Here is a 53,604-nt window from a genome sequence, read left to right as displayed (position 1 = left end):
GATGGCGGGGGCGATCCGTTCCTCGACTTCGCCCGCTCGGTGATCCTGCTCGACACCCTGGTTTGGCCGACCCACCACCGGGGACTGGCCGAGGCGCCCGACTACATCGCGCCCAGCCTGGACTTGACCGTCTGGTTCCATGAGCCGGCGGGGGCGAGCGAGTGGCTGCTGGTGGACGGCGTCGCCGACATCGCGCGCGAGGGGCTGATCCACGGCCACAGCCGGATCTGGACCGACGATGGCCGCCTGGTCGCCACGGGCGGCTCGAACCTGCTGCACACGCCCAGGCGCTGACCTCAGGCCGCCGCGGCGTAGGCGGCGAACTCCTTCGCCAGGTGGTCGAACATCAGGCGCATGCGGGGCGAGCCGCGCAGCGTCTCATGCATGCAGATCCACAGGTCGAGCTTGAAGCTGAACGCCTCGGGCATGACCGCGACCAGCCCCTCGCGGCGGGCGATCTGCTGCTGGCAGACCCCGATGCCGACGCCGGCCTTGATCGCGGCAAGCTGGGCCACGTCGTTGTCGGTGCGATAGGAGAACAGGTCGCGGTTGATGGGTCGGCCGATGGACAGCTCGTTGACCAGGTCCGGGTAGGCGCGGTCGAAGCCGATCAGGGTGTGCCGCTCCAGGTCGTCGAAGTCCGACGGCGTCCCGTGCTCGGTCAGGTACTCGGGCGTGGCGTGGAAGCCGAGGGTGAGGTCGCCCACCTTCTTCGCCACCAGGCTGTTCTGCGTCGGGCGCGACATCCGGACCGCCACGTCGGCGTCGCGGCGACTGAGGTCGTCGTTCTTGTTGTTGAGGGTCAGCTCGACCTGGATGCCGGGGTGCGCGGCCCGGAAGCGGGCCATCATCGGCGGCACGACCTCGATGCCGACGATCTCGCTGACCGTCACCCGCACGAAGCCGCCCTCGCCGCTGACGATCCCGCTGATGTCCCGGCTGGCGGCGGCCGCAGCGGCGGCCATGTCGGCCAGGTGCGGGCGGAAGGCCAGGGCCAGGTCGGTCGGCTGGAGGCCACGCGGACTGCGCAGGAACAGGGGGGCGCCGAGCTGGCGCTCGAGCTGGTCGATGTGACGGCCGAGCGTTGGCTGAGTGAGGCGGCGGATCCGCGCCGCAGCCGAAAAGCTGCCCGCCTCCAGCACCGCGTGCAGGCTCTGCAGAAGGTCCCAGTCCGCCGTCGTCGACATGCGCTTATGAATAGCTGTTCTGCGGGCTTCGGCAATTCTGTTCCGCCAGCCGGGGGCGCATCTGTCTCGTCACACAATGGAGACGCGAGATGACGAAACCCCTGGCCCTTGTGCTCGGTGCGACCGGCGGCGTCGGCGGCGCCCTGGCGGACAGGCTGGTCGCGGCCGGATGGCGGGTGCGGGCGCCGCATCGCGACCCCGACCGCGCCTGCGCCACCAGTGGTCGACCGGGCCTGGAATGGGTGCGCGGCGACGCCATGTCCGTCGACCAGATCGTCGCCGCGTCCGACGGCGCCCAGGTGGTGGTCCATGGCGTGAACCCGCCCGGCTATCGGAATTGGGCAGGCCTTCAGCTCCCGATGCTCGCGTCCAGCATCGCCGCCGCGCGGGCGGCGGGCGCCCGGCTGCTGTTTCCAGGCACGGTCTACAACTATGGCCCCGACGCCTTCCCGCTGATCGACGAGACCGACCCCCAGAACCCGATCAGCCGAAAGGGCGCGGTCCGGGTGAGGATGGAACAGGCCCTCCGAACGGCCGACATTCCCGTCCTGATCGTCCGCGCCGGCGACTTCTTCGGCCCCCGCCCGGGCAACAACTGGCTATCGCAGGGCATCGTGCCGGCGGGCCGCCCGATCACCGCCGTCAGCTACCCCGGCCCGCTGGAGGTGCGCCACGCCTGGGCCTACCTGCCGGACGTGGCCGAGACATTCGTACGGCTCCTCGAGGCTGACCTGAGCGAATCCGAGACCTTCAACATGCAGGGCCAGGCCGTGACGGGCCACGAGCTGGTCGCCGGCCTGGAGGCCGCCGCCGGCCGGAAGCTCGCCGTCCGCCGCCTGCCCTGGCTGGCCATCGCCGCCGCCGCGCCCTTCAACGAGACCCTCAGGGAGATGCAAGAGATGCGCTATCTCTGGCGGCGCGAAGTCCTGTTGGACAACCGTCGGCTCGTCTCGCGGCTGGGCGGCGAACCGCGGACGCCGCTGGCGGAGGCGCTGAAGGCAGCCCTGATCGGCCAGGGTTCCCTGCCGGCGACGGCAGCGCAAGCGGCCTGAGGCACAAGATTGCTGCAAATGCGCGGCGAATGCGGCGTTGCAGCACTAGACGTGCGCGCATCGGCGGACCTACATGCCGCCCATGCCCGGCAAGACCCTCTACGACAAGATCTGGGACGCCCATGTCGTCGCCGAACAGGACGGCGAGGCGATCCTCTACATCGACCTGCACCTGATCCATGAGGTGACCACGCCGCAGGCCTTCGCGGGCCTTCGCGCGAACCGTCGCCCGGTGCGCCGCCCCGACCGCACGCTGGCGGTGGCCGATCACAACGTCCCGACCGAGGGGCAGGAGCTCGGCGTCGACGCGGTCGCCGACGAGGAGGCGCGGCTCCAGCTCCAGACCCTGGGGAAGAACGTCGCCGACTACGGCATCGAGTTCTTCCCGATGGGCGACATCCGCAACGGCATCGTCCACGTGGTCGGGCCCGAGCAGGGCCGCACCCAGCCCGGCATGACCATCGTCTGTGGCGACAGCCACACCTCCACCCACGGCGCGTTCGGCGCCCTCGCGCACGGCATCGGCACGTCCGAGGTCGAGCACGTCCTCGCCACCCAGACCCTGCGCCAGAAGAAGGCGAAGAACTTCCGGGTCCGCATCGAGGGCGAACCGGCGCCAGGCGTCGGCGCCAAGGACTTCGCCCTCGCCGTCATCGGCGAGATCGGCACCGCCGGCGGCACCGGCTACGTCATCGAATACGCCGGCTCGGCCGTGCGGGCGCTCTCGATGGAGGGCCGCATGACCCTCTGCAACCTCACCATCGAAGGCGGCGCCCGCGCGGGCCTGGTCGCGCCGGACGAGACCACCTTCGAATACCTCAAGGGTCGGCCGGCCTCGCCGAAGGGCGGCGCCTGGGAGATGGCGCTGTCGTACTGGAAGACCTTCTTCACCGACGAGGACGCCGCCTTCGACCGGGAGATCGTGCTGGACGCGGCCAAGATCGCGCCGACCGTCACCTGGGGCACCAGCCCCGAGGACGTGGTGGCGGTGACCGGCGTGGTGCCCTCGCCCGACAGCTTCGCCACGCCGGACAAGCGCGCCTCGGCCGCGCGGGCCCTGCAGTACATGGGCCTTTCCGCCGGCCAGCCGATCACCGAGGCGACGGTCGACGTGGTCTTCATCGGCTCCTGCACCAACAGCCGCATCGAGGACCTGCGCAGCGCCGCGAAGATCGCGGCCAAGGCGCTTGAAGGGGGCCGCAAGGTGGCCGAGGGCGTCCGCGCCATGGTCGTGCCGGGCTCGGGCCTCGTCCGCGCCCAGGCCGAGGAAGAGGGCCTCGACGAGATCTTCAAGGCGGCCGGCTTCGAATGGCGCGAACCGGGCTGCTCCATGTGCCTCGGCATGAACCCCGACAAGCTGACCCCCGGCCAGCGCTGCGCCTCCACCTCGAACCGCAACTTCGAGGGCCGCCAGGGCCGCGACGGCCGCACCCACCTGATGAGCCCGGCGATGGCCGCGGCCGCCGCCATCGCCGGCCACATCGCCGACGTGCGGGACTACCTGTAGCGCCATGATCGTAGGCCTCGACCACATCGCCCTCGTCGTCCGCGACCTCGACGCGGCCGTGGACGACTATGCGCGCCTGTTCGGCGTCACGCCTGACTGGATCGGCCGGGGCGGCGGCGTGCGGCAGGCGTGGTTCCAGTTCCCGAACGTTGCGCTCGACCTGATCTCGCCCGAGGGCGAGAGCGCGTTCGCCGATGGAATGCGGGCGCACCTGGACAGCGTCGGCGAAGGCGTCTGGGCCCTGGCTTTCGCCAGCGACGACCTGGCGGGCGACGTGAAGCTCATGAACCGGCGGGGCATCCCCGCCAGTGAACCGGCGCCCATGCGGACCAAGGCCGAGGACGGCAGCGTCCGCGAATGGACCGGCTCCAGCCTTGATCAGAAGGCCACAGGCGGCACGCGCATCCTGCTGATGGCGCAGCCCGCCCAGCCGTGGCCGCTGGCCAAGCCGAACGCCGAGGCGCCGATCACCCAGCTCGACCATGTGGTGATCGTGACCCCGAACGTCGACCGGGCGCTGGCGGTCTATGGCGCCAAGCTCGGCCTCGACCTGCGGCTCGACCGCGAGAACCCCAAGTGGAACGCTCGCCAGCTCTTCTTCCGCTGCGGTGACGCTGTGGTCGAGATGGGCGCGAAGATCGGCGGCCCCGCCACGGACGATCCCGACCGCTCTGGCGGCCTCGCGTGGCGCGTGGCCGAGCCGCACGCCGCCCAGGCCCGCATCGCCGCCGCCGGCTTCGACGTCTCGGAAGTCCGCGTCGGCCGCAAGCCCGGCACCCACGTCTTCACCGTGCGGGACGTCCCCGGCGGCGTGCCGACGATCATGCTCAGCGCTGAACCCCAGCTGGAAAACGCCTGATGGAAGCCTTCACCCGTCTCGACGCCAAGGCCGCGCCGCTGCCGCTGGCCAACATCGACACCGACCAGATCATCCCCAAGCAGTTCCTGAAGACGGTGGAGCGGGCGGGCCTGGCGAAGGGCCTGTTCTACGAATACCGCTTCGACCAGCAGGGCCGGGAGATCCCCGATTTCGTGCTGAACCAGCCGGCCTACAAGGGCGCGGGCGTCCTGGTGGCCGGCGACAACTTCGGATGCGGCAGTTCGCGCGAGCATGCGCCGTGGGCGCTGATGGACTTCGGCATCCGGTGCGTGATCAGCACCAGCTTCGCCGACATCTTCTACAACAACTGCTTCCAGAACGGCCTGCTGCCGGTTGTGCTGAAGGCCGAGGAGGTCCAGCAGCTCATGGACGAGGCCCGCGGCGGCAACCACGTGGTCAGCGTCGACCTGGAGACCCAGACGGTGACCTCTCCCTCGGGCGCGGTCTTCACCTTCGAGATCGACCCGAAGCGCAAGGCCAAGATGCTGAAGGGCCTCGACGCCATCGGCGAGACGCTGGAGGCCGCGCCCGCCATCGACACCTACGAGATGAAGCGCGCCCTGGCCCAGCCCTGGCTGGAGGGGGCGTGAGCGTCGTCATCGCCGGCACGGTCCGCGTCCCGCCGGAGAACCTGGAGGCGTTCCGGCCGCACATGGCGCGGATGCTGGCGGCGAGCCGCGCCGAGGACGGGTGCCTCACCTATTCCTACGCCGTCGACGTCGAGGACCCCGGCCTGATCCGGGTGTTCGAGACCTGGCGCGACGAGGCGGCCCTGCAGGCGCACTTCAAGACCGCCCATATGGCCGAGTGGCGCGCCGCCTGGCCGCAGTTCGGGGTTTCGGATCGGAACCTCAGCCTGTACGAGGTCGCCGCCGAGCGGCCGCTCTAGCTTTCCGGGGAATACCATGACCGACCTCCTCCTCCTGCCCGGCGACGGGATCGGGCCGGAAGTGACCGCGCAGGTGCGCCGCGTGGCCGAGGCCCTGACGCCCGACCTCAAGCTCGAGGAGCGCCTGTTCGGAGGCGCGAGCTACGACGCCTTCGGCACGCCGCTGGCCGACGAGACGCTGGCCGCCGCCAAGGCCGCTCGCGCCGTGCTGATGGGCGCGGTGGGCGGTCCGAAGTGGGCGGGCGTTCCGCGCGACAAGCGGCCCGAGGCGGGCCTCCTGAACCTGCGCGCCGGCATGGAAGTGTTCGCCAACCTGCGCCCGGCCCTGTGCTTCGGCCCGCTGGCCGACGCCTCCAGCCTCAAGCGCGAGCTGGTCGAAGGCCTCGACTTCATGATCGTCCGCGAACTGACCGGCGGCATCTATTTCGGCGAGCCGCGGTTCATCGAGGAGCTGCCCGGCGGCGGCAAGCGGGCGGTGGACACCCAAGTCTACACGACCGCCGAGATCGAGCGCGTGGCGCGCGTGGCCTTCGAGCTGGCCCGCGGCCGCCGTAACAAGGTGGCGAGCGCCGAAAAGTCCAACGTGATGGACTCCGGCCTGCTCTGGCGCGAGGTCGTCACCGACCTGCACAAGCGCGAGTACGCCGACGTCGAGCTGACCCACATCCTGGCCGACAACGCGGCGATGCAGATCGTCAAGGCGCCCAAGCAGTTCGACGTGCTGCTGACCGACAACCTGTTCGGCGACATCCTCTCGGACGCGGCGGCCCAGCTCACCGGCTCGCTCGGCATGCTGCCGTCGGCGGCGCTGGGGGTTGCGGGCAAGCCGGGCCTGTACGAGCCCATCCACGGCTCGGCGCCGGACATCGCCGGCCAGGGCGTGGCCAATCCGCTGGCGGCGATCCTGTCGTTCGAGATGGCCCTGCGCTGGTCCCTGGACCGCGCGGCCGAGGCCGACCGCCTCTACGCCGCCGTCGAGAGGGCCCTGGAAAAGGGCGCCCGCACCCGCGACCTCGGCGGCGCCCTCACCACCGTCCAGATGGGCGACGCCGTCCTAGCGGAGCTCTAGGCGACACCTTCAGAGCGTCAGCCGCCAGGTCTCGCTGACCTCGGGCTTGCCGAATTCGTCGTGGGTCCAGGTCTCCTCGATCTGGAACCCGACCGAGGCGTAGATGGCGCGGGCGGCGGTCAGCACCGCGTGGGTCCACAGCACGATCTCGCGGTAGCCGGCCTCGCGGGCGAAGGCGACGCAGTCCTCCACCAGCCGGCGGCCCAGTCCCAGCCCCCGCGCGCCGGGGGTCAGCAACAGCAGCCGCAGCCGGGCGACGTCCTCACTCTCCTTCACCAGAAACACCGAGCCGATCCGCTCGCCGCCCCGCTCGGCGATCCAGCAGCGCTCTCGGCCGGGGTCGTGCTTCTCCAGGAAGTCCGCGCAAATGCGAGCCGTGACCGCCTCGATGCCGGCGCCCCAGCCGTACTCGCGGCCATAGATCAGGGCGTGCTGCTCGATGACCCAGCCCATGTCGCCGGGCCGGTGGGCGCGCAGGATGGCGGGCGTCGGCTTGGCCGGGGGATCGAGCAGCACCTGCGCCTGGTCCAGGGCCGCCGCCAGCCGCGACCGATCCGTCGCGGTGAGCCGCTCCACCAGGGACGCGGCCTTTCCCGCCGAGCGCGCATCCAGAGCCAGGAAAGCCTCCCGTCCGGCCGGCGTGAGCCGCAGGAGGACGCTGCGTCCGTCGCTGGGAGAGCGTGCGCGCGACACCAGCCCTTCGCGTTCGTACCGCGCGACGATCCGGCTCACGTAGCCGGCGTCGAGGGCCAGGGCCGCACAGATGGCGCCCGGCGTCACGCCGTCGGTCTGGGCGATCTCGTAGAGCACCCGCGCCTCGGTCACCGTGTAGGGCCCGCCCAGGTAGGCGCGGTCCAGAACGCCGATCGCCCGGGTGTAGAAGCGGTTGAAGCGCCGGATCGCGGCGACGGTGTCGAGTTCGGTCATGACGTCACCCAATCCCTGATAGTTGACTGAGTCAAGCATTAGGGCGGCCACACAACCTCAGACCGCAGGTAGCGCGTCGTTAACGCTTGAGGTTGATGATCAGCGATCAGTGAGCCGGCGGATTCGCGGGCGAAACGTGGAGCCCGTGGGCTCATGGCCGACGACGCCGACATTCCGATCGAACCTGCTCGCGAGGCCCTGGATCTCGTCTCCGAGGCTGAGGCTCGGCTCGATGAGCTCGGGCCGGGATTCGACGCCCCCGGCCTGACCGGCCTTCGCACGCTGATCAGCGGCTATCCCGACATGGGCGCTCCCGGCGCCGGCGAAGTCGTCGCCAGCCTGTTCACGCTGCTCGGCCGCTTCCTCGCCGGCGGCCGATGCGACACCGAAGCGATCCTGGTCCACCTGAAGTCCTGGCGGCTGCTGCTGGCTGCGCCGCCATCGCCTGAGGGGGAGGCCCGGCTGATGGCCGGCCTGAAGGCGATCCGCGATCTCTACCAAGAGGCCGAGGCGGCATAGCGCACGCGCGCCCAGGCGTGGCATGGTCCGCACGACGCAAGGAGGTGCGGCATGGCCCGCTGGCTGGTGAAATCCGAACCCGCGAAATACGCCTTCGCGGACCTGCAGCGGGACGGGACGACCGTGTGGGACGGTGTGCGCAACAACGCCGCCGCCCTGCACCTGAAGGCCATGAAGGTCGGCGACGAGGTGCTCTACTACCACTCCCAGGAGGGGCTGGCGGTCGTCGGGATCGCGCGGGTGACCCGGGAGGCCTTTCCGGATGCGACGGACCCGGCGGGCCGGTTCGTGGCCGTGGAGCTCGCGCCGGTGCGGCCGCTGAAGCAGCCGGTCACCCTCCAGGCGATGAAGGCCAATCCCGCCCTCGCCGATCTGGCCATGATCCGCCAGTCGCGCCTGTCGGTCTCGCCAGTGCGCGACGGCGAGTGGGCCGCGATTCTCCAGATGGCGGGGGACTGATGCGTCGCGCGATCGCCCTTGTCGCGGCCCTCTCGCTGGCGGCGCCGGCGCTGGCCAAGACGCCCGCTCCCGTGAAGCGGGGCCATGAGCTGGCCCGTCAGGCCTGCGCGAGCTGCCACGCGGTGGAGCCGGGCGGGACCAGCCCAAACCCCAAGGCCGCGCCGCTGGCCAGCCGCGACATGCGGCACGTCGCCGGCATCGAGGGCCGCCTCGCCCGCCTGACCCGCGAGGGTCACTACGGCATGCCACCCCAGGCGCTCACCGACGAGCAGGTGCGGGACCTGCTCGCCTACATCGAGAGCCTGGCGCCCCGTTAGCCTTGGATGGTCATCTGGGTCTGGATCACCAGGGCCAGCAGCTTGCCGTCCGCATTGGTGATCCGGGTCTGCCAGACGCTGGACCGCCGGCCCACGTGCAGTGGGGTCGCCTCGCCCTGAACCACGGATCCCACGGGCGCCGAGCCCAGGAAGTTCGTCTTGCTTTCCAGGGTCGTGGTCCGAGCGCCGGGCTCCAGGTTCATGACCCCGCCGATCGCGCCGAGCGCATCGGCGAAGGCCATGAAGGCGCCGCCGTGCAGGATGCCGCCGGCGGTGCAGAGGTCTTCCCGCACGGTCAGGCGTCCGACCACGCGGTCCTTGCTTCGCTCCACGATCTCCAGGCCCATGAGGTTGGAAAAGGGCATGCCGGTATCGGCCAAGGTCGATTCTCCTTCGATCCCGCGTCGTCTACCGGCCGGGCCTGCACGGTGTTTCGACGCAGACCGTAGTATGCGAGCCCGTCACGGGTCTCCCGGCCAGCGCTGCGCAGCCTAGCTGATTGTCACATCAGGTTCGCTCGCCTTGCGTCGGCGGGCCGGGGGGCGTACGGGAACCCGCCCCAGATTTGAGGAGTATGCCGATGGGTTACCGGGTCGCCGTCGTCGGCGCCACGGGCAACGTGGGTCGCGAGATGCTGAATATCCTCGAGGAAGTGAACTTCCCCGTGGACAAGATCCACGCGATCGCCTCCCGCAACTCCATCGGGGTCGAGGTCTCGTTCGGCGAGCAGATCGTCAAGTGCGAGGACATCGAGCAGTTCGACTTCTCGACCGTCGACCTGGTGCTGATGAGCGTCTCGGGCAGCTTCTCCAAGCAGTGGTCGCCCAAGATCGGCGCCGCCGGCCCGATCGTGATCGACAACTCGTCGGCCTGGCGCATGGACCCCGACGTGCCGCTGATCGTGCCCGAGGTGAACCCGGACGACGTCAGCTACGCCCACAAGAAGAACATCATCGCCAACCCCAACTGCTCGACCGCCCAGCTCGTGGTGGCCCTGAAGCCGCTGCACGACGCGGCGAAGATCAAGCGGGTGGTGGTGGCGACCTACCAGTCGGTTTCCGGCGCCGGGAAGGAAGGCATGGACGAGCTCTGGGACCAGACCAAGGGCGTCTTCGTCCTCGGCCCGGGCGAGCCCAAGAAGTTCCCCAAGCAGATCGCCTTCAACGTCATCCCCTTCATCGGGTCGTTCCGCGACGACGGCTACACCGACGAAGAGGCCAAGATGTGGGACGAGACCCACAAGATGATCGACCCGGAGATCAAGCTGACCGTCACGTGCGTACGCGTGCCGGTGATGGTGGGCCACTCCGAGGCGGTGAACATCGAGTTCCACAACGCCATCGACGAGGACGAGGCGCGGGAGATCCTGCGCGAGGCCCCCGGCGTCATCGTGATCGATAAGCGCGAGCCCACCGGCTACATCACGCCCAAGGAAGCCCAGGGCGAATTCCCGGTCTACGTCAGCCGCATCCGCAAGGACCCGACCGTCGATCACGGCCTGTCCCTGTGGGTGGTCGCCGACAACCTTCGCAAGGGCGCGGCGCTGAATGCGGTGCAGATCGCCGAGCTGCTGCACGAGCGCGGCCTGATCAAGTCGAAGGTCGACGCCTGAGATGACGTCCTCGCCCGCGCCCGGCGGCGAGTCCCGCCTGGCGCTGGGGGCGGGGATCGCCTGCTACTTCATCTGGGGCTTCGTGCCCCTGGTCTTCCAGGCCATCGGGCGCCACGGCGTCGGGCCGTGGGAAATGCTGGCCGAGCGTATCGTCTGGAGCGTTCCCGCGGCAGGCCTCCTGGTGATCCTGGCGGGCCAGGCGAGCCAGGTCGCCGCCGTGCTGCGCCGGCCGCGGGTGCTGGCCTGGCTCGGCGTCTCGTCGGTGCTGATCGCGCTGAACTGGGTCGTCTTCATCTGGGCGGTGAACACGGGCCGCCTGCTGGAGACCAGCCTCGGCTACTACATCAACCCTCTGGTCAACATGGCCGCGGGCGCGTTGCTGTTCCGTGAGCGGATCGACCGGATCGGCTACGTCGCCATCGGCCTCGCCCTGGTTGGCGTGGTCTTCCAGGCGGCCGCGCTAGGTCATCTGCCCTGGGTCTCGCTGGTGCTGGCGTTCAGCTTCGCGGGCTACGGCGTGGTGCGCAAGCAGGTCGCCGCCGACGCCCAGACCGGCCTCCTCGTGGAGTGCCTGGTGCTGGGCCTTCCCAGCCTGGCCTTCATCGCCTGGATCGAGACCCGCGGCGCCGGTCACTTCACCCAGGATGTCTCTACCGCCTTGTGGCTGATCGCCTCGGGTCCGATCACCGCCGTGCCGCTCGTGCTGTTCGCCTGGGCCGCCCGACGCATCCCGCTCTCGGCCATGGGCTTCCTGCAGTTCATCGCACCGACCATCAGCTTCACCATCGGCCTGAGCCAGGGGGAGGTGTTCACCCCGGTTCGCGCCGTCTCGTTCGCCTTCATCTGGTGCGGGGCGGCGGTGTTCCTCTACGGCGCATGGCGGCGGACACGTCTGGCCGCGCGGGCGCAAGCCGAGGTCCGTGCGGCCGGGCAATAACCTGCCCGGCCCGATTTGCGATTCCGCATATCGCAACTGCGAAATTGCTGATCTATGCAGCGTTCAGATGGTGCTATCCATCTGATGTCCGACGGACAGCCCCGCTCCCCCGGGGCCCTAACTGAAACTCATGGTGTGTGTCATGACCCTCTACCGCTTCGAAGCTTCGTTCGACCGGCTGGCCCCGGCCTTCCTGATCGCCCTGGGCCTGGTCGCCGCGTTCGCCATCGCCGGGATCGGCGGATAGGACCTTCGGAAATGGACGGAGGAGGGCCCCTCGCGGGCCCTTTTTCGTGCGATCAGAGCGCGGCGTAGGCGAGCTCGATCAGACGCTTGGGACGAGCGTCGCCCATCAGGGCCACGCCCTGACGGTTCATCACATAAGCGCCGCCCAACCGTCGCTCGGGGTCGGCGAAGGCGCAGGCGCCGCCCCAGCCCGAGTGGCCGAAGGCTTGCTCGGCCGGACCCCAGGGATAGTTCGGGGGATTGCGCATGACCCCGGCGCCCCAGCTCATCACGAAAGGCAGCACCAGGTCCTGGCCACTTATCCGCTCCCGGGCCAGCTCGGCGATCATTGCGGGCGACAGGATCTGGTCTCCGTCCAGCCAGCCGTCGTTGGCGACGGCTCCGAACAGTCGCGCCAGGGCCTCGGCGGTGGCGTAGCCGTTGGTGGACGGGACCTCCATGCGCCGATAGTCCGCGCCGGCCTTCCCGGCCGCGGACGACCAGGGCGCCAGGAAGGCCGCGCGGGTCGCCGCGTTGATCTCGCCGAACTCGGGCATGGCGCTGGGCCGCTGCAGCTCGGCGACACGATCCTCGACTCCGGCGGGGAGGCCGATCCACAGATCGAGGCCGTGCGGCCCGCCGATGTCTTCGCGGAAGGCGGTCCCGATCGAGCGGCCGTCCACCCGCCGGAAGATCTCGCCCACGATGTAGCCCACCGTCACGGGGTGATAGCCCGAGGCCGCGCCGGGCGGCCACATCGGCGCCATCGCCGCGAGCTTCGCGCAGATGGCCTCCCAGTCGGCCCAGAGACCCGCATCCATCGGATCGGGGAATCCGGGTAGCCCCGCCTGGTGCGAGATGGCCTGCTCGATGGTGACCTCGCCCTTGCCGGCCTGGGCGAACTCGGGCCAGACGCTCGCGACGGTCTGGCCGTAGTCCAGGCGGCCCTGGTCGACCAGTCGGGCGATCATCACGGCGGCGACGGCCTTGGTCGTGGAGAACACGGGCGCCAGGGTGCGATCGCCCCAGGGAATGGTGCGGCGCCTGTCCGCGAAGCCGCCCCACAGGTCCAGAACGACCTCACCGCCCTCCACCAGCGTGAAGCGCGCGCCCAGTTCCTCGCCGGCGGCGAAGCTGGCCGCGAAGGCGTCCTTCACCGCGGCGAACCGTGCCGGCGCGACGCCTGCGATCTCCACCATGCTCAGACCGTGGCCCTCTGCTCGAAACCGTCTGCGCCGTCGTCCGCGGCGGGCTCCGTGGTGACGGAACGCACCTCGGCGGCGGCCGGTCCGGGATGGCAGGACTCCACGAGTTGCGCAATGGCCGCCGGCTCACCGATCGCGAGCGCCTCCACCGCCCCATCGCGGCGGTTGCGAACCCAGCCGGCGAGGCCGAGTTCGTCAGCCCGGGCGCTCAGCCACCAGCGGAAGCCCACGCCCTGCACCCGGCCCTCGACGCGGATCAGGGCGGCCACACGCGCCATGTCAGAGAGGCTCGGTCCGAATGGCGGCGGTCGGCCGGACGATCCGGTCGGCCAGGGACACGATGGGCAGTTCGGTCGCCTTCCAGGCCGTCGCGGCGTCGACCGCCTCGGCGGCGGCGCCAGCGGCGCGCAGCGCCGCGTCGAGCGGGTCCATGCCCTCGACCAGGCCGGCTCCGAAGCTGGCGGCGACCAGGTCCCCCGTGCCATTCGGCGCGCTCGGCTGACGTGGGTGGGCGAGGAGCACGGCCCGCGCCTTGTCCACATAGAGCAGCGCGATCTCGCCCTCGCCCGCGGGAACCGAGGTGATCAGGGCCGGCCGTCCCAACGCGCGCGCCGCGTCCCTGGCCTCAGCCGCCGTGGCGATCTCACGCCCGGTCAGGAAACCCAGCTCCCACAGGTTGGGCGTGATCCAGTCGGCCTGGGGCACGAGGTGTCGCGCCACGGCATCGGCGACCTCCGGCCGCACATAGAGCCCCCTCGGCGCGTCGCCCAGGATCGGATCCACCAGCACCAGGGGGCGTGGGCCCAGCGCATTGTCCTGACCGGCGTTGCGCACACGCCCGATGACGCCAGCGGCGATCTCCACCTGTTCGGCGCTGGAGAAGTGGCCCGTCAGGATCAGGTCGACGAGGCCGAACACGGCGTCGGCCTCGATGTCGCCCAGCATGCGGCGGAACACATCCGGCGACGTGGCCTCGCCCCGGGCGCCCTTCGCGGGCGTGCGGCCGAACATCGCCGTCGGCGCCAGCACCGGATCGATCTTGTGCGCGGCCAGCACATACTGCTGCGCCGCCCCGCCGATCCGGGAGGCGGCCACGAAGGATGACATGATGAGGGCGAGCGGCACGTCGAGGCCCCTAACCCGGCGGCCCGCGGTAGACCAGTGTTATTCTACCGCTAATGGTGAACGGGGCTGTCGGGCCCGATCGAGGGTTGTCCAATCGCCAGGCGTCGCGCGCCTTGCACGACAACGCCGCCGGAGCGCTGGGCCCCGACGGCGCGTCGTTCGTCCCTGGAGAGGGCGATCAGTAGCGGTAGTGCTCGGGCTTGAACGGCCCTTCGACGGTCACGCCGATGTAGTCGGCCTGGTCCTTCGACAGCTTGGTCAGCTTGGCGCCCAGCTTATCGAGGTGGAGCATGGCCACCTTCTCGTCGAGGTGCTTGGGCAGGGTGTAGACCTTGGTCTCGTACTTGGCGCCATTCACCCAGAGCTCGATCTGGGCGAGGGTCTGGTTGGTGAACGAGGCGCTCATCACGAAGCTGGGGTGGCCGGTGGCGTTGCCCAGGTTCACGAGGCGGCCTTCCGACAGGACGATGATCTTCTTGCCGTCCGGGAATTCCACGTGGTGGACCTGCGGCTTGATCTCGTCCCACTTGAAGTTGCGCAGGCCGGCGATCTGGATCTCGGAATCGAAGTGGCCGATGTTGCAGACGATGGCGTTGTTCTTCATCCGACGCATGTGGTCGACGGTCAGAACGTCCTTGTTGCCGGTGGCCGTGCAGAAGATGTCGCCCTTGTCGGCGGCGTCTTCCATCGTCACCACTTCATAGCCTTCCATGGCCGCCTGCAGGGCGCAGATCGGGTCGACTTCGGTGACCATGACGCGCGCGCCACCGTTGCGGAGCGAGGCCGCCGAGCCCTTGCCGACGTCGCCGTAGCCGAGGACCACCGCGACCTTGCCCGCCAGCATCACGTCGGTGCCCCGGCGGATGGCGTCCACCAGGCTCTCGCGGCAGCCGTACAGGTTGTCGAACTTCGACTTCGTCACGCTGTCGTTGACGTTGATGGCCGGGAACGGCAGCTCGCCGCGCTCGGACATCTGGTACAGGCGGTGCACGCCCGTGGTGGTCTCTTCCGACACGCCCTTGATGGACTTGCGGATCGCCGAATAGAAGCCGGGCTTCTCCTTCAGATACCGCTTCATGACGGTGAAGAGGGCTTCCTCTTCCTCGTTGGTCGGGTTCTCGAGCAGGCTCGGATCCTTCTCGGCCTTGGGGCCCAGAACGCAGAGCAGGGTCGCGTCGCCGCCGTCGTCGAGGATCAGGTTCGGGTAGCCGCCATCGTGCCACTCGAAGATCTTGTGCGCGTATTCCCAGTACTCGACCAGGGTCTCGCCCTTGATCGCGAACACCGGCGTACCCTTGGCGGCGATCGCGGCGGCGGCATGGTCCTGGGTCGAGAAGATGTTGCACGAGGCCCAGCGGACCTCGGCGCCAAGCGCCTGCAGCGTCTCGATCAGAACCGCCGTCTGGATGGTCATGTGCAGCGAGCCGGCGATCCGCGCGCCCTTCAGCGGCTGCGCCTTGCCGTACTCGGCGCGGGTCGCCATCAGACCGGGCATTTCGGTCTCGGCGATCTCGATTTCCTTGCGGCCCCAGTCGGCGAGCGACAGGTCCTTCACCACGTAGTCGGTCATCTTCAGTCCTGATGTCGGGAATCCGTTGCCCGCCCTATAGCGGCGCCGGCCCAATCTATCAAGGAAGACATAAAGAAGTCTTTATGTGAATGGCGTTGCCCGCCGCAGCGTGACGGAGGTATCCGAGCGCTCCCCCCCCCCGGACCGGAGCCTCCCCCGATGAACGCCCCCTTTCGTCACGCCGATCCCGCCCAACCGCGCCATGACTGGACGCTCGACGAGATCGAGACGCTGTTCGAGCTGCCGTTCACCGAGCTGGTGTTCCGCGCAGCCGAGGTCCACCGGCGCTGGTTCGACCCCACCGAGCTCCAGCTCTCGCAACTGCTGTCGGTGAAGACCGGCGGCTGCCCGGAGGACTGCGGCTACTGCAGCCAGTCCCAGCACTTCAAGACCGCGACGAAGGCGTCGAAGCTGCTGGACGCCGACACCGTCATCGCGGCGGCGGCCGAGGCCAAGGCCGGCGGCGCGCAGCGCTTCTGCATGGGGGCTGCGTGGCGCGACCTGAAGGACCGCGACCTGCCGAAGGTGGCGGCGATGATCTCGGGCGTGAAGGCGCTGGGCCTGGAGACCTGCGCCACGCTCGGCATGCTGACGCCGGACCAGGCGAAGTCGCTGAAGGCGGCGGGCCTGGATTACTACAACCACAACCTCGACACCGGCCCGGACTACTACGACAAGGTGGTCACCACCCGGACCTACCAGGACCGGCTCGACACCCTGGCGGCCGTGCGCGACGCCGGCATGAACACCTGCTGCGGCGGCATCGTCGGCATGGGCGAGACGCGCCGCGACCGCGCCGGGCTGCTGCACCAGCTCGCCACCCTGCCGGCCCACCCGGACAGCCTGCCGATCAATGACCTGATGCCGATCCCTGGCACGCCGCTGGGGGACTCCAAGGCCGTCGATCCGCTGGAATTCGTCCGGATGATCGCCGTCGCCCGAATCGTCTGCCCGAAGTCGATGGTCCGCATCGCCGCGGGCCGCGAGCACATGAGCCGCGAACTGCAGTCGCTCTGCTTCCTCGCCGGCGCCAACTCGATCTTCGTCGGCGCCCGCCTGCTCACCACCGACAACCCCGGCCGAGACAACGATGACGCCCTTCTGGCGGATTTGAAGATGAGGCCGATGGGCGAACGCGCCCAGGCCTGACCGCAGGCTGCTGACACATTCCGGCGCCGTCGCGGCTACATCGGCTGTTGTCGGCGTCGCCCTAGCTCCGCCGTCCTAAGACACCTATCTGGGGAACTCCTGAGGGGGGGCGCGTGCAGCCGATCATCACCATCGAGGGCCTGTCGAAGACCTACGCCGGCGGGTTCCAGGCGCTGAAGGGCGTCGACCTCACCATCAGGCGCGGTGAGATCTTCGCCCTGCTGGGCCCGAACGGCGCAGGCAAGACCACGATGATCGGCATCGTCTGCGGTCTCGTGCGCGCCACCGGCGGGCGGGTCGTCGCCGACGGCCACGACATCCAGAAGGACTTCCGCGCCGCGCGGGCCAAGATCGGCCTCGTGCCCCAGGAGATCTCCACCGACGCTTTCGAGACCGTCTGGGACACGGTGCGGTTCAGCCGCGGCCTCTTCGGCAGGGCGCCCAATGACGCCCATCTGGAAAAGGTGCTGAAGTCCCTCAGCCTATGGGACAAGAAGGACGCCAAGATCATGGCGCTGTCCGGCGGCATGAAGCGGCGCGTGATGATCGCCAAGGCCCTCAGCCACGAGCCGTCGATCCTGTTCCTCGACGAGCCTACCGCCGGTGTGGACGTGGAGCTGCGCCGCGACATGTGGGAGCTCGTGCGCCAGCTCCGCGAGAGCGGCGTCACCATCATCCTCACGACCCATTACATTGAGGAGGCGGAGGAGATGGCCGACCGCATCGGCGTGATCTCCCGCGGCGAGCTGATCCTGGTGGAGGACAAGGACGTCCTCATGCGCAAGCTGGGCAGGAAACAGCTCACCCTCCACCTGCAGGAGCCGCTCGCGGCGGTCCCGGCGGGCCTGGAAACCTATGGCCTCGAGCTGGCGAACGGCGGCGCCGACCTGATCTACGCCTTCGACGCCCAGGCCGACTCCACGGGCATCGCGGACCTCCTGAAGCGCCTCACCGAGCGGGGGATCGACTTCAAGGATCTCCGCACCGAGGAGAGCAGCCTCGAAGACATCTTCGTGAGCCTGGTCAAAGGAGGGCGCGCATGAACGTCCACGCGATCCGCGCCATCTACCAGTTCGAGATGAACCGCTGGCGGCGCACCATCGTCCAGAGCGTGGCCGCCCCGGTGATCACGACCTCGCTCTATTTCATCGTCTTCGGGGCGGCGATCGGCAGCCGGATGCCCGAGATCGACGGGGTCAGCTACGGCGCCTTTATCGTGCCGGGCCTCCTGATGCTGTCGATCCTGACCGAAAGCATCTCGAACGGCTCGTTCGGCATCTACATGCCGAAGTTCGCCGGCACGATCTACGAGGTGTTGTCCGCGCCGATCTCGGCCGCCGAGACCGTGCTGGGGTACGTCGGCGCAGCGGCCACCAAGTCGATGATCCTTGGCCTGATCATCCTCGCCACGGCGCGGATCTTCGTGCCCTACGAGATCCAGCATCCGTTCGTCATGCTGGCCTTCCTGGCGCTGACGTCCGTGACCTTCAGCCTGTTCGGCTTCCTGACCGGCATCTGGGCCGACGGGTGGGAGAAGCTGTCGATCATCCCGATGCTGGTGGTGACGCCGCTGACGTTCCTGGGCGGCAGCTTCTATTCGATCGAGATGCTGCCGGGCGTCTGGAAGACGATCGCCCTGTTCAACCCTGTGGTCTACCTGGTCAGCGGCTTCCGCTGGAGCTTCTACGGCACGTCCGACGTGGGCGTTGGCGTCAGCCTCGCCGCCACCCTGGGCGTGCTGGCGCTCTGCCTGGCGGCGGTGACCTGGATCTTCCGGACGGGCTGGCGGCTGAAGACCTGAACGGTCCTACTCGTCCTCGTCGAACCGGCGCTGGACCAGGTCGGTCAGGGCCGACACGGCCTCTTCTGCCTGGTCGCCCTCGGCCGCGATCTCGATGCAGCAGCCCGGCGCGGCCGCCAGCATCATCAGGCCCATGATCGATCGCGCGTCCACCGTCTGGCCGTCCTTGGAGACGGTGACCTCGGCGTCGTAGGCGGCGGCGAGCTTGACGAACTTGGCCGAGGCCCGCGCGTGCAGGCCCCGCTTGTTCACGATCTCGACGGTGCGGTTGGCGGCTTCGCTCAGCTCACTTCTCTCCGGCCAGGACGTAGGAGGCCACGGAGATGTACTTTCGCCCGGCTTCCTGCGCCGCTGCAACAGCATCTTGGAGGCTGCAGCGCGTGCGCACGGACGCCAGCTTGATGAGCATGGGCAGGTTGAGGCCGGCGATCACCTCGGCCCGGGTCTGCTCCATCACCGAGATCGCGAGGTTCGAAGGCGTGCCGCCGAACATGTCGGTCAGGAGGATGACTCCCGTACCGCTCTCGACGCGCCCGCAGGCGGCCAGGATGTCCTGGCGACGACGTTCCATGTCGTCCTCGGGTCCGATGCAGATGGCCTCGACCGCGGCCTGCGGCCCGACCACATGCTCCATGGCGCAGATGAACTCTTGCGCGAGCCGGCCGTGCGTGACGATCACAAGGCCGATCATGCCTGACAATCCAAGGGTATCCCCACCCGTGCCGGCGCCCGAGGAGGGGCGCGAGCGGAGCTAAATACGCCTCTTGTGCGCAGCGTCAAAGACCTCCAGCGCGCGGCCGAGTTTCGCAGGGGCCGAGATTTCAAAAGGATCTGCCGCCAGGAGTGGAATCGGAACACCCAGGATCGCCTCGGTTGCGCGCTCCGGCATCCGCTCCGCCGGCGGTTCGAGCTGGACCGCCATCACGACCTCGCAGAACGGGACCGGCTCCACCGGCAGGACATCGAGGCCTCGGACCTCGATGAGCCCGCTGAGCGTGTCGGGCGCCCGGCCGTAGAGGCGTCCGGCCGCTTCCCACAGCACCACCCGGTCGTCCGCCACCAGACGGAACCCCTCGCCCAGAGCCCGCAGCGCCAGATCGCTCTTCCCGGCGCCGGACGGTCCCCGGATCAGCAGGCCGCGCCAGGTCCCGCCCAGCCGACGGGCGATCAGACCCGCATGGACGATCACGGCCGCGCTTCCGGCAGTGTCAGGGTGAACAGGGCGCCCAGAACCTTGCCTCCCTCGCCGGTGCGGTTTTCGGCCCGCAGGGCGCCGCCATGCGCCTGGGCGATCTGGCGGGCGATGGACAGGCCCAGCCCGGAGTTGCCGCCGAAGGCCGCCCCCTTGGGACGCGAGGTGTAGAACCGCTCGAAGACCGTCTCGAGGTTCTCGGGCGGGATGCCCGGCCCGTTGTCCGACACGAACACCAGGGCCTCGCCCCTGGCGCTCGCGAGCCCGACCGTGACCACATCGCCGGGCGGACTGAACGAGCGGGCGTTGTCGACGAGGTTGCGCAGCACCTGGCCCAGCGGCCCCTCGCGGCCCAGGACCGTCACCGCTTCCATGCCGAGGTGCGGAGAGAATTCCACGCGCACGTCACCGGGCTTGGCCGTGGCCTCGTAGGTCGCCACGATGTCGGCGATGAGCCGGCCCAGGTCCAGCAGCCTGGGCTGATCGCGCGAAAGCTCGGCGTCGAGACGCGAGGCGTTGGAGATGTCGGTGACCAGCCGGTCCAGGCGCTGGACGTCGTTCTTGAGAATGCCGAGCAGCCGGTCCCGCGCCGCCGGGTCGCTGACCAGATCCAGCGTCTCCACCGCCGAGCGGAGGGAGGTGAGGGGATTGCGGATCTCGTGCGCCACGTCGGCGGCGAACGCCTCGATCGCGTCCATCCGCTCGGAGAGGGCGTGGGTCATCGATTCCAGGCTGCGCGTCAGGTCGCCCACCTCATCGTCCCGCCGCGCCAGGTCGGGCAGCGAGATCGCCCGCGCCCGCGCCGCGCGCACCCGGTCCGCCGCCCGCGCCAGCCGCAGCACAGGCTGAGCGACCAGGCTGTTGAGCAGCAGCGACGACACCACGTTCACGGCCACGGCGATGAGGATGAACGGGATCAGCGCCGCCCGCTCGCGCGCGATGATGGCGTCCACGTCGCTGGCCTCCAGCGTCACCACGCCCAGGACCGCGCGGACGTGCCGGATGGGGATCGAGACCGAAACCACCCGATCGCCGCGATCGCCGGCGCGCATGCCCGCCTGATGACTTCCGCCCAGGGCGGCCGAGACCTCCCGCTGCAGGGCCCGCTCCACCTCCTGCCTGGACGGCGGCGCGATCCGGGGCATGAGCCGGAAGCCTTCCTCCTCGTCGTCCCGGGCCCGCGCCGGCGGCAGGTCGCGACGTTCGACCTCGTCGGCCATCCAGTCGGAATCGGCGACCAGCCGCCCCTTGCTGTCGAACAGCCTGGCGCGCTGGGCCTTGGGATTGGAGAGCGTCTGCAGCAGCTCGGTCGCCAGGGCCGCATCCATCTGCGGCTCGGGCTCGCCGACGGTGGCCGCCTGGTTCAGGATGGACGCGATCAGTTCGCCCTGCGTCGTGAGGCTGTCGATCCGGGCGTTCACGAGCCCCCGGCGCAACTCGTTCAGCACGAGGGCTCCCGACACCAGGATCGCCAGGCCGAGCAGGTTCAGCGCCAGGATCAGCCGGCCGAGACGCGAACCCGGCAGGCCACGGAACCGCCTCGCCGGCCGCGGCCGCTCCCACGGCGGCGCGCGGTCCGGCGCCGAGGTCTCAGGACTCCCGGTATCGGTAGCCGACGCCATAGAGGGTTTCGATCGCGTCGAACTCAGGGTCCACCTCGCGGAACTTCTTCCGCATGCGCTTGATGTGGCTGTCGATCGTGCGGTCGTCGACATAGACCTGATCGTCGTAGGCCGCGTCCATCAGGTTGTCGCGGCTCTTCACGAAGCCGGGGCGCTGGGCCAACGACTGCAGGAGCAGGAACTCGGTGACCGTGAGCTTCACCGGCTTTCCGTCCCACAGGCTCTCGTGTCGCGCGGGATCCAGGGTGAGCTTCCCGCGCTTGAGGGCCCGGCCGGCCGCGTCGCCGCCCGGCGCCGCCGTCGGACCCGCGGCCTCGTCGGCCTCCCCGCGGCCAGCGCGGCGGAGCACCGCCTTCACCCGCTCGATGAGCAGTCGCTGGCTGAACGGCTTGTGGATGTAGTCGTCGGCCCCGAGGTTGAAGCCGAGGATCTCGTCGATCTCCTCGTCCTTGGAGGTCAGGATGATCACGGGGATGTCCGAGGTGCGGCGCAGTCGGCGCAGCACTTCCATGCCGTCCATCCGCGGCATTTTGACGTCGAGGATCGCCACGTCGGGCGGATCGTTCTCGAGCGCGGCGAGGCCCGCAGCCCCGTCGTAGTAGGCTTTCACCGTGTGGCCGTGGCTCTCCAGCGCCAGGCTGACCGACGTCACGATGTTCTCGTCGTCGTCGACGAGGGTGATCTTCGCCATCGCGGTGGAACTCTCCTTAACCCAAGCGTGCAACCTATTGAGCCTTCACCGTGGCCTCAATGGGGCCGTGCCGAAACCGAACAAAGTCAACGTGGCCTTAAGTTTATCTGCCGAAACTGATCCCCTCGCGCTTGGGGGGTAGCGAGGAATGAGCGGTCGAGTGCATTTCGAAGTCTTCATACGGAAGGTCCCGGGGGCCCCGTGGACGCTCGATCTCGCGACCGAGAATCGCACGCTCGCGCTCCAGACGGCGCAGGAGTTGATGGACGAAGGCCGCATCGCTGCGGTGCGCGTCTCCAAGGAGGTCTTCGACGAGGAGACCCGGGAGTTCTCGTCGGCCATCATCCTGAAACTGGGCGCCGCCGAATATACCGCCAAGGTCCGCCCCCAGGCCGAGCCGCAGCCGCTCTGTGTGACGCCGCAGGATCTCTACACCCTCCATGCCCGCGAGCGCATCGGCCGCCTGCTGGAGGGATGGCTCGAGCGTAACAACGCCACGCCGTTCGAGCTGTTGCATCGCCCCGACCTGGTCGAGAAGCTGGAAGCTTCCGGCGTCGACCTGCAGCACGCCATCCAGAAGGTGGCCGTCCCCGAGGCGCACGCGCGCTCGATGTCGGTGCATGAACTGATGCGGGTCTTCCACACGCTGATCGAGCGCGCGGTGTCCCGGCTGATGAAGGACCACCGCCGGGGCGCGCTCCCGGACGTGGACAAGGAGGGCTTCGCGGCCGCCGCCGAGCGCCTGGCGCAGGATCCGGAGCGCGGCTACCTGCTGGGCGCGGGCGTCGCCGCTTCGATCGCCCCCGCGAAGAACTGGTCCGACAAGGTGGACCGGCTGATGGACCTGGCCGACGCCGCCCCCGAAAGCGGCCTCGGCCGCGGCGCGGCGCTGGCGGTGATCCAGCAGCCGCTCGCCGAGATTCTCGAGACCAAGCCCGGCATGACCGACATCATGGGCAAGGCCCAGGATCTCGGCGCGAACCTCGCCGCCATGACCCGGCTGGCCGCCTATGAAGCGGTGGAAAGCCTGATCGCGGTCGAGAAGTCGGTGCAGAAGATCATGCCGCCGATGTCGCCGCTGGCGGTCCGGCTGGCGAAGTGGCTCTCGGGGGACAATTTCCAGGATGTCCGGGGCGCCATCGGCCGCCGCATCCTGCGCGAGCTGACGGGCCCCCGCCGCCTCTGTCCGGGCGACGCCGAGCGCGAGATCCACGTGCTTCGCGCGCTGGCCATGTCGCTCACCGCCGCGTCCGGCAAGCTGCTGCCGCTGGAAGAGGTGCAGACCGCCTTCGGCGCGCGGTCGAAGATGCTGGTCACGGGAGACTTCGTGGAGGCCTATCTCGGCCAGGGCCGATCGGCGCACGACGAGATCGAGGCCCTGATCTGGCTGACCGAGAACGTGATTGGCGCGGCCAATAAGCGGCAGGCGGGAAGCTGGCTGAAGGCGCTGGTCGGCTCGCTGCGCTTCGAGAAGGAGATGCTGCACGGGCCGACCGAGACGGCGCCGGGGCGCCTGGCCCAGCTCGCGGCCCTGCATCGCGCCGTCGGCCGCTGCGGTCTCGTGCCCGAGGACTACGAGCCGATCCAGGAGCGGCTGGGCGAGGTCGGCGGCCGCGTCGAGACGGAAGCGCGGCTCACCCAGGCCGTGGCCCGGGCCAACGCCCCGATCATCAACCGCCTTGTCCTGCTGCTCCGCCTGGCGGCCGGCGAGACGGCGCCGCGCGGACCGGCGTCCATACGCGCCCGGTCCGAGGCCCTGAAGCTGTTCAAGCTGGACTCCACCCGGGCGGAGCTGGCGGCTGCGCCCGAGCAGATGGCCCAGGTCCGCGACCTGATCCATGCGGCCGGGATGGCCGCCTGACGCAGGCTCAGCCCGCCAGGGCGCTCCGTGATCTGCCGTAGGCCAGATAGGCCGCCACGCCGATCGCGCTCCAGACGAAGAAGAACACGATCGTCTTCGCCGACAGGCTGGTGAACAGATAGAGGCAGCCGGCCACCGCGGCGGGCGCGACGACCCATACCAGCGGGGTGGCGAAGGGCCGCTCCAGGTCGGGCGCCCGGCGCCGCAGCACCATGACGGCGCAGGCCGTGGCGATGAACGCGGCCAGGGTGCCCGCATTGGCCAGGGCGGCGATTTCGTCCAGCGGCATGACGCCCGCGATGATCGCCGACATGACGCCGGTCAGCACCGTGACGGCCACCGGGACGCCCCGCCGGTCGATCGCGGCGAGCCGCCGGGGCAGGAGCCCGTCGCGCGCCATGGCGAAGAACACCCGGCTCTGTCCGAACATGAACACCATGATCACCGTCGGCATGGCGACGACCGCCGCACCCGCGATCACGGCGGCGGCGCCGGGCTGGCCCAGTTCGCGCAGGACGAACGCCAGGGGCTCCGGGCTCTTTGAGAACAGGTCGAACGGCACGGCCCCCAGGGCAGCCGCGGCCACGACCATGTAGATCAGGGTGCAGATCGCCATCGAACCGACGATGCCGATGGTCAGGTCGCGCTTGGGATCCTTGGCCTCCTCCGCCGCCGTCGAGATGGCGTCGAAGCCGTAGAAGGCGAAGAAGATGATCGCCGCCGCGCCCATCACCCCCACCTTGTGACCATCCACCTCGTGCGCCCCGAAGCCGAACGGCGCGAAGGGTTCGAAGTTGGCGGCGTCGAAGGCGGGCAGCGTCAGGGCGACAAAGGCCGCCAGCGCGACCAGCTTCACGATCACCAGGACGAAGTTCACCGTCGCGCTTTCGTGGGTGCCGGCCAGCAGCACGCCGGTCACCACCAGGGCGATGAAGATGGCGGGGACGTCGATCAGCCCGCCGGCCAGCAGGGCGTCGGGCACGCCCCAGCCGGCATCGCGGATCAGGCCCGAGGCGTAGCCGGACCAGCCCACCGACACGGCGCTGCACACCAGGGTGTATTCCAGGATGAGCGCCCAGCCGATGATCCAGGCGACGCCCTCGCCAAGCGCCACGTAGGAATAGGTGTAGGCGCTGCCGGCCTGCGGCGTCAGGCTGGCCATCTCGGCGTAGCACAGCGCGGCGCACGCGCAGACGAGGCCCGCCACCGCGAACGAGATGATCACCGCAGGGCCCGCGAGCCCCGCCGCGACGCCGGTCAGGGTGTAGATGCCCGTACCGATGATGGCGCCGACGCCCAGGGCGACGAGATGCGGCCAGCCCAGCGACTTCTTCAGGCCGTGCGCCGGCGCGGCAAGCTCCAGCGCCTTCCGGCGAGTGATGAAACTCATGGCCGCCCCCTGCTTGCAGAACGCGGATTTGGCCTGCGTCGCGCCGTGCTGCCAAGCCTTGGCGCCGGCCGCGATGCGCGCCAGCTTGGCCGCCACGCCGGAGACCCTCGCATGCGCCGCCTGCTGATCGCCCTAGCTTTGACCTTCGCCGCCGGCCCCGCCCTGGCTGACGACACGGCCCTGAACCGCCTGGTCGCGGACTACGAGGCCTATGCGCTGAGCCAGGACCCGATCACGGCCGGCCGCGAGGGGGACCGCAAGGCGCAGACGCGCCTGCCCGACATCTCCTCGGGCGCCGACGTCCTGCGCCGGAGCGCGTTCGAGGAGTTCAGGTCCCGACTTGCCGGCATCGATCCCGCCGGGCTGTCGGCGGAGGCGCGGCTGAACCGCGACTTCCTGGCCTGGACCCTGGACCGGCGGCTCCAGAGCCTGTCGTTCGACGAGGCCCGCTGGGCGTTCAACAGCGACTCCGGCTTCGACCAGGACCTGAGCTACCTCGGCTCGGTCACCCACCTCGACACCGAAGCCGACGCCAAGGCCTGGATCCTCCGCCTGCGCGCCGCGCCCCGCTACTATGCGCGCGCCATCGAGAACGCCCGGCGCGGCGTCCGCTCCGGCTTCACCCAGCCCCGAGCGACCGCGGAGTCGGTGCTCGTCCGGGCCCGCGCCGCGGCGGCGGCGCCCCTGGAGAGCGACCCCCTTCTCAAGCCCTTCGATCGCGCCAAGCTCCCGCCGGAGAAGCTCGCGGAGATGAGGGCGGTGGCCCTGGCCGTGGTGCGCGACGAGATCCGGCCGGCCCAGCGGGAGTTCGCTCTCTTCATGGAGCGGGAATACGTCCCCGCCGCCCGCAAGGGACTGGGCATCCGCAGCGTGAAGGGGGGCGAGGCCTACTACCGGTGGCTGGTGCGCGACCACACGACCACCAGCCTGACCCCCGACGAGATCCACGCGATCGGCCAGGCCGAGGTCGCCCGCATCCGCGCCGAGATGGGAAAGGTGATGCTCGAGACGGGCTGGACCGGCGACCTCCCTTCCTTCATCGCCATGCTGCGCAAGGACCCGCGCTTCTACGCGACCTCCCGCCAGGACCTGATGGAGAAGGCCTCGGAGATCGCCAAGCGGGTGGACGACCAGCTTCCTCGCTGGTTCGCGACCCTGCCCCGGCTGCCCTACGGCGTCCGGCAGGTGCCGGCGGAGATCGAGGATGGCTACACCACGGGCCGCTACTTCTCGGGATCGCCGAGGCAGGGCGTCGCGGGCGGCTACATGGTCAACACCAGCCACCTCGACCAGCGGGCGCTCTACGAGCTGCCGGCGCTGACCCTGCATGAGGCCGCGCCGGGCCACCACATCCAGATCGCCCTTGGCCAGGAGTTGGAGGGCGTGCCGTCGTTCCGCCGCAACGCCGACGTCACCGCCTTCACCGAAGGCTGGGGCCTCTATTCCGAGGAGCTCGGCGGCCACATGGGCATCTATCGCAACGCCTACGAGCGGTTCGGGCGGCTGTCATACGAGATGTGGCGCGCCTGCCGGCTGGTGGCCGACACCGGCATCCACTGGATGGGCTGGAGCCTGGAGAAGGCGCGGGCGTGCTTCACCGAGAACTCGGCCCTGTCGCCACTGAACATCGAGGTCGAACTGGCGCGGTACGTTTCCTGGCCCGGACAGGCCCTGGCCTACAAGATCGGGGAGCTTAAGCTGCTGGAGCTGCGCAAGCGGGCCAGCGAGAAGCTGGGCGACCGCTTCGATATCCGCCGCTTCCACGACGCCGTGCTGCTGGCGGGCCCATTGCCCCTCGACCTGCTCGAAGCGCGCATCGACGGCTGGATCGCGGCCGAGGCCACCCGCCCATCTGAACGCTGATCAGAAACATTGGCGAAACGCGCCGATGCTGCACTATGGCCTGACGTAACAAAGATATTGCGGGTGGATACCGGACGGAGCGCGACAAGCTCCGCCGCGCCCGTGGGAGGACATGAGATGAAGGCGCGCATTTCCGCGTTGGCGACGGCTGCGTCGGCGGCCCTGCTGTTTGGCTGCACCACCGATGGGGCCACGCCGAGCGCGCTGTCTGCGGCCAGCCCCGCGGCGGCGGTCGAGGCGTCGCCGGCGGCGGCGCTTCCCGCCACCATCGACAACTTTATGCTCGCCGACACCGACTACATGGGCCACGAGCTCTATCGGATGAGCGACGCCAGGGCGATCGTGATCGTCACCCACGCCAACGGCTGTCCCATCGTCCGGAACCTGGCGCCGGCCCTGCGCGAGCTGAAGGCGAAGTACGAAGGTCAGGGCGTGCACTTCCTGATGCTGAACTCCGCCATCCAGGACAGCGTGGCGGCGATCGCCAAGGAGAAGGCCGAGTTCGGCTTCGACGCGCCGATCCTGAAGGATGCGAACCAGCTCGTCGGCGAGCAGCTCGGCGTGACCCGCACGGGCGAGTTCATCGTCATCGACCCGAAGACCTGGAAGATCACCTATCGCGGGCCGCTGGACGATCGGCTGGACTACGGAACCCAGAAGGCCAGGGCCGAGCACGCCTGGGCGGCCGACGCCATCGAGGCGACCCTGGCCGGACGCCCGGCGCTGGCGGCCACGAAGCAGACCGCCGGCTGCCTGATCGACTTCCCCGACCGTGGCAAGGCGACCAAGATCTCCTACGCCAAGGACGTGGCCCCGATCCTTGAGGCCAAGTGCGTCGCCTGCCACCAGGAGGGCGGCATCGGCCCGTTCGCGATGACCAGCTACGAGATGGTCAAGGGCTTCTCGCCGATGATCCGGGAGGTGATCCGCACTGATCGGATGCCGCCGTGGAATGTCGACGCCCATGTCGGCAAGTTCGCCGACGACAAAAGCCTCACCTCCGCCGAGATCAAGACGGTCGTCCGGTGGGTGGAGCAGGGGGCGCCCCGCGGCGACGGGCCGGACCCGCTGGCCACGCGGCGCCACGTCGCCACCGAATGGCCTCTGGGCAAGCCGGACCTGATCCTCGACATCCCGGCCTACACGATCCCGGCCTCCGGCGTGGTCGACTACCAACGGCCGGTGATGGTCAATCCGCTGAAGGACGGCCGCTGGGTGAAGGCGGCGGCCTTCAAGGTCGATCAGCGCCAGGCCGTGCACCACTTCCTCACCGGCTACCTCACCGAGGTTCCGGCCGACGGCAAGGGCAACGAGTCCCGCTGGGGCGCCTCCATGGGCGGATATGCGGTGGGGGCCGAGGCGACGCTGTGGCCGAAGAACGTGGGCACCTACCTCCCGCCTGGCGGCGCGATCGGACTGCAGGCCCACTACACCCCGTTCGGCAAGGAGGTGACCGACAAGTCCCAGCTCGGCCTCTACTTCTACAAAGGGGACGAGAAGCCGGGGCTGGTCATGCGGAACTCGGTGATCGTGGACAACACGATCGTCATTCCGGCCGGTGCGGCCCGGCACAAGGAGACGGCCTATCTGTCCGTCCCCAAGGACATGCTGCTCTATTCGGCCTTCCCGCACGCCCACTACCGTGGCTACGCCTCGGACCTCTGGCTGGAACTTCCGGACGGCACGAAGACCCGTCTGCTCGCCATGCCGCGCTACGATTTCAACTGGCAGCGGGAATATAGCTTCGCCGAGCCGATCAAGGTGCCGGCCGGATCGCGGCTCATCGCCAACTACTGGTACGACAACTCCAGGCAGAACCCGGCCAACCCGGATGCGTCCAAGACCATCGTCTGGGGCGACCAGTCCTGGGAGGAGATGTTCTACACCGCCATCCGCTACCGCTGGCTCGACGAGACCTCGAGCAAGCTGACCGACTACGACGACCAGATGAACCGCTCGCGGATGGTCGGAATGTTCGACGACGACCTCGATCACAAGATCCAGAAGGCCGAGCTGAAGGGCGAGTTCGGGGATCGTTTGAAGCCGTTCTTCGCCCAGGTCGACCGTGACGCCTCCGGTGCGCTCGAGGCCGGCGAGATCACGGCGCTGCAGGCCTATCTGGGCGGTCGCCGGCGCGAACAGGCGCAGGGGCATCCCAATCCCACCGCTCCGGCCCAGGCCGGAAAGGCGGGCGGCGCCGGACGCTAGCCTTTCCGTTCCCTCCGCGGCTAAGACCGGTTTGCGGAGGGACCTCATGCGTCTGCTGATCCACGAGAAGAGCCTGGGCCGAATCGCGGCCGACCTCGCCGGCGCATGCCCGGGCGTCGAGCCCGTGGTCGTAAACGACGCCGGCGAGATCAGCCTGGCCGGCGCCACGCTGTCGCCCGAAACCGCGCAGGTCGATGCCGCCTGGGCCAACGCCGACGTCTTCTTCAGCGGCGGGGCGCGAGCGTTCATGACCGCGGCGCTGAAGTCGCCATCCCTGAAATGGGTGCAGAGCGGGGCGGCCGGCTTCGACAACCCGGTCTTCGGCCAGTTCGTCCAGAAGGGCGCGCGACTGACCACAAGCCACGGCCAGTCCGTGGGCATGGCGGACTATGTCCTGTGGGGCGTCCTGGACGCCTTCCAGGACGGCGCCGGCCGGCGTGCGGCGCAGGCCGCCCGGCAGTGGGAGCGGCGACCGTTCCGGGAGATCGAGGGGTCCCGCTGGCTGATCCTGGGCTTCGGCGCCATCGGCCGCGGCGTGGCTCAGCGCGCCAAGGCGTTCGGCGCCCACGTCACGGCCGTTCGTCGCAGCACGGCTCCGGACGTCCTGGCGGACGCCATGGCGCCGCCGGCGGCGTTTCTCGACCTCCTGCCGCAGGCCGACGTCGTCGTGCTGGCCGCACCGGCGACTCCCGAGACCCGCCACATCGCCAACGCCGAAGCCTTCGGTCGGATGAAGGCGGGGTCGGTGCTGGTGAATGTCGGCCGGGGCGCCCTCGTCGACGAGCCGGCCCTCCTGGCGGCGCTTGACGCCGGGGTCCCGGCCCACGCCGTGCTCGACGTCTTCGAGACCGAGCCCCTGCCGTCGGACAGCCCCTTCTGGACCCACCCGCGCGTGACGCTCACCCCCCACAGCTCGGGGATCACGGCTGGCAATGTACCGCGCAACGACGCTCTGTTCCTGGAGAACCTGCGCCGCTACCTGGCGGGCGAACCGCTGCAGAACCAGGCCGATCCGAAAGACGTGCTCGCCGGCGGCTGACCAGCGGCGAGCACGAACCTTCGGATCAGTGGAGGATCTTGTCCTCCACCGTCGGCCGTTTGCGGCGCGCCATCATGTTGAGCGCCTCGACGCCGGCGGAGAAGGCCATGGCGGCGTAGATGTAGCCCTTCGGCACGTGCACGCCGAAGCCGTCGGCGATCAGCACCGCGCCGATCATCAGCAGGAACCCGAGGGCCAGCATGACCACGGTCGGGTTGTTGTTGATGAAGTTGGCGAGCGGGTCCGCCGCCAGCAGCATGATGAGCACGGTGACGACGACGGCGGTGATCATGATCGGCAGGTGCTCGGTCATGCCCACGGCGGTGAGGATCGAGTCGATCGAGAACACCAGATCCAGCAGGATGATCTGGAAGATCGCCGCGCCCATGTTGCTGATCACCTTCCCCCCGGTGTCCATGATGCCGTGGCCGTCGCTGGGCTGGACCTTCTCGTGGATCTCGGTGGTGGCCTTCCAGACGAGGAACAGGCCGCCGGCGATCAGGATCAGGTCGCGCCAGGAGAAGGCGAGGTCGAAGGCCGGTTCGCCATACGCGCCGGGCGGGCCCTGCCAGGGCAGCGAGAAGACGGGCTGCGTGAGGCCGACGATGAAGGCGAGCGTCGACAGGAGGGCGAGGCGCATCACCAGCGCCAGGGCGATCCCGATCCGCCGGGTCCGCGCCCGCTGATGTTCGGGCAGCTTGTTCGACAGGATGGAAATGAAGATGAGATTGTCGATGCCGAGCACGACCTCCATCACGATGAGCGTGATGAGCGCGGCCCATGCGGCCGGGTCGCTCACGAGCGCGGCGATATCCATGAAATTCTCCCAGAAATTCCCCGCTGGATATCTAGGTGGTCCAATCGCCTTCGCCACCCCCCAGCGACAATGCCTCTACGGCGCCGCTTTTATAGGCGCCGCACCACCGTTCACGCGGCTGTGATCGCCAGAATTCTCCTCTTGGGCGAGTCCTGCCGAAACCCCAGATCGAACGCCGAGCTCTTGTTTCAAGCTGTTACCGGAACGTGAGGGCAAGCAATTCCCTAATTACAGTCGGTTAACACAGCGCCGTTTTTCCAGTCTCCTACAGCTCAAATACGCCGATCGAAACGCGCGTTCGCCAATAGTTTTCTTGCGGTGATAATATTGGCTGGCCGGTCGTTTTGATAAACTTGGCCTTCGGGCCTGAAGTTTCGGCGCATGCCTTGGATGGCCTGTGGATAATCGGTGCGCGACATCCCGCCGCGCGGCGTAAACCCTCTTTTCACTCAAGGCGGATACGGTTACCCCTTCGCCTGAGACGTCGGGGAGTCACCGATAGCATGCTGAAACGGACCCGGGCCCTTGTGGGTTCCTTGGCCGCCGCGGCCGCGATCGCCTTCACGCCGGTCGCCGCGAGCGCCGACACCTATTGGCAGTGCGTGCCGTTCGCCCGCCTGATTTCCGGCATCCAGATCTTCGGCGACGCCTGGACCTGGTGGAAACAGGCCGCCGGCAAGTACGAGACGGGCTTCACGCCCCGCGCCGGCGCCGTGCTCTGCTTCAAGCCGACCGCGCGCATGCGCCTCGGCCACGTGGCCGTCGTCAGCCAGGTGCTGACGGACCGCGTCGTCCAGATCACCCACGCCAACTGGAGCCCGATCGAGGGCTCGCGCGGGAAGGTGGAGAAGGACGTCACCGTGATCGACGTCTCCCCCTCGGGCGACTGGAGCCAGGTGAAGGTCTGGTACGATCCCAACCGCGACCTCGGCGGCTCCACCTACGCGACCCACGGCTTCATCTATCCGGACAATACCGCCCGGGTCCTGGCCGCCTCCGGCATGTCCCGCCTGCAGAACGGCGCCATCGCCGTGGCGCAGTCGGCGGCGTCTCAGATGGCCAGCGCTGTCCGGCCCTCGCAGGGTCCGATGAGCGTCCTGACCCAGGCCGCGGACTCCACCGACCGGATCGCGGCCCTGATCGCCGCGGCCACCCGTGGCGACGCCGGCGGCAGCGACCGCTAAGTCACAAGGTTGACGCTTCCCTCGACGCGCGCCCACAAGGGCGTGCGGAGGCGAACGCATGCTCAACGTCCTTCGGCGCGGACAGGGCGCCGCCCGGCTCGAACTGGCAGAAGCCGGCTGGTCTCCGGATTCCGATATTGTCTGGTTGGACCTCCTCAAACCCACGCGCGAGGAGGAACTGGCCGTCGAGGCGGCTCTCGGCGTGCAACTGCCCACGGTCGAGGAGATGGAGGCGCTGGAGCCGTCCAGCCGCCTCTATCAGGAGAACGGCGCGACCTTCATGACCGCCACCCTGCTGGCCCGCAGCCATCAGGACACGCCTTTCGCCACGCCTGTCACCTTCGTCCTCGCCAAGGGCCTGCTCGTCACGCTGCGGTATGAGGAGCTGAGGGCCTTCACGGTTTTCGCCGACCGCGCGCCCCAAGGCGCGATCGACAGCGGGACCGAGGCCTTGCTTGGCCTGTTCGACGCCATCGTCGAGCGTCTGGCCCAGATCCTCGATGACATGGGCCACAAGGTGGAGGAGGTTTCCACCCTCGTATTCAACCGCCCGCGGGCCGGGAACTTTCGCCCTCTGCTGACCGGCCTGGCCCAGGCGCAGTCGGTGACCTCGCTGACGCGCAACAGCCTCGTGAGCCTGGCCAGAACCCTCGGCTTCGCGATCCTCGCACACGAGATCGGTGGCGATCCCAATTGCCGCGCGCACCTGGAAGCCCTGCAAAGAGACGCCCAATCCTTGACCGAGCACGCAGGGCAGCAGTCGTCGCACATCACCTTCCTGTTGGACGCGGCGCTCGGCCTGATCAACATCGAGCAGAACGGGATCATCAAGTTCTTCTCGGTGGTCGCGGTCGCGTTCATGCCGCCGACCCTGGTGGCGTCGATCTACGGCATGAACTTCGATGTGATGCCCGAGCTCCACTGGGCCTCGGGCTATCCTTTCGCCCTGATCCTGATGCTGGTGGCCGGCGTGGTGCCCGTGGTCTGGTTCAAGCGCCGCGGGTGGCTCTGAACGCTCGGGCTTTCGGCGACCACAGGTTGTTGGAAAGGTTCGCTTAAGGCTGTCGGGCAACCCATCCTTAAGCGTGCGTGGGCATGGTGAACGCGAAGGCCCGCATGTCGTCCCAAGCCCAGCAACACCATACGGCGCTCGACGCCCACACGCTGCGCGAGGCGCTGGACGCGCACCAGCGCTATCTGGCGGGACGCGCGGGCGGCCGCCGGCTGGCGCTGCACTACGCCGACCTGGCCAACTGCTCGCTCGAGGGCGTCGACCTGCGCGACGCCGACCTGACGGGCGCCAAGCTGGCGGGCTCGACCCTGGCGCGATCCAACCTTTCGCGCGCGATCCTCTTTGGCGCCGACCTGCGCGAAGCCGACATGCGGCACGTCAACCTCAAGCGGGCGGACCTTCGCGGCGCCTGCATGCGCGGGGCGAACCTGGCCGGCGCCGAGCTCGCCGGCTGTGACCTGCGGGAAGGCCGCATCGCCCTGCAGGACAAGTTGGACGGCTTCCGCATCCTTCGTCACGAGCATCGGCCGGGCGAGCTGAACTACGCGGTGCTCGCTGGCGCCAACCTCCAGGGCGCCCAGATGACCGGCGCCGTGGCGATGACCTCCGATTTCACGGACGCCAACCTGTCCGGCGCGATCCTGACCGGCGCCAAGCTCATGCGGGCCGTCCTGGATGGCGCCGATCTCTCGGGCGCGGATCTCGGCGGCGCCGACCTCAGCGGCGCCTCGATGAAGCGCGCGGTGCTGACGGGGGTGAACCTCAGCCAGGCGCGGCTGGACGACGCCGACCTCACCGACGTGCTGCGCGCGCCCCCGCCGATCTTCTACATCGACGACAAGTCGCTGACAGACGTCGTCTCGGACCACGAGGCGTTCTGCGACTCCAACGGACGCCACGGCGAGGTGATGAAGCTGCACCAGGTCGACTTCCGGCCCATGCGGTCGCTGAAGAAGCGGCGGCTGTCCGGCCTGTCGGCGCCGAACTCGATCTTCTTCGGCATGGACCTGGAAGGCGCCCAGCTCCAGGGCGCGGACCTCACCAACTGCGACTTCCGCGGGGCCAACCTGCGCGACGCCGACCTGCGCGGCGCACGCTTCACCGGCGCCCAGCTGGCGCGGGCCGACATGCGCGGCGCCAAGATGGGTCCGCTGGCCATCGGCGACAACCGCTTCGTCCGCACCGACTTCAGCCGTGCGTCCCTCCGCGGCGCCGACCTGCGCGGCGCCCATGCCCCGCGGGCCCGTTTCCTTGAAGCCGAGATGGACGGCGCCCGCGTGGCCGGCTGCGACCTGACGGGCGCCGAGCTGGAGATCTGATCACATCTCCTTGCGCAGCGGGGCCAGGTTCTCGAACTGCGGATCGCGCTTTTCGGCCTTGGCCTTGAAGGCCTCGGCCATGTGCGGCCCGGAGAACATCGCCGTCTGCCAGACCGCGATGTAGTCCAGCCCGTCCTTGATCGTGTGGTCGCGGGCGTAGTTGATCATCACCTTGGAGCCGGTGACCGCCAGCGGCGCCTTGCTGGCGATCTCGCGCGCAGTGACCAGGGCGTGGTCGATCACCTGCTCGTGGGTGTCGAACACCTCGTTGACCAGGCCGATCTCCTTGGCCCGCTGGGCGGTGAGGCGGCGGCCGGTGTAGGCCAGCTCGCGCACCCAGCCCTCGGGGATCAGCTTGCAGAGGCGCGGGAAGGTCCCGACGTCGGCGGTCATCCCGATGTTGATTTCCTGGATCACGAAGAAGGCGTCGGCGGTGCAGTAACGGATGTCGCAGGCGCTGGTCATGTCCACCGCCCCGCCGACGCAGCCGCCCTGGATCGCCGCGATCACGGGAATGCGCGCCTCGTCGAGGCAGGAGAAGCTGTCCTGCAGGTTCTTCACGTGGTGGCGCATGGCCTCGGCGTTGATGTGCCGGTCCTGGGACGCGGGCGCCGACGTCGAGCCGCCTCCTTGGAAGACCGCGAGATCCATGCCGGCGCAGAAGTGCTTCCCCGTCGACGAGATCACGATGCAGCGGGCGCGGGCGTTGTCGTCGATGTCGCGCACGATCCGCGGCAGCTCGTTCCAGAACTCGCGGACCATGCTGTTCATGGCCTCGGGCCGCTTGAGCCGGATGTGCGCGACATGGTCCTGGATGCTGACGTCGAAGCAGGTCCAGTCGGTGGTGGTGACGTCGATGGCGGCGGGCGCGTTCATGGGGTTCCTCCCTTTGCGCGGATCATCGCGCCGCGACGCCGGGGAAAGCTAGAGGGATCCTTCACAGCGTAGAGGGCTGCAGGTTCTCGACCGAGAAGTCCTCGGCCTCCTGCATCCGCTCCACCACGATGGAACGGTGACAGCCGCGGTGGTCGGCTTCGTAGCAGAGCAGGGCCGCCTTCCTCGCCTTGGCGATCTCGATGGCCCGGGCGAGCTGGAGCTGCGCCTCGGGCTCGGCCAGGTGCGCCTCGAAGATCGCCCGCATCTCGGCGGTCCGGCCCTTGCGGGCAGCCATCCGGCCCTCCTTCGGCGTTCCCAGCGCGCGCAGGTGGACGTACTCGATCCCGGCGTCCTCCAGGCTCGCGGACAGCAGGCCCTTGGAGAAGCCGGCCCTCCTGGAGGCCGCCACCGCGCGGACGTCGATGAGCACCTCCACGCCGGCGGCCTTCAGGGTCTCGATCACCCGCGCTTGCGGGGCGCTCTCGTAGCCAATGGTGGCGAGCGGGATCATGCGGTCTCCTTCGGCGCCTCCCGGGTGTGGGCCTCGATCAACGCTTCGGCGGCCATCCGGGCTGCGCCGGCCGGGCCGTCGGGGCCGAATATCTGGCTGGAGACATAGACGCCTTCGATCAGGAGCAGCAGCGCGTCGGCCAGCTTCTTGGGTTTGCGGGCATCCATCGCCTTGGTCATAGCGCGCAGCCGCTCGCGCAGTTGCAGCTTGTGTTCGACAGTGACGAGTCGGCCGGGATGTTCGGCCGCCGGATACTCGACGGCGGCGTTGGTGAGGGCGCAACCACGGCGCCCGGGTTCGGCCACCTGTGCGCCAAGCGCGTCGAAGACCGCGAGGATCTGGGCTCGCGGATCGCCCGGATGCGCGTCGACCGCGGCATCGAAGCGGGCCCGGAAGCCTTCCGCCTCCACGGTCAGATAGGCGGCTATGAGCTGGTCCTTGGATCCGAAAGCCCGATAGAGGCTGGGCTTTGTCGTCCCGGCGCGGGAGACGATCTCGTCGACGCCGACAGCCCGCGTTCCCTCACGATAGAACAGCTCGGCCGCCGTCGCGAGAATGCGCTCAGCGGCCTTGGGCGCGACCTTTGCAGGTGGTGACATGCTTGTCCCTTGAGGGTCGCCTGAAGGATAGGCGGTGTTCAACCGTACCGGTAGGTTACACGATCGGCGGCGGGATTTGATGTGATCCTACCCGCTGCGACGGCCTGACCCTTCTCTGTCCTCAGGTCATCGGGCTAGAGAGGGTCATGGACGCCAAGGTCGATTACGAGCCCCGCGCGCGGCGGGTGATGCTGCCCTCGCGCGGCGGAGAGATGTCGGTGCTGGATTTCGGCCCGGCCGACCGCCCCGTCGAGCTGGTCTTTTCGCACGCCAACGGGTTCAACGCCCGCACCTACCGCACAATCCTGGCGCCGCTGGCGCAGGACCACCGGTTCCTGGCGGTCGACATGCGGGGCCATGGCGCCTCGAGCCTGCCGGCAGACCCGGGCGCCCATCCCGGCTGGCACGGCTTCCGCGACGACCTGCTGGCCCTGCTCGCCGCGGAGACCGATCGGCCCGTCGTGCTCGCCGGCCACTCCATGGGTGGCACCACCAGCCTGCTGGCCGCAGCCGAGGCCCCCGAGCGGGTGAAGGCGCTGGTCCTGTTCGACCCAGTGGTCTTCGACGGCGCACAGGTGGCGGACCGCGACGGCGACAATGGCTTGGCCGCCGGCGCCGAGCGTCGGCGCGCCACCTTCCCGGACAAGGCGGCCGTCGTCGCCGCCTACACGGGCCGCGGCGCCTTCCGCACCTGGCGACCGCAGCAGCTTGCCGACTATGTCGAGGCCGGCTTCGCACCGACGGCCGACGGCGAGGTCGCCCTGACCTGCGCGCCCGCCTGGGAGGCGGCCAACTTCCGCACCCATCGCTACGACCCGTTCGGCGCCCTGGGCGCGCTGCAGATGCCGACGCGGATTCTGCGGGCCGAACACGGATCGACCTGCCGTATCGACGAGCACCTGCACGTGGTCGACGGCAACCCGAACATCCACCGCGAACAGGTGGCCGGCGCCAGCCACTTCCTGCCGATGGAGCGCCCCGAGCTGGTGCGCGAGGCGTTGCTGGCGGCCCTGGCCTAGAGACCCAGCCCCGGGACGGCGTCGGCCTCCACCCGCGCCAGCTCGTCGTCGGACAGGGTGATGATCTTGCGTGTCTCCAGGTCGAAGGACACGGCGATCGCCTCGGCGCTGCCCCAGGGCCGGCCCGTGTCCGGGTCCAGCAGCCAGTGCACGAGCCGCCGGAAGCGGGCGTCGCCTCCGGCTGAACCCGAGCGCAGTTCGATGCGGTCCCCGGCCCGCGGCCAGGCATGATGGACCAGCCGGTACTCCAGGGCCGCGCCGCCGACCCGGCCCGCGCCCTCGGCCTGTCCCGGTCGCCGGCCGGCGAAGAAATGGGGAATGCCGTCCGACAGCCGATGCATGAACCCTTCGGTGCGCATCCTTCCGAAGGCGTCGCAGTCCTCGGGGCCGATCACGCCCAGTCCCGTGCGGCGCAGGCCCAGGGCGTCCGCCCGCGCCACGCTGGCCTGCGTCTCCACGGGCGATAGCCCGATCGACCGCGGGGCGGCGCGTTCGGGAACCGTGGTCGCCAGCGCCTCGGCCCGGGCGCGCATGCGGTCCGGCCAGGGAAAGGCGCGGCCATCCCGAGCGGTGGCGTGCGCCACCACGGTCTGGAAGCTCGCCGCCAGCTCCCCGGACTGATGGTGCATCAGCAGCATCAGCCGCGCCTCGGTCTCGTCCATGTCGAGCACGCCGCCGGTGATGTGGACCGGCGACCCGGGCCGGGCCTCGCGCAGGAAACGGATGTGCTGCTCCCGCACCAGCAGGGTGGCCTCGGCAGTGGCGGCGAAGGCTCCAGGCATCCCCAGCTCGGCCGCCAGCCCAGCCAGCGCCTGCATCGACTTCGCCACATAGAAGCCGACGTTCAGGTGACCCATCTGGTCGCATTCCCAGGTGGCCACGCCGCCGCGCCAGACCTCGACTTCCGCCACGCTCCGTTCCTCCGCTGCTATCGCGTACAGCTGTAGATCAACATGGCGGGGCGCTTCAGCCCCTCTCGCCGAATACGGCCGAGCCGACGCGCACGCTGGTGGCGCCGAAGCGGATGGCGGTCTCGAAGTCGCCGCTCATGCCCATGGAGAGTTTCCAAACGCCGTTCCGCCGCGCGGTCTCCCGCAGCAGGGCGAAGTGCGGCCCCGGGGGCTCGTCAGCGGGCGGGATGCACATGAGGCCCTCGATCGATAGGCCCAGTTCGTCGCGGCAGAGGGCGATGAAGGCGTCGGCGTCGGCCGGCGCAACGCCGGCCTTCTGCGGCTCCTCGCCGGTGTTCACCTGGACATAGAGCCGCGGCGTGCGGCCCTGCTTGCGGATCTCCTCGGCCAGGGCGCGGGCCAGCTTTTCGCGGTCGACGGTCTCGATGACGTCGAAGAAGGCCACCGCCTCCTTGGCCTTGTTGGACTGCAGCGGACCGATCAGGTGCAGCGTCAGCCCGGCCAGCGCCGGATTGCGCGAGCGCTCGCCCCAGCGCGCCATCGCCTCCTGCACCCTGTTCTCGCCGAACACGGTCTGGCCGGCGTCCAGCACCGGCTCGATCGCCTCCCATGGCTGCTGCTTCGAGACGGCGACGAGGGTGATCTCGGCCGGATCGCGGCCGGCGGCTTGCGCGGCGCGGGCGATCCGGGCCACCACGTCGGCGTAGGCTTCTGGAGGAGCGCTCATTTTCGGGTTCTGGACCTTGCAGCGGACGGCACGGCTTCTACCGGCCCGGCGGCGGCTCCGGAAGCCTCTGCCGGCGCTGCTGTTCTTCACCGATCCGCGGCGGACGCCCGATCCGGAGGCGATCGCCCGGCGCCTGCCCCGCGGCGCGGCCGTGGTCTTCCGGCATTTCGGCGCGCCGGACGCCGAGGCCCAGGCGCGACGGCTGCTGGCCATCGCCCGGGCCCGGGGCCTCAAGCTGCTGATCGGCCAGGATGCGGCGCTCGCAGCAAGGATCGGCGCCGACGGCGTCCACCTGCCCGAGCGGCTGGCCCATCGCGCGACGGCGCTGAGACGCGCCCACCCCCGCTGGATCGTGACCAGCGCCGCTCACGCCCTGCCCGCCGCCCGGGCGAGCCGGGCGGATGCGGTGGTGATCTCGGTCGCCCTGCCCTCCCGGAGCCCTTCGGCGGGCGGCGTCCGCGCGCTGGGACCCATCCGCCTCGCCGCCCAGGTGCGCGCCGCCGGCCAACCGGCCTATGCGCTGGGAGGGATCAACAACAAAACGGCCCGCCGTCTGCTGGACGCGGGCCTCGTGGGTCTGGCGGCGGTGGAAGGGCTGACGCCCTAGAACTTGAAGGTGGACTCCAGCCGCACCTTCGGGGTGTCGGCCGGGCGGGCCTGGTTGGCGCGCGGGGCAAGTTCCTGTTCGCCCAGGGCCACCGAACCGCCCACGCGCAGCGAGGGGGTCAGGCGGAAGTAGGCGCCGGCCTGCACGTCGTTGCCCGTGGTCGGGCGCTCCGTCGGCTGCTGGATGTTCAGGGTGAAGCCGAAGCGGCCCTTGCTGGCGTCGTACTTCATCGTGCGGCCCCCGTTGGGAACCAGCATCGTCGGCTCGGACTTGACGGTGAAGTCGACCGGGCGGGGCGCCTTGTCGGCCGCATGCGCGGAAGCGGCCGCCGCGCTGATCAGCGCGGTCGCAGCAATCACGACGCTCGTGCGGCGGATGGACATCACAGCCCTATATAGCCCCAACGGTCACCACTCGCGACCCATGCTCAATGCACAGCTTCGCGATTTCGATCCGATTAAGGGCGCCGGATTTTCCGGGTCAACGGGACTCGCCCGTCCCGGGGTCGCGGTAACCCAGTTCGCTGAAATATGTGGCGCACGCGCCACGCGATTCCTGTTTGGCGCCTCACAACGCGTTGTTATAGAGGCACCCGGCGCGGGGCGGCGCCGTGGCGCTTCGCGTCGCGGGAATCTATGGAGACGGACAGATATGCCGTTTGTGCGCGGTAACCGGATGCGTGGCCTGACGATCGCGGCCGTGGCGCTGAGCGCCTTCGCCGTTTCGGCGTGTGGCAGCGTGCCGCGGCCCTTCGGCGGCAAGTCGAACGTCCGTCCCTCGGGCGAGAACGCGGCCGCCATCGGCGTCAATGGCTACCTGTGGCGCGCGACGCTCGACACCCTGTCGTTCATGCCGCTGCAGTCGGCGGACCCCTACGGCGGCGTCATCGTCACCGACTGGTACACCAACCCGGAAAAGCCGGACGAGCGCTTCAAGTGCACCGTCTACATCCTGGACTCGCGCCTGCGCGCCGACGGCCTGAACGTGGCGGTCTTCAAGCAGGTTCGCGATGCGGCCGGAAACTGGGTCGACCAGCCCGCCGCCGGCCAGACCGAGACGGATATCGAAAACTCGATCCTGACCCGCGCGCGCCAGCTTCGACTTTCGAACATCAAGGGCTGATCCAGCCGTCCGTTCGAACGTCGACGCGCCGTGTTTCAAGGCCGTTGACCGGAAGTCCAACTCCAGTCCAAAGGCCCGCTCATGGCCCGCTACAACCCCAAGGAAACCGAGCCCAAGTGGCGTAAGGCGTGGACCGACGCCGACGCCTTCAAGGCTGTCGCCGACCGTTCGAAGCCCAAGTACTACGTGCTGGAGATGTTCCCGTACCCGTCGGGACGCCTGCACATGGGCCATGTGCGCAACTACTCGATGGGCGACGTCATCGCCCGGTTCAAGCGCGCCCGAGGCTTCTCGGTCCTGCACCCCATGGGCTGGGACGCCTTCGGCCTGCCCGCCGAGAACGCCGCCATGGAGCGCGGTGTCGATCCCAAGGGGTGGACCTACGACAACATCGCCCGAATGCGGGACGAGCTGAAGCAGCTCGGCCTGAGCATCGACTGGTCGCGCGAGTTCGCCACCTGCGACGTCGACTACTACGGAAAGCAGCAGGCCTGGTTCCTGGACCTGCTCGAGCGCGGCCTGGTCTATCGCAAGGAAAGCGTCGTCAACTGGGACCCGGTCGACCAGACCGTCCTGGCCAACGAGCAGGTGGTCGACGGCAAGGGCTGGCGCTCGGGCGCGCCGGTTGAGAAGCGCAAGCTGAACCAGTGGTCCATGCGGATCACCGACTATGCGGACCAGCTCACCGACGACCTGAAGACCCTGGACCGCTGGCCCGAGAAGGTCCGCGTGATGCAGGAGAACTGGATCGGCCGCTCCAAGGGGCTGAAGTTCCGGTTCCGCTCCGCCGGCGACGGCGGGCCAGCCGGGGGGCTGGAGGTCTACACGACCCGTCCCGACACCCTGTTCGGGGCCAGCTTCGTCGGCATCGCCGCCGACCACCCCCTGGCCGCGCAGGTCGCCGCGCGCGATCCGAAGGCCGCCGCCTTCATCGAGGAATGCCGCAGGGGCGCGGCCACCGAGGCCGAGATCGAGACAGCCGAGAAGAAGGGCTATGACACCGGCCTGAAGGTGAAGCACCCGTTCGACCCGACCTGGGAGCTGCCGGTCTGGATCGCGAACTTCATCCTGATGGAATACGGCACTGGGGCGATCTTCGCCTGCCCGGCCCACGATCAACGCGACCTGGACTTCTGCCGCAAGTACGGCCTGCCGGTTAAGCCGGTGGTGCTGCCGCCCGGCGAGGACCCGGCGACGTTCGAGGTCGGGACCGAGGCCTACACCGGCCCAGGGACCATCTATAACTCGCGGTTCCTGGACGGCCTGGACATCGAAGCGGCCAAGGCCGAGGCGATCGCCCGCATCGAGGCCCAGGGCGACGGCGACGGCGCGACGGTGTTCCGCCTGCGCGACTGGGGGGTCTCGCGCCAGCGCGCCTGGGGCTGCCCTATCCCCGTGGTCCACTGCCCGGCCTGCGGCGTCGTGCCGGTCCCGAAGGACCAGCTCCCGGTCTCCCACCCCGCCGATATCGAGTTCGGCAAGTCGGGCAACGCTCTGGAGCGGCATCCGACCTGGAAGCACGTGACCTGCCCGAAGTGCGGCGGCGCGGCGACCCGCGAGACCGACACGCTGGACACCTTCGTCGACAGCTCGTGGTACTTCGCACGTTTCGCCAATCCGCACGTGCCGGAGCCGATCAGCAAGGAAGACGCCGACTACTGGCTGCCCGTCGACCAGTACATCGGCGGCATCGAGCACGCGGTGCTGCACCTGCTGTACGCGCGCTTCATCACCAAGGCCCTGGCCGACGTGGGCCAGCTGTCGGTGCGAGAGCCGTTCGCCGGCCTGTTCACGCAGGGCATGGTCACGCACGAGACCTATCGCCGGCAGAACGGCGAATGGGTCGAGCCGAAGGACATCGAGATCGTCGCCGAGGGCAATAGCCGCCGCGCGACGCTGGTCGGCAGCGGCGAGCCGGTGGTGATCGGCGACATCGAGAAGATGTCGAAGTCCAAGAAGAACACCGTGGCCCCGGAGGAGATCTTCGAGGTCTACGGCGTGGACGCCGCGCGCCTGTTCGTCCTCTCGGACAGCCCGGCCGAGCGCGACGTCCAGTGGACCACCGGCGGCGTGCAGGGCTCCTGGCGCTTCGTCAATCGGGTCTGGGACGAGTTCGACAGCCAGCCCGAAGGCAAGGTCGACGCTGAGCCCGACGCCGAGCTGCGGCGCGCCACCCACAAGCTGGTGAAGCAGGTGACCGAGGCCATCGACACCTTCCGCTTCAACTCGGGCATTGCGCGCCTGTACGAGTTCCTGAACCTGCTGAAGGCCAATCCGGCCAAGGGCGCCTCGCCCGCCGTCCTGGCGGCCCGGCAGGAGGCTCTGTCGGCGTTCGCGCGGCTGGTGGCCCCTTTCACTCCCCACCTGGCCGAGGAATGCTGGGCCCGCATCGGGGGCGAGGGCATGGTCGTCCAGGCACCCTGGCCCGACTTCGACCCCGCCCTCACCGAGGACGCGACCAAGGTCCTCCCCGTGCAGGTCAACGGCAAGCGCCGCGGCGAGATCACCGCCCCGGCGGGCGCCGAGCCGGCCGATGTGGAGAAGCTGGTCCTGGCCGACGCCGACATCGCAGCGAAGCTGGAAGGCCTCACAATCCGCAAGATCATTGTGGTCAAGGACCGGATCGTGAATATCGTGGCCGCATGAGGACGCTCGTCACCCTCGCGGCGCTGGCCGCCACGCTGGCCCTGGGCGGCTGCGCCGGCTTCCAGCCGCTGTACGCCCAGCCCGAGGTGGTGAGAAACCTCGCGGCGATCCAGGTGAATGCGCCCAGCGGCCGGACAGGCTACCTCATCCGCCAGCACCTCGACGACACCTTCGCCAAGGACCACGCCGTCGCGCCCAAGTACGCGATGGACCTCAGCCTGGGCGAAGCGCGCTATCCGCGGGGCGTGCGGATCGACAACGTGGCCACGCGCTACGAGTACGTGCTGACCGCCACCTACGCCCTGATGGAGCTTCCCGGCCGCACGGTGGCCAAGCGCGGCCAGGTTCGCGTCGAGCTGACCTATGATTCCGCCGACCAGCCCTATGCGTCGATCGCCGCGCAGCAGGACGCCCAGGACCGGGCGGCCGAGGAAGCCGCCCGGCGGATCGAGATGGAGCTGGCGGCCTGGCTCGCCAACGGGGCCAAGGTGGCCGCCCGGTAGGCCGACGTGATCCTCAACAAGCGGCCGGATATCGAGCGCTTCATCGGCAAGCCCGACCCGGCCATCCGCGCCGTGCTGATCTTCGGCCGCGACATGGGGGTGGTGCGGGACCGGGGTCACGCCCTGGCGGCCAAGGTGGTCCCGAACCCCGACGATCCGTTCGACGTCGCCCAGCTCACCGAACAGGATCTCTCGGACGATGGCGGGCGGCTGGAGGGCGAGCTCGCGGCCCAGTCGCTGATGGGCGGCCGGCGGCTGGTGCGCCTTCGCCTCACCGCCGAAAAGCCAGCGGTCGACAAGCTGGCGGCCGAGGCGCTGGAGCGGCACGCCAAGGGCGAACTCAATCCCGACGCCTTCTTCCTGGTCGAAGCCGGGGACCTGAAGAAGGACTCGGCCCTGCGCAAGGCCGCCGAGAAGGCCCAGGCCGCCGCCGCCATCCCCTGCTACGAGGACGAGCCCGGCGACGTGGCCCGGCTGGTGCGTGAGGTGCTGGCGCGGGACCAGGTCTCGCTGAACGCCGACGCCCTGTCCCTCTTCGTCGCCCGGCTGCCCCGCGAGCGCGGCGTGGCGCGCCAGGAGATCGAGCGCCTGGCCCTCTACCTTGGCCCGGGAAGCGGCGTGACGGCGACGCCGGCCGACCTTGAGCCGTTCCTCGGCGTCGAGCCCGACGCGTCCCTGTCCGACGCCGCCGCCGACGCCTTTGGCGGGCGCCTCGGCGAGGCCCAGGCCGGCCTGCGTCGCGCGGCCCAGGAGGGCGAGACCGGCCCGGCGGCCGTCCGCGCCATCGGCATGTACCTCGGCAAGCTGCGCCGCACGCTCACCCTCGCCAAGGCCGGCGCCGGCCTGCAGGAAGCCGCCAAGGCCAGCGGCGTGTTCTGGAAGCAGGAGCGCGAATTCCTGCGCCAGGCCCGCGCCTGGAACCTGGACGAGCTGGACCGGATTCAGCCCGAGGTCCTGGCCGCCGACCGCGCCTGTAAGACGGCGGGAAGCCCCGACCGCCTGATCGCCGAACGCCTGGCCCTGACCATCGCCGGCCGCGCGCGGCGGCTGGGTCTCTGACCCCTACTGCCGCGTCAGCCGTCGGCAGATTTCGTCGAGCTGTTCGAGGGTAGCGTACTTGATCCGCAGCTCGCCCACGCCGCCGCGGTCGGCGATATCGACCGAAAGGCCCAGGGCGTCCTCGAGGTCGGCTTCGAGCGCCTCGGTGTCGGCGTCCTTGGCCTTGGCCCGGGGGCCGGACGTCTTCTTCGGGGCCGGCGCCTTTTCTCCACGGGCCAGGGCCTCGGTCTCGCGCACCGACAGTCCCTCGCGCGCCACCTGGTCGGCCAGCGCTTCGGCGTTGTCCGCGGTGAGCAGCGCCCGGGCGTGACCCGCGGTCAGTCGGCCGGCGAGGACGTGGGCCTGCACACCCTCTGGCAGCTGGGCCAGGCGCAGGGTGTTGGCCACATGGCTGCGGCTCTTGCCGATGGCCTGCGCGATCTGGTCCTGGGTGTGGCCGAAGCGGTTCACGAGGACCGCGTAGGCCTGAGCCTCTTCCAGCGGATTGAGGTCGGTCCGCTGCACGTTCTCGACGATGGCGATCTCGTAGGCCCGGTCGTCGTTCAGCGCCCGCACCAAGGCCGGGATCGCCGTCATCCCCGCCTGCTGGGCGGCGCGCCAGCGCCGCTCGCCGGCAACGATCTCGAACTCGCCCGGCGTCGTCGGCGACGGCCGCACGAGGATCGGCTGCAGGATGCCCTTGTCGCGGATCGACCGCTCCAGGTCGGCGATCTCCTCGGCGTCGAAATGCCGACGCGGCTGGTCCGGGTTGCGGTGGATCAGCTCGATCGGGATGTCGCGCACACCCTCGGCGGGATCGACAGCGTGGCTGATCTCCTCGGCCTCTCCGAGCAGCGCCGACAGGCCGCGGCCCAGTCCCCTGCGGTTCTCCGCCATCTTCAGCTCACTTCCAGTTCCGAGCGCGCCCGTCGCTTGCGCTCGCGCAGCACCACTTCCCGGGCCAGTTTCAGGTAGGCCTGACTGCCCGCGCACTTGAGGTCATAGACCAGCGCCGGCTTGCCGAAGGACGGCGCCTCCGACACCCGGACGTTCCGCGGGATCACCGTCTGGTACACCGCATCGCCGAAGTGGGCGCGGACGTCGCTCGCCACCTGCTCCGAGAGGCTGTTGCGCCGGTCGTACATGGTCAGGACGACGCCCTGCAGTTCCAGCGCCGGGTTCAGGCTGCCTCGCACCAGGTCGATGGTCCGCATGAGCTGGCTGAGGCCCTCCAGCGCGAAGAACTCGCACTGCAGCGGCACCAGCACCGCGTCAGCCGCCGCCATGGCGTTCACCGTCAACAGGTTCAGCGACGGCGGGCAGTCGATGAGGACGTAGCTGTAGCTGCGGCCGTCGCGCAGTGGCGCCAGGGCGTCGCGCAGCTTGAACGAACGCCGGGCCTGCTGGCCCAGCTCCAGCTCCACGCCCGAGAGGTCCGGGTCGGAGGGGATGAGGTCGAGCCCGGGCACCGAAGTCTTCACGACGGAATCGCCGACCGCCTCCTCGCCCATCAGGACGTCGTAGAGCGTCTTCTTGCGCAGGGCCCGGCCGACGCCGAGGCCGGTGGAGGCGTTGCCCTGGGGGTCGCTGTCGATCAGCAGCACCTTTTCCCCGACCGCGGCGAGCGCGGTGCCCAGGTTGATCGCCGTCGTCGTCTTGCCGACGCCCCCCTTCTGGTTGGCGACGACCAGCACGCGTAGGGCCGGGTCAGACCTTCCGGGCACGTCCCAGCCTCCTCACTCGCACGATCCGCCCCCGCTCGTCGCTCGACGACGGAATGGTCTCCGCCTCGAAGTCCCAAAATCTTGTAGCTTCTTCTATGTCTGCCGCAACATCTTGACCCTTCAGAAAGAGTCCGGTCGCGCCCAGGCGGAAGTATGGCTGGGCATACCCCAACAGTCTGTGAAGCGGCGCACAAGCCCGCGCGGTGACGATGTCCACAGGCAGCTGGAGGTTTTCCGCCCTGTCGTTGTGGACCGTGGCCGGAAGATGGAGCTCTCGGACCACCTCGGAAAGGAACCGGCACCGCTTGGCCATGCTCTCCACGAGATGGACGTGGAAGCCTTCCCGCCCCTTGCCGAGGATCGCCAGCACCAGGCCCGGGAAGCCGGCGCCGGCGCCCAGGTCGGCCCAGGTCTTTGCTTCGGGGGCCAATGTCAGGAGCTGGGCCGAGTCCCACGCGTGACGGTTCCAGAAGTCGGGGATCGTCGCCGGGCCGACGAGGTTCATCACCGCGTTGCCCGCCGCCAGCATCTCCAGGAAGCGGGTGAGATCCCCAATCTGCTCGGGCGTCGCGCCACTGACGGCGGCGAAGGAGGCGGCGTCGGTGACCTTCACGTCAGGCCGCGCGGCGACGGACATGGGCCAGCAGGGCGGTGAGCGCGCCGGGCGTGACGCCCTCGATACGGGCCGCCTGGCCCAGCGTCAGCGGCCGGACGGCGGCGAGCTTCTCGCGCACTTCGTTCGAAAGCCCGCCGATCGCGCTGTAATCCAGCTCGGCCGGCAAGCGCAGGTCTTCGTCCCGGCGGAAAGCCTCCGCGTCAGCCGCCTGCCGGTCGAGATAGCCGGAATAGGCCGCGTCGATCTCCACCTGCTCGCGCACAGCCGGACTCCAGTCGCCGACCTGCGGCCATATGCGGGCCAGATCCTCGAAGGCGATGGTCGGATAGGCCAGGAGCTGAACCAGGCTGCGACGTTGACCGTCGGCCTTCACGGGCAAGCCATGCCTCTGGGCCTCGGCGGGGGTCAGGGCGAGCTCGGCCGAGAGCCGGCGGGCATCGTCCAGCGCCTGGCGTTTCACGTGGAACGCCCCTGCCCGCTCGGACCCCACGACGCCCAGGTCGATACCCCTGCCGGTCAGCCGCTGGTCGGCATTGTCGGCGCGCAGGGTGAGGCGGAACTCCGCCCGGCTGGTGAACATGCGATAGGGCTCGGTGACGCCACGGGTCACGAGGTCGTCGATCAGCACGCCGATGTAGGCCTCATCCCGCGCGAACTGGGCCGGGTCCGCGCCCGACGCGGAGCGCGCGGCGTTAAGGCCGGCCACGAGGCCCTGGGCCCCCGCCTCCTCATAGCCGGTGGTGCCGTTGATCTGGCCGGCGAGATAGAGGCCGGGCAGCCGTTTGGCTTCCAGGCTCGGGTACAGCTCCCGCGGATCGACGTAGTCGTATTCGATCGCGTAGCCGTGGCGCTTCACGCGCACGTTCTCGAGCCCGGGGATGGTTCGGAGAAACAGGTCCTGCGTCTCGGCCGAGACCGAAGTGGATATGCCGTTCGGATAGACCGTGTCGTCGTCCAATCCCTCCGGCTCCAGGAAGATCTGGTGGCTGGTCTTGTCCCGGAAGCGGACGACCTTGTCCTCGATCGAGGGGCAATAGCGGGGGCCGCGGCCGGAAATCCGCCCGCCGTAGACGGCGCTTTCGCTCAGCCGCTCGGCGATGATCCGGTGCGTCTCCACCGTGGTGTAGGTGATGCCGCACTGGATCTGCGGGACCGTGATCCGGTCGGTGAGGAACGAGAACGGGATGGGCTCGGCGTCGGCGTCCTGCATCTCCAGCCGGTCCCAGGCGATCGTGGAACCGTCGAGACGCGCCGGGGTGCCGGTCTTCAGTCGGCCCATGGCGAGCCCCAGGCTGTAGAGCCGGTCAGACAGTCCGATGGCTGGGGCGTCCCCTACCCGACCCGCCGGGATCCTCTGGTCGCCCAGATGGATGATCCCTTTCAGGAAGGTGCCCGTGGTCAGCACGACCCGGCCGGCGGGGTACTCGGTCCCGCTCGCGCCGACGACGCCAGCGACGCGCCCGTCGCGGACTATAAGGTCTTCCACCGCCTCGGCCCGGATCGTCAGGTTCGGTGTCGCGGCCAGTTCGGCCTGCATGGCCTCGCGGTAGAGCTTTCGGTCGATCTGGCTGCGCGGGCCGCGCACGGCCGCGCCCCTGGATCGGTTCAGCATCCGGAACTGGATGCCGGCCTGGTCGGCCAGCCGGCCCATCACCCCGTCCAGCGCGTCGATCTCGCGGACGAGGTGGCCCTTGCCCAGGCCGCCGATGGCCGGGTTGCAGCTCATCTCGCCGATGGTCTCGAGCTTGTGCGTGAGCAGCAGGGTGCGCGCGCCGAACCGCGCCGCCGCCGCGGCGGCCTCGCAGCCGGCGTGTCCGCCGCCGATGACGATGACGTCCCAGGTGTTGCTCATGACCGGGCGCATATAGTCGAAAGCGCCGCCGGTTTCACGTGAAACAGGGTCACAGCGGCTGCAGCCGGACAGGTCGCCGCATCAGCGAGCGGCGTCGCTCCTCGCTCACTTCCCGATGCAGAAGGTGGAGAAGATGCGGCCCAGCACCTGCTCCGGGTCGATCCGGCCGGTGATGCGGTCGAGGGCGCGAGCCGCCAAGCGTACATCCTCCGCGGCCAGCTCCAGGTGTTCGTCGTGCCGGAGGGCCGAGCGGATGCGGTCGCTGGCCTCCGCCAGCAGTTCCTGGTGCCGAAGCCGCGTCGCGGCGGGCGGCTCGGCTCCGGCCAGCGCCTCCACGACCCGCTCAGCGAGCGTCGTCTTCAACCAAGACAGGTCGCCCGGGCCCTTCGCGGTGATCTCGGCCGTCGTCAGCTCCAGGCGCCGGGCCTGCTGCGCCGCCCAGGCCCCCGTCGCGCCCACCGGTCGGTCCCGCTTGGTGATCAGGCAGAGATCTCCCCGCCGCAGCTCCATGGGAACGCCCGGAGCGTCGTCGGATGACCCGTCCACGAGCCAGAGGCGCAAGTCGGCGCCAGCCGCCCAGGCGCGGGCGCGGCGCACCCCCTCGGCCTCGATCTCGTCGCCGGTCTCGCGCAGGCCGGCGGTGTCCGCCAGCAGCGCCTTGTAGCCGGCCAGGACAAGGGGAACCTCGATGATGTCCCGGGTGGTGCCCGGCGTCGCGGTGACGATGGCCGCCTCGCGCTCGGCGAGGGCGTTGAGCAAGGTGCTCTTCCCTGCGTTGGGCGCGCCGATCAGGGCGATGCGGAACCCCTCCCGAACCCGCTCGCCCCGCTCCGCATCGGCCGCCGCGGCGTCCAGCTCCGCGACCAGGCGCTCGAGCACGGGTCGCGCACGGCTGGCGACGTCCTGCGGCACCTCCTCGTCGGGAAAGTCGACAGCGGCCTCCAGCATCGCCAGGGACTCCAGCAGGGCATCGCTCCATCGCGCCTGCACCGCCGACAATCGCCCACCGAGCTGCTCCAGCGCCTGTCGCCGTTGAGCCTCGGTTTCCGCGTCGATGAGGTCCGCCACACCCTCCGCCTGGGCCAGGTCCAGCTTGCCGTGCTCGAAGGCCCGTCGCGTGAACTCTCCCGGCTGGGCGAGCCGCAGGCCCAGGGCCGCCAGGCTCTCCAGCAGCGCCCCGACCACCGATGGTCCACCGTGCACGTGAAACTCGGCGACGTCCTCCCCAGTATAGCTCTCTGGACCCGCAAAGAAGAGCACCAGCGCGCGGTCGATCTCCTCGCCGTCCGGCCCGCGCAGGGATTTCAGGCTGGCACGGCGCGGCCTCGGCACGGCGCCGGCAAGCGTGCGGACCGCCTGGCGTGTCCGTGGGCCCGAGATTCGCACCACCGCGACGGCCGCCCGGCCCGCGGCCGTCGCCGGCGCGTAGATGGTGTCGGTCATTTGCGGGTGGTGGTGGCCGCTTCCATGAACTTGCGGAACTGTTCCTGGGCGCCGGCGCCGACGCTCATCCAGTTCTTCATGAACTCCTCGGGGTTCAGCATGTTGATGTTGGCGTCGATCCGCTTGCTCATCTCGCTGACCAGATGGTCGTTCAGGGCGCTGACGTCCGGCAGGCCCAGAAACCGCCGGGCTTCCTCCGGCGAGCAATCCACCTCGATGGTCATCTTCATGACGTCTGGCCCTCTCTAAACTCGCCGCCCATATGGGCTTGCGCCGGGGTTTCGCGCTAGTACCCCGACCGAAGCATCCAACGAACGAGGACCAAGATGGGCGAGCGCATCAGCATTTCGACGCCGGACGGCGAGTTTTCCGCCTACGTGGCCCGGCCCGCGGCGGCCAAGGCCCCGGCCGTGGTGGTGATCCAGGAGATCTTCGGCGTGAACCAGGTGATGCGCGACATCACCGACGGTCTGGCGGCCCAGGGCTATCTGGCGATTTGTCCCGACCTGTTCTGGCGGATCGAGCCCGGCATCGACATCACCGACCAGTCCGAGGCCGAGTGGAAGAAAGCCTTCGAACTGTTCAACTCCTTCGACGTCGACGCCGGGGTGAAGGACATCCAGGCGACCATCAAGACGATCCGCGGCGATGCGGGCTGCAACGGCAAGGTGGGCGCCGTCGGCTTCTGCCTGGGTGGCCTGCTGGCCTACCTCACCGCCACCCGCACCGACGCCGATGCGGCGGTGTCCTACTACGGCGTCGGCATCGAGAACCGCGTCGCCGAAGCCGAGAAGCTGACCCGACCACTCCTCATGCACATCGCCTCCGAGGACCAGTTCGTGCCCAAGGCCGCACAGGCGGTCATCCTGCAGGCGCTGAAGGACCACCCGCAGGTCGAGATCCACGTCTATGAGGGCCGCGACCACGCCTTCGCCCGCGCGGGCGGGGAGCACTATCACGAGGCCGACGCGAAGCTCGCCGGCGGCCGCACCCTGCAGTTCTTCCAGCGGACGATCGGCTGATGCGCGCGGTCCGTTTCGAGAAGACCGGCGGCCCGGAGGTCCTGGAGCTGGTCGACGTCGATCTGCCCGAGCCCAAGCCCGGCCAGGTTCGCGTGCGCCACGAGGCGATCGGCATCAACTTCATCGACACCTACCACCGTACGGGCCTCTACCCGGTGAAGCTGCCCTGCACCCCCGGCGGCGAGGCGGCCGGGGTGGTGGAGGCGCTGGGCGAAGGCGTGACCAGGCTGAAGATTGGCGATCGCGTGGCCTATTCCGGTGGTTTCGGCGCCTATGCCGAGGCCAATGTGGTGGCGGCCGACCGGACCGTCCGCATCCCCGACGGCGTCGATAGCCGCACCGCGGCGGCGTCCCTGCTCAAGGGCATGACCGTCGAAGCCCTGCTCTGCCGCACCTATCCGGTCAAAGCAGGCGAGACCATCCTGGTCCATGCCGCAGCCGGCGGGGTCGGCCAGATCATGGTGCAGTGGGCCAAGGCCATCGGCGCGGAGGTCATCGCCACCGTCGGTTCTGAGGCGAAGGCGGCCAAGGCCAGGGAGTTGGGCGCCGACCATGTGATCCTCTACCGTGAGCAGGACGTGGCCGCCGAGGTCCGCCGTATCACGGGCGGCAAGGGCGTGCCGGTGGCCTATGACTCCGTCGGCAAGGAGACGTTCGAGGGTACGCTGGGGAGCCTGGCCCGTCGTGGCCTGTTCGTGACCTTCGGCAACGCCTCGGGCCCGGTCCCTCCGTTCGCGCCCGGCCGCCTGGCCCAAGGCGGCTCGCTCTACCTCACCCGCCCTACCTTGTTCGACTACATCGTCACGCCTGAGGAGCTGACGGCCAGCGCCGGCGCGCTCTTCGGGATGATCGGGTCTGGGAAGGTGAAAATCGAGATCGGTCAGACCTTTGCCCTGGCCGACGCGCGCCGGGCGCACGAGGCGCTGGAGGGCCGAAACACGGTCGGCGCAAGCCTGCTGATTCCCTGACGCAAAGCCATACCGGTGTTGGGATTGCAGTGTTTCACGTGAAACAGCGAAGCTCGTAATACCGGTATGGCTATGAGTCTTACTGTCGCAGGGGTCGGGCGAGCTCTTCACAGCCAGTGAGCCGCGAGCACGGCTCTCGCCGCGGGCCGCCAACGCTCGGCGTGGGGGCCGCATATCCCCCCGTTTCCGTCTGAACGCAACCCCCGCTGTCGCGCAGCGGGCCGTGCCTGTGATCGATCGCGCCTGTTAATTTCGCGACAGGGGCGATTTTCCAAACGAAAGGGGCCTGCGTCGCCGCAAGCCCCTGAAATATATCAGCCTTTCGTCGAACGCCGTCAGGTGTTCATCGACTGGAAGAAGTCGTCGTTGTTCTTGGACTGGCGCAGCTTGTCGAGCAGGAACTCGATCGCGTCCTGCGCGCCCATCGGCGAGAGGATCCGGCGCAGGATGTAGGTCTTCTGCAGGCTCGCCGGCGGCGTGATCAGCTCGTCCTTCCGGGTGCCCGACTTCAGAACGTCGATGGCCGGATAGATTCGCTTGTCGGCCACCTTCCGGTCGAGGACGATTTCCGAGTTACCGGTGCCCTTGAACTCTTCGAAGATCACTTCGTCCATCCGGCTGCCGGTATCGATCAGCGCGGTGGCGATGATGGTCAGCGAGCCGCCCTCCTCGATATTCCGCGCCGCGCCGAAGAAGCGCTTGGGACGCTGCAGGGCGTTGGCGTCGACGCCGCCGGTCAGCACCTTGCCCGAGGACGGCACGACGGTGTTGTAGGCGCGGCCGAGGCGGGTG

57 protein-coding genes (2 of these 57 cut by a window edge) are annotated in these 53,604 nt (G+C 69.4%); 30 read left to right on the top strand and 27 right to left on the bottom strand.

Features of this window, described 5'->3' with window-relative positions; translation table 11 throughout:
* Positions 1–294 carry the 3' portion of a thioesterase family protein gene (locus DJ019_RS21600; protein ID WP_338066072.1) on the top strand. Its footprint begins 129 nt before the window's first position, so 294 of the gene's 423 nt are visible here — the last part of the coding sequence; its start codon lies beyond the left edge, outside the window; it ends in the stop codon at positions 292–294.
* A 2-nt stretch (positions 295–296) separates the two neighbouring features.
* Here the strand turns inward: DJ019_RS21600 and DJ019_RS05650 are convergent, their stop codons facing one another.
* On the bottom strand, positions 297–1,187 hold the full coding sequence (locus tag DJ019_RS05650) for a LysR family transcriptional regulator (RefSeq protein ID WP_111275017.1): 891 nt from the start codon (positions 1,185–1,187) through the stop codon (positions 297–299).
* An 89-nt stretch (positions 1,188–1,276) separates the two neighbouring features.
* Here DJ019_RS05650 and DJ019_RS05645 point away from each other — a divergent pair, with 89 nt between their 5' ends.
* From DJ019_RS05645 to leuB, 6 genes are all read left to right on the top strand, one after another.
* Complete coding sequence (locus tag DJ019_RS05645) at positions 1,277–2,239, top strand: NAD-dependent epimerase/dehydratase family protein (protein ID WP_111275016.1); 963 nt, start codon at positions 1,277–1,279, stop codon at positions 2,237–2,239.
* A gap of 82 nt (positions 2,240–2,321) precedes the next feature.
* Entirely contained in the window at positions 2,322–3,746 is a 1,425-nt protein-coding gene (gene leuC, locus DJ019_RS05640; RefSeq protein ID WP_111275487.1) for a 3-isopropylmalate dehydratase large subunit, read from the top strand.
* A 4-nt stretch (positions 3,747–3,750) separates the two neighbouring features.
* Positions 3,751–4,605, top strand: a complete 855-nt coding sequence (locus DJ019_RS05635) for a VOC family protein (protein ID WP_111275015.1) — start codon at positions 3,751–3,753, stop codon at positions 4,603–4,605.
* Positions 4,605–5,216, top strand: coding sequence for a 3-isopropylmalate dehydratase small subunit (gene leuD, locus DJ019_RS05630; protein WP_111275014.1), 612 nt, complete (start codon positions 4,605–4,607; stop codon positions 5,214–5,216). Before DJ019_RS05635 ends, leuD begins: the two co-directional genes overlap by 1 nt.
* Entirely contained in the window at positions 5,213–5,515 is a 303-nt protein-coding gene (locus tag DJ019_RS05625; RefSeq protein ID WP_111275013.1) for a putative quinol monooxygenase, read from the top strand. Before leuD ends, DJ019_RS05625 begins: the two co-directional genes overlap by 4 nt.
* 16 nt (positions 5,516–5,531) lie before the next feature.
* Positions 5,532–6,584 (top strand): 3-isopropylmalate dehydrogenase, encoded by a 1,053-nt coding sequence (gene leuB, locus DJ019_RS05620; protein WP_111275012.1) that lies wholly within the window; start codon positions 5,532–5,534, stop codon positions 6,582–6,584.
* Between the two features lie 9 nt (positions 6,585–6,593).
* On the opposite strand, the gene DJ019_RS05615 is transcribed toward leuB, so the two are convergent.
* A complete protein-coding gene (locus DJ019_RS05615) occupies positions 6,594–7,511 on the bottom strand; it encodes a bifunctional helix-turn-helix transcriptional regulator/GNAT family N-acetyltransferase (protein ID WP_111275486.1) in 918 nt (305 codons plus the stop codon).
* 153 nt (positions 7,512–7,664) lie between these two features.
* On the opposite strand from DJ019_RS05615, the gene DJ019_RS05610 reads away from it, so the two are divergent.
* The 3 genes from DJ019_RS05610 to DJ019_RS05600 are packed head-to-tail and all read left to right on the top strand — an operon-like array spanning position 7,665 to position 8,806.
* Positions 7,665–8,030, top strand: coding sequence for a hypothetical protein (locus DJ019_RS05610; RefSeq protein ID WP_111275011.1), 366 nt, complete (start codon positions 7,665–7,667; stop codon positions 8,028–8,030).
* A 51-nt stretch (positions 8,031–8,081) separates the two neighbouring features.
* The gene (locus tag DJ019_RS05605) at positions 8,082–8,489 is read left to right on the top strand and encodes an EVE domain-containing protein (RefSeq protein WP_111275010.1); all 408 of its coding nucleotides are present in this window, start codon (positions 8,082–8,084) and stop codon (positions 8,487–8,489) included.
* Positions 8,489–8,806 (top strand): c-type cytochrome, encoded by a 318-nt coding sequence (locus tag DJ019_RS05600; RefSeq protein ID WP_111275009.1) that lies wholly within the window; start codon positions 8,489–8,491, stop codon positions 8,804–8,806. The genes DJ019_RS05605 and DJ019_RS05600 overlap by 1 nt, the downstream gene beginning before the upstream one ends.
* On the opposite strand, the gene DJ019_RS05595 is transcribed toward DJ019_RS05600, so the two are convergent.
* Positions 8,803–9,186 (bottom strand): PaaI family thioesterase, encoded by a 384-nt coding sequence (locus DJ019_RS05595; protein ID WP_111275008.1) that lies wholly within the window; start codon positions 9,184–9,186, stop codon positions 8,803–8,805. The two genes, DJ019_RS05600 and DJ019_RS05595, sit on opposite strands and share 4 nt — an antisense overlap.
* 200 nt (positions 9,187–9,386) lie before the next feature.
* Here DJ019_RS05595 and DJ019_RS05590 point away from each other — a divergent pair, with 200 nt between their 5' ends.
* Both DJ019_RS05590 and rarD read left to right on the top strand, forming a co-directional pair.
* A complete protein-coding gene (locus tag DJ019_RS05590; RefSeq protein ID WP_111275007.1) occupies positions 9,387–10,418 on the top strand; it encodes an aspartate-semialdehyde dehydrogenase in 1,032 nt (343 codons plus the stop codon).
* A gap of 1 nt (position 10,419) precedes the next feature.
* Positions 10,420–11,355, top strand: a complete 936-nt coding sequence (gene rarD / locus DJ019_RS05585) for an EamA family transporter RarD (RefSeq protein WP_111275006.1) — start codon at positions 10,420–10,422, stop codon at positions 11,353–11,355.
* 299 nt (positions 11,356–11,654) lie between these two features.
* Here the strand turns inward: rarD and DJ019_RS05580 are convergent, their stop codons facing one another.
* The 4 genes from DJ019_RS05580 to ahcY all read right to left on the bottom strand — a co-directional run bounded on the left by DJ019_RS05580 (position 11,655) and on the right by ahcY (position 15,480).
* Positions 11,655–12,779, bottom strand: coding sequence for a serine hydrolase domain-containing protein (locus DJ019_RS05580; protein WP_111275005.1), 1,125 nt, complete (start codon positions 12,777–12,779; stop codon positions 11,655–11,657).
* Between the two features lie 2 nt (positions 12,780–12,781).
* Positions 12,782–13,063, bottom strand: a complete 282-nt coding sequence (locus tag DJ019_RS05575) for an acylphosphatase (protein WP_111275004.1) — start codon at positions 13,061–13,063, stop codon at positions 12,782–12,784.
* A 1-nt stretch (position 13,064) separates the two neighbouring features.
* Positions 13,065–13,910, bottom strand: a complete 846-nt coding sequence (locus tag DJ019_RS05570; RefSeq protein ID WP_111275003.1) for a PfkB family carbohydrate kinase — start codon at positions 13,908–13,910, stop codon at positions 13,065–13,067.
* A 178-nt stretch (positions 13,911–14,088) separates the two neighbouring features.
* Positions 14,089–15,480, bottom strand: coding sequence for an adenosylhomocysteinase (ahcY, locus tag DJ019_RS05565; protein ID WP_111275002.1), 1,392 nt, complete (start codon positions 15,478–15,480; stop codon positions 14,089–14,091).
* 159 nt (positions 15,481–15,639) lie between these two features.
* Between ahcY and bioB the strand changes: the two genes are divergently transcribed.
* From bioB to DJ019_RS05550, 3 genes are all read left to right on the top strand, one after another.
* Positions 15,640–16,629, top strand: coding sequence for a biotin synthase BioB (gene bioB / locus DJ019_RS05560; RefSeq protein WP_111275001.1), 990 nt, complete (start codon positions 15,640–15,642; stop codon positions 16,627–16,629).
* An 86-nt stretch (positions 16,630–16,715) separates the two neighbouring features.
* On the top strand, positions 16,716–17,672 hold the full coding sequence (locus DJ019_RS05555; protein ID WP_420849848.1) for an ABC transporter ATP-binding protein: 957 nt from the start codon (positions 16,716–16,718) through the stop codon (positions 17,670–17,672).
* On the top strand, positions 17,669–18,430 hold the full coding sequence (locus tag DJ019_RS05550) for an ABC transporter permease (RefSeq protein ID WP_111274999.1): 762 nt from the start codon (positions 17,669–17,671) through the stop codon (positions 18,428–18,430). The genes DJ019_RS05555 and DJ019_RS05550 overlap by 4 nt, the downstream gene beginning before the upstream one ends.
* 6 nt (positions 18,431–18,436) lie before the next feature.
* Here DJ019_RS05550 and DJ019_RS05545 read toward each other — a convergent pair whose 3' ends face one another.
* From DJ019_RS05545 to DJ019_RS05525, 5 genes are read right to left on the bottom strand one after another with little or no spacing between them, the layout of a single operon-like run.
* Positions 18,437–18,715 carry an HPr family phosphocarrier protein gene (locus tag DJ019_RS05545; RefSeq protein ID WP_240606409.1) on the bottom strand — a complete coding sequence of 93 codons (279 nt, stop codon included), beginning with the start codon at positions 18,713–18,715 and terminating at the stop codon, positions 18,437–18,439.
* A gap of 1 nt (position 18,716) precedes the next feature.
* Positions 18,717–19,121, bottom strand: coding sequence for a PTS sugar transporter subunit IIA (locus tag DJ019_RS05540; RefSeq protein WP_111274997.1), 405 nt, complete (start codon positions 19,119–19,121; stop codon positions 18,717–18,719).
* 60 nt (positions 19,122–19,181) lie between these two features.
* Positions 19,182–19,619 carry an HPr kinase/phosphorylase gene (locus DJ019_RS05535; protein WP_111274996.1) on the bottom strand — a complete coding sequence of 146 codons (438 nt, stop codon included), beginning with the start codon at positions 19,617–19,619 and terminating at the stop codon, positions 19,182–19,184.
* Positions 19,616–21,244 (bottom strand): stimulus-sensing domain-containing protein, encoded by a 1,629-nt coding sequence (locus DJ019_RS05530; RefSeq protein ID WP_111274995.1) that lies wholly within the window; start codon positions 21,242–21,244, stop codon positions 19,616–19,618. Before DJ019_RS05530 ends, DJ019_RS05535 begins: the two co-directional genes overlap by 4 nt.
* On the bottom strand, positions 21,213–21,935 hold the full coding sequence (locus tag DJ019_RS05525) for a response regulator transcription factor (RefSeq protein WP_111274994.1): 723 nt from the start codon (positions 21,933–21,935) through the stop codon (positions 21,213–21,215). The genes DJ019_RS05530 and DJ019_RS05525 overlap by 32 nt, the downstream gene beginning before the upstream one ends.
* Before the next feature lie 160 nt (positions 21,936–22,095).
* Between DJ019_RS05525 and DJ019_RS05520 the strand changes: the two genes are divergently transcribed.
* Positions 22,096–23,796 (top strand): hypothetical protein, encoded by a 1,701-nt coding sequence (locus DJ019_RS05520; protein WP_338066065.1) that lies wholly within the window; start codon positions 22,096–22,098, stop codon positions 23,794–23,796.
* A 7-nt stretch (positions 23,797–23,803) separates the two neighbouring features.
* On the opposite strand, the gene DJ019_RS05515 is transcribed toward DJ019_RS05520, so the two are convergent.
* Positions 23,804–25,186, bottom strand: a complete 1,383-nt coding sequence (locus DJ019_RS05515; RefSeq protein WP_111275485.1) for an amino acid permease — start codon at positions 25,184–25,186, stop codon at positions 23,804–23,806.
* A 111-nt stretch (positions 25,187–25,297) separates the two neighbouring features.
* On the opposite strand from DJ019_RS05515, the gene DJ019_RS05510 reads away from it, so the two are divergent.
* The 3 genes from DJ019_RS05510 (at position 25,298) to DJ019_RS05500 (ending at position 30,296) form a co-directional block, all read left to right on the top strand.
* Entirely contained in the window at positions 25,298–27,049 is a 1,752-nt protein-coding gene (locus DJ019_RS05510) for a DUF885 domain-containing protein (protein WP_111274992.1), read from the top strand.
* Positions 27,050–27,166: 117 nt separating this feature from the next.
* On the top strand, positions 27,167–29,257 hold the full coding sequence (locus DJ019_RS05505; protein WP_111274991.1) for a redoxin family protein: 2,091 nt from the start codon (positions 27,167–27,169) through the stop codon (positions 29,255–29,257).
* A 46-nt stretch (positions 29,258–29,303) separates the two neighbouring features.
* Positions 29,304–30,296 (top strand): D-2-hydroxyacid dehydrogenase, encoded by a 993-nt coding sequence (locus tag DJ019_RS05500; protein ID WP_111274990.1) that lies wholly within the window; start codon positions 29,304–29,306, stop codon positions 30,294–30,296.
* A gap of 25 nt (positions 30,297–30,321) precedes the next feature.
* Here DJ019_RS05500 and DJ019_RS05495 read toward each other — a convergent pair whose 3' ends face one another.
* Positions 30,322–31,113, bottom strand: coding sequence for a TerC family protein (locus DJ019_RS05495; protein ID WP_111274989.1), 792 nt, complete (start codon positions 31,111–31,113; stop codon positions 30,322–30,324).
* A gap of 503 nt (positions 31,114–31,616) precedes the next feature.
* Here DJ019_RS05495 and DJ019_RS05490 point away from each other — a divergent pair.
* The 3 genes from DJ019_RS05490 (at position 31,617) to DJ019_RS05480 (ending at position 34,628) form a co-directional block, all read left to right on the top strand.
* Positions 31,617–32,297, top strand: coding sequence for a CHAP domain-containing protein (locus DJ019_RS05490; RefSeq protein ID WP_111274988.1), 681 nt, complete (start codon positions 31,617–31,619; stop codon positions 32,295–32,297).
* Between the two features lie 58 nt (positions 32,298–32,355).
* Entirely contained in the window at positions 32,356–33,309 is a 954-nt protein-coding gene (locus DJ019_RS05485; protein ID WP_111274987.1) for a magnesium transporter CorA family protein, read from the top strand.
* Positions 33,310–33,413: 104 nt separating this feature from the next.
* Positions 33,414–34,628 (top strand): pentapeptide repeat-containing protein, encoded by a 1,215-nt coding sequence (locus DJ019_RS05480; RefSeq protein ID WP_240606380.1) that lies wholly within the window; start codon positions 33,414–33,416, stop codon positions 34,626–34,628.
* On the opposite strand, the gene DJ019_RS05475 is transcribed toward DJ019_RS05480, so the two are convergent.
* The 3 genes from DJ019_RS05475 to DJ019_RS05465 all read right to left on the bottom strand — a co-directional run bounded on the left by DJ019_RS05475 (position 34,629) and on the right by DJ019_RS05465 (position 36,614).
* Entirely contained in the window at positions 34,629–35,504 is an 876-nt protein-coding gene (locus tag DJ019_RS05475) for a crotonase/enoyl-CoA hydratase family protein (RefSeq protein WP_111274985.1), read from the bottom strand. It abuts the gene before it with no gap.
* Positions 35,505–35,565: 61 nt separating this feature from the next.
* Positions 35,566–36,015 (bottom strand): DUF488 domain-containing protein, encoded by a 450-nt coding sequence (locus DJ019_RS05470; RefSeq protein ID WP_338066064.1) that lies wholly within the window; start codon positions 36,013–36,015, stop codon positions 35,566–35,568.
* Positions 36,012–36,614, bottom strand: a complete 603-nt coding sequence (locus tag DJ019_RS05465; protein WP_111274984.1) for a TetR/AcrR family transcriptional regulator — start codon at positions 36,612–36,614, stop codon at positions 36,012–36,014. Before DJ019_RS05465 ends, DJ019_RS05470 begins: the two co-directional genes overlap by 4 nt.
* 146 nt (positions 36,615–36,760) lie before the next feature.
* On the opposite strand from DJ019_RS05465, the gene DJ019_RS05460 reads away from it, so the two are divergent.
* A complete protein-coding gene (locus DJ019_RS05460) occupies positions 36,761–37,633 on the top strand; it encodes an alpha/beta fold hydrolase (protein ID WP_111274983.1) in 873 nt (290 codons plus the stop codon).
* Here DJ019_RS05460 and DJ019_RS05455 read toward each other — a convergent pair.
* Both DJ019_RS05455 and DJ019_RS05450 read right to left on the bottom strand, forming a co-directional pair.
* Positions 37,630–38,544 carry a thioesterase family protein gene (locus tag DJ019_RS05455; protein WP_276309976.1) on the bottom strand — a complete coding sequence of 305 codons (915 nt, stop codon included), beginning with the start codon at positions 38,542–38,544 and terminating at the stop codon, positions 37,630–37,632. The genes DJ019_RS05460 and DJ019_RS05455 overlap by 4 nt on opposite strands.
* A gap of 55 nt (positions 38,545–38,599) precedes the next feature.
* Positions 38,600–39,271, bottom strand: a complete 672-nt coding sequence (locus DJ019_RS05450; RefSeq protein ID WP_111274982.1) for a YggS family pyridoxal phosphate-dependent enzyme — start codon at positions 39,269–39,271, stop codon at positions 38,600–38,602.
* Between the two features lie 16 nt (positions 39,272–39,287).
* On the opposite strand from DJ019_RS05450, the gene DJ019_RS05445 reads away from it, so the two are divergent.
* Positions 39,288–39,878 (top strand): thiamine phosphate synthase, encoded by a 591-nt coding sequence (locus DJ019_RS05445; RefSeq protein WP_111274981.1) that lies wholly within the window; start codon positions 39,288–39,290, stop codon positions 39,876–39,878.
* Here DJ019_RS05445 and DJ019_RS05440 read toward each other — a convergent pair.
* A complete protein-coding gene (locus DJ019_RS05440; protein WP_111274980.1) occupies positions 39,875–40,261 on the bottom strand; it encodes an NtrZ family periplasmic regulatory protein in 387 nt (128 codons plus the stop codon). The two genes, DJ019_RS05445 and DJ019_RS05440, sit on opposite strands and share 4 nt — an antisense overlap.
* A gap of 268 nt (positions 40,262–40,529) precedes the next feature.
* Here DJ019_RS05440 and DJ019_RS05435 point away from each other — a divergent pair, with 268 nt between their 5' ends.
* The 4 genes from DJ019_RS05435 to holA all read left to right on the top strand — a co-directional run bounded on the left by DJ019_RS05435 (position 40,530) and on the right by holA (position 45,208).
* Positions 40,530–41,000, top strand: coding sequence for a DUF3576 domain-containing protein (locus DJ019_RS05435; protein WP_111274979.1), 471 nt, complete (start codon positions 40,530–40,532; stop codon positions 40,998–41,000).
* Positions 41,001–41,081: 81 nt separating this feature from the next.
* Positions 41,082–43,646: a leucine--tRNA ligase gene (gene leuS, locus DJ019_RS05430; protein WP_111274978.1), complete on the top strand. Its 2,565-nt coding sequence runs from the start codon at positions 41,082–41,084 to the stop codon at positions 43,644–43,646.
* Positions 43,643–44,149, top strand: coding sequence for an LPS assembly lipoprotein LptE (lptE, locus tag DJ019_RS05425; RefSeq protein ID WP_111274977.1), 507 nt, complete (start codon positions 43,643–43,645; stop codon positions 44,147–44,149). Before leuS ends, lptE begins: the two co-directional genes overlap by 4 nt.
* Positions 44,150–44,155: 6 nt before the next feature.
* Positions 44,156–45,208, top strand: coding sequence for a DNA polymerase III subunit delta (holA, locus tag DJ019_RS05420; protein ID WP_111274976.1), 1,053 nt, complete (start codon positions 44,156–44,158; stop codon positions 45,206–45,208).
* A 3-nt stretch (positions 45,209–45,211) separates the two neighbouring features.
* Here holA and DJ019_RS05415 read toward each other — a convergent pair whose 3' ends face one another.
* From DJ019_RS05415 to DJ019_RS05390, 6 genes are all read right to left on the bottom strand, one after another.
* Positions 45,212–46,084, bottom strand: a complete 873-nt coding sequence (locus DJ019_RS05415) for a ParB/RepB/Spo0J family partition protein (protein ID WP_111274975.1) — start codon at positions 46,082–46,084, stop codon at positions 45,212–45,214.
* Between the two features lie 2 nt (positions 46,085–46,086).
* A complete protein-coding gene (locus DJ019_RS05410) occupies positions 46,087–46,911 on the bottom strand; it encodes a ParA family protein (RefSeq protein WP_111274974.1) in 825 nt (274 codons plus the stop codon).
* A complete protein-coding gene (gene rsmG, locus DJ019_RS05405) occupies positions 46,895–47,548 on the bottom strand; it encodes a 16S rRNA (guanine(527)-N(7))-methyltransferase RsmG (RefSeq protein WP_111274973.1) in 654 nt (217 codons plus the stop codon). Before rsmG ends, DJ019_RS05410 begins: the two co-directional genes overlap by 17 nt.
* Positions 47,526–49,379, bottom strand: coding sequence for a tRNA uridine-5-carboxymethylaminomethyl(34) synthesis enzyme MnmG (gene mnmG, locus DJ019_RS05400; RefSeq protein ID WP_111275482.1), 1,854 nt, complete (start codon positions 49,377–49,379; stop codon positions 47,526–47,528). The genes rsmG and mnmG overlap by 23 nt, the downstream gene beginning before the upstream one ends.
* A 105-nt stretch (positions 49,380–49,484) precedes the next feature.
* Positions 49,485–50,822 (bottom strand): tRNA uridine-5-carboxymethylaminomethyl(34) synthesis GTPase MnmE, encoded by a 1,338-nt coding sequence (gene mnmE, locus DJ019_RS05395; protein WP_111274972.1) that lies wholly within the window; start codon positions 50,820–50,822, stop codon positions 49,485–49,487.
* On the bottom strand, positions 50,819–51,052 hold the full coding sequence (locus DJ019_RS05390; RefSeq protein ID WP_111274971.1) for a DUF6489 family protein: 234 nt from the start codon (positions 51,050–51,052) through the stop codon (positions 50,819–50,821). The genes mnmE and DJ019_RS05390 overlap by 4 nt, the downstream gene beginning before the upstream one ends.
* Before the next feature lie 96 nt (positions 51,053–51,148).
* Between DJ019_RS05390 and DJ019_RS05385 the strand changes: the two genes are divergently transcribed.
* Both DJ019_RS05385 and DJ019_RS05380 read left to right on the top strand, forming a co-directional pair.
* Positions 51,149–51,844, top strand: a complete 696-nt coding sequence (locus DJ019_RS05385; protein WP_111274970.1) for a dienelactone hydrolase family protein — start codon at positions 51,149–51,151, stop codon at positions 51,842–51,844.
* The gene (locus tag DJ019_RS05380) at positions 51,844–52,812 is read left to right on the top strand and encodes a quinone oxidoreductase family protein (protein ID WP_111274969.1); all 969 of its coding nucleotides are present in this window, start codon (positions 51,844–51,846) and stop codon (positions 52,810–52,812) included. Before DJ019_RS05385 ends, DJ019_RS05380 begins: the two co-directional genes overlap by 1 nt.
* 335 nt (positions 52,813–53,147) lie before the next feature.
* On the opposite strand, the gene rho is transcribed toward DJ019_RS05380, so the two are convergent.
* On the bottom strand, positions 53,148–53,604 hold the 3' portion of the coding sequence (gene rho / locus DJ019_RS05375; protein ID WP_111274968.1) for a transcription termination factor Rho. The gene runs 977 nt beyond the window's last position; the window shows 457 of its 1,434 coding nt (coding positions 978–1,434); its start codon lies off the right edge, out of view; it ends in the stop codon at positions 53,148–53,150.

The sequence above is a fragment of the Phenylobacterium kunshanense genome (assembly GCF_003254525.1).
Classification (GTDB): domain Bacteria; phylum Pseudomonadota; class Alphaproteobacteria; order Caulobacterales; family Caulobacteraceae; genus Phenylobacterium; species Phenylobacterium kunshanense.
The sequence above is the reverse complement of the archived record's forward strand: the minus strand, read 5'-3'. Positions and strand labels throughout refer to the sequence as shown.

What these genes read in the sequence shown, in the direction of transcription:
- DJ019_RS05450 (WP_111274982.1), bottom strand. Translation starts at nt 39,271, where the DNA reads ATGAGCGCTCCTCCAGAAGCCTACGCCGACGTGGTGGCCCGGATCGCC.
- DJ019_RS05605 (WP_111275010.1), top strand. Translation starts at nt 8,082, where the DNA reads ATGGCCCGCTGGCTGGTGAAATCCGAACCCGCGAAATACGCCTTCGCG.
- DJ019_RS05465 (WP_111274984.1), bottom strand. Translation starts at nt 36,614, where the DNA reads ATGTCACCACCTGCAAAGGTCGCGCCCAAGGCCGCTGAGCGCATTCTC.
- mnmE (WP_111274972.1), bottom strand. Translation starts at nt 50,822, where the DNA reads ATGACCGACACCATCTACGCGCCGGCGACGGCCGCGGGCCGGGCGGCC.
- lptE (WP_111274977.1), top strand. Translation starts at nt 43,643, where the DNA reads ATGAGGACGCTCGTCACCCTCGCGGCGCTGGCCGCCACGCTGGCCCTG.
- DJ019_RS05495 (WP_111274989.1), bottom strand. Translation starts at nt 31,113, where the DNA reads ATGGATATCGCCGCGCTCGTGAGCGACCCGGCCGCATGGGCCGCGCTC.
- DJ019_RS05615 (WP_111275486.1), bottom strand. Translation starts at nt 7,511, where the DNA reads ATGACCGAACTCGACACCGTCGCCGCGATCCGGCGCTTCAACCGCTTC.
- DJ019_RS05385 (WP_111274970.1), top strand. Translation starts at nt 51,149, where the DNA reads ATGGGCGAGCGCATCAGCATTTCGACGCCGGACGGCGAGTTTTCCGCC.
- leuC (WP_111275487.1), top strand. Translation starts at nt 2,322, where the DNA reads ATGCCCGGCAAGACCCTCTACGACAAGATCTGGGACGCCCATGTCGTC.
- DJ019_RS05650 (WP_111275017.1), bottom strand. Translation starts at nt 1,187, where the DNA reads ATGTCGACGACGGCGGACTGGGACCTTCTGCAGAGCCTGCACGCGGTG.
- rarD (WP_111275006.1), top strand. Translation starts at nt 10,420, where the DNA reads ATGACGTCCTCGCCCGCGCCCGGCGGCGAGTCCCGCCTGGCGCTGGGG.
- DJ019_RS05490 (WP_111274988.1), top strand. Translation starts at nt 31,617, where the DNA reads ATGCTGAAACGGACCCGGGCCCTTGTGGGTTCCTTGGCCGCCGCGGCC.
- DJ019_RS05485 (WP_111274987.1), top strand. Translation starts at nt 32,356, where the DNA reads ATGCTCAACGTCCTTCGGCGCGGACAGGGCGCCGCCCGGCTCGAACTG.
- DJ019_RS05610 (WP_111275011.1), top strand. Translation starts at nt 7,665, where the DNA reads ATGGCCGACGACGCCGACATTCCGATCGAACCTGCTCGCGAGGCCCTG.
- DJ019_RS05550 (WP_111274999.1), top strand. Translation starts at nt 17,669, where the DNA reads ATGAACGTCCACGCGATCCGCGCCATCTACCAGTTCGAGATGAACCGC.
- DJ019_RS05580 (WP_111275005.1), bottom strand. Translation starts at nt 12,779, where the DNA reads ATGGTGGAGATCGCAGGCGTCGCGCCGGCACGGTTCGCCGCGGTGAAG.
- leuS (WP_111274978.1), top strand. Translation starts at nt 41,082, where the DNA reads ATGGCCCGCTACAACCCCAAGGAAACCGAGCCCAAGTGGCGTAAGGCG.
- DJ019_RS05415 (WP_111274975.1), bottom strand. Translation starts at nt 46,084, where the DNA reads ATGGCGGAGAACCGCAGGGGACTGGGCCGCGGCCTGTCGGCGCTGCTC.
- DJ019_RS05500 (WP_111274990.1), top strand. Translation starts at nt 29,304, where the DNA reads ATGCGTCTGCTGATCCACGAGAAGAGCCTGGGCCGAATCGCGGCCGAC.
- DJ019_RS05460 (WP_111274983.1), top strand. Translation starts at nt 36,761, where the DNA reads ATGGACGCCAAGGTCGATTACGAGCCCCGCGCGCGGCGGGTGATGCTG.
- DJ019_RS05435 (WP_111274979.1), top strand. Translation starts at nt 40,530, where the DNA reads ATGCCGTTTGTGCGCGGTAACCGGATGCGTGGCCTGACGATCGCGGCC.
- DJ019_RS05590 (WP_111275007.1), top strand. Translation starts at nt 9,387, where the DNA reads ATGGGTTACCGGGTCGCCGTCGTCGGCGCCACGGGCAACGTGGGTCGC.
- DJ019_RS05390 (WP_111274971.1), bottom strand. Translation starts at nt 51,052, where the DNA reads ATGAAGATGACCATCGAGGTGGATTGCTCGCCGGAGGAAGCCCGGCGG.
- DJ019_RS05440 (WP_111274980.1), bottom strand. Translation starts at nt 40,261, where the DNA reads ATGTCCATCCGCCGCACGAGCGTCGTGATTGCTGCGACCGCGCTGATC.
- DJ019_RS05470 (WP_338066064.1), bottom strand. Translation starts at nt 36,015, where the DNA reads ATGATCCCGCTCGCCACCATTGGCTACGAGAGCGCCCCGCAAGCGCGG.
- DJ019_RS05575 (WP_111275004.1), bottom strand. Translation starts at nt 13,063, where the DNA reads ATGGCGCGTGTGGCCGCCCTGATCCGCGTCGAGGGCCGGGTGCAGGGC.
- leuB (WP_111275012.1), top strand. Translation starts at nt 5,532, where the DNA reads ATGACCGACCTCCTCCTCCTGCCCGGCGACGGGATCGGGCCGGAAGTG.
- DJ019_RS05510 (WP_111274992.1), top strand. Translation starts at nt 25,298, where the DNA reads ATGCGCCGCCTGCTGATCGCCCTAGCTTTGACCTTCGCCGCCGGCCCC.
- DJ019_RS05380 (WP_111274969.1), top strand. Translation starts at nt 51,844, where the DNA reads ATGCGCGCGGTCCGTTTCGAGAAGACCGGCGGCCCGGAGGTCCTGGAG.
- mnmG (WP_111275482.1), bottom strand. Translation starts at nt 49,379, where the DNA reads ATGAGCAACACCTGGGACGTCATCGTCATCGGCGGCGGACACGCCGGC.
- bioB (WP_111275001.1), top strand. Translation starts at nt 15,640, where the DNA reads ATGAACGCCCCCTTTCGTCACGCCGATCCCGCCCAACCGCGCCATGAC.
- DJ019_RS05525 (WP_111274994.1), bottom strand. Translation starts at nt 21,935, where the DNA reads ATGGCGAAGATCACCCTCGTCGACGACGACGAGAACATCGTGACGTCG.
- DJ019_RS05600 (WP_111275009.1), top strand. Translation starts at nt 8,489, where the DNA reads ATGCGTCGCGCGATCGCCCTTGTCGCGGCCCTCTCGCTGGCGGCGCCG.
- DJ019_RS05645 (WP_111275016.1), top strand. Translation starts at nt 1,277, where the DNA reads ATGACGAAACCCCTGGCCCTTGTGCTCGGTGCGACCGGCGGCGTCGGC.
- DJ019_RS05475 (WP_111274985.1), bottom strand. Translation starts at nt 35,504, where the DNA reads ATGAACGCGCCCGCCGCCATCGACGTCACCACCACCGACTGGACCTGC.
- DJ019_RS05635 (WP_111275015.1), top strand. Translation starts at nt 3,751, where the DNA reads ATGATCGTAGGCCTCGACCACATCGCCCTCGTCGTCCGCGACCTCGAC.
- DJ019_RS05505 (WP_111274991.1), top strand. Translation starts at nt 27,167, where the DNA reads ATGAAGGCGCGCATTTCCGCGTTGGCGACGGCTGCGTCGGCGGCCCTG.
- DJ019_RS05530 (WP_111274995.1), bottom strand. Translation starts at nt 21,244, where the DNA reads ATGGCGTCGGCTACCGATACCGGGAGTCCTGAGACCTCGGCGCCGGAC.
- leuD (WP_111275014.1), top strand. Translation starts at nt 4,605, where the DNA reads ATGGAAGCCTTCACCCGTCTCGACGCCAAGGCCGCGCCGCTGCCGCTG.
- DJ019_RS05540 (WP_111274997.1), bottom strand. Translation starts at nt 19,121, where the DNA reads ATGATCGGCCTTGTGATCGTCACGCACGGCCGGCTCGCGCAAGAGTTC.
- ahcY (WP_111275002.1), bottom strand. Translation starts at nt 15,480, where the DNA reads ATGACCGACTACGTGGTGAAGGACCTGTCGCTCGCCGACTGGGGCCGC.
- DJ019_RS05515 (WP_111275485.1), bottom strand. Translation starts at nt 25,186, where the DNA reads ATGAGTTTCATCACTCGCCGGAAGGCGCTGGAGCTTGCCGCGCCGGCG.
- DJ019_RS05480 (WP_240606380.1), top strand. Translation starts at nt 33,414, where the DNA reads ATGTCGTCCCAAGCCCAGCAACACCATACGGCGCTCGACGCCCACACG.
- rsmG (WP_111274973.1), bottom strand. Translation starts at nt 47,548, where the DNA reads ATGTCCGTCGCCGCGCGGCCTGACGTGAAGGTCACCGACGCCGCCTCC.